Consider the following 57671-nt stretch of genomic DNA (forward strand, 5'->3'; position numbering starts at 1 on the left):
TTTGACCGAGGTGATTTTACTTAAGTCTATCTTCAAAAATCAGATGATTGCTGCCTTTCTGGTTGTCATTCTCAGCATGGCGATAGGTGCAGGCTTTCTATATAGCTTCCTCTTTGGTTAACCGCCACTATCCTCAAAAGGCTCGAATATTCGAGCCTTTTTTTATGCATGCGTTCGATATAAACCGCATTCAGTTATCACCTTTTACACACCAATTTGACGAATCATAGTTTATGACCTGTTCTTAACTGGCACATATTCACAATGCGCATATTATCAATTATGGAAAGAGGTTAACTATGAAGATCTTAACGTCAGTTTCGCTACTCTCTATCGCCTTTTTGGCTGGTTGCCAATCTACATCTTCACCAGAAGAACAAGCAATAAAATCAAATCTGTGTAAGGTTGGCGATGGTTCAGGAGCCGCTTATACCCACGAAAAATTTGAACAAGCCGTTATGGACTGTGGCGGTTACGAAATCTTTACTGACGATATGGTGGTAGGGCAAGAACTTGTATTTTCGTTCAACAACGGTAAGAAAAAGCGAAAAATGGTCTTGAACGATGATGGAACGGGTGCATACACCAAATTGGATAAAGGTAGCACTGAAAACATCACGTGGGAGTTCCAAGACAACGGAAATTTGCACTTAGAATTTGAAGATGGCTATCAATGGGATTGGAAGTTGATTGCGGAACAAGGTGGTTTCTGGGCAGTGAAATCGTACGGCTATGGGGCAGATGCCGCAGATCGTGACATCTTGTCTATGGTCGTCACCAATAAAACAGCGATGATGACGCAGTAAATTTAACAACGTACAAAAAAGGATTGGCATTGTTGCCAATCCTTTTTCGGTTTAGAGCACATTACTCGTAGTCTGATGCATATGTCTCTTCGTAGGTGTGAGAGTACAACTCAAATAGATTGCCAAACGGGTCTTCTAGGTAAACCATTTTTGCAGGCTTAGTGTCGTCTTCTGGGTGATAGCGCATCACATCCATACGTACTTTGCCACCAAACTGCTCGACCTTTTCCATTACGCCTTCGAAATCATCAGTTTGTAAACAGAAATGGAAGATGCCTAAACGTGAGAAGTCGACCTCATGGCGTTCTTGACGCTCCTTCATCTCAAATAACTCAACACCGATACCATCAGTTGTCACCAAGTGAGCAATATTGAAGCCTTTAAAACCCTCACCAAATACGGCGATACACATACGACCAATAGCCGTTTCGCGCTCTTCAACGACTTTAGTGTTATTCATGACAATCTTAAGGCCTAACGCTTGAGTGTAAAACTCAACCGCTTTGTCCATATCACCCACCATGATACCAACGTGATTCATTTTCATAACTTTCTCCAGAATTAGTGCGATGTTTTGTTTCGATGGAGAGAGTGTATGCACTGGTGTTGATTAAATGAAATTATCAATAATTATAAAAATAATAACATAATTTTATCAAACAAAAAGGAGAGAAACGTATATAGCAATGGGATAGAAAACCCAAAGGAAAGTCAGGCTCCTTTACTTCGGAGCCTGAGTAGATATTTAATCGTTAGACCAACTGTACCATTCGGTAGAGAGTGCGCGGACAGATTGATTCACCAACGTCATTGCACGTGATTCTACGACATAGTTTCGCAAAGGACCTGCGCCTTTTCTTTTATTGTAGATATCGTCATACATATCCTCGTTATGGTCCATCATTGAGAACATCGAATGACACCAAGCATAAATCACCACTTTACCTTGGCTTATTTTACCTAAGGTTGCACTTTTGAGTTTTTCTGTCGTATTGAGTGTCGCGACATCCACAACTTCGACTTTGCTGCCAAATTCTTGGGCCGCTTTTAAATCATCGAGATAAAACTGCTTTTCAATGACGTACTTTTTATTGAACTGGCCAGTACTCGAATCAACGGCTTGACCTGCTTGAGTACCATGTCGACCTGAGAATACGACATATCCGCCGGGATGGTTGAGGTGTCGAGCCAATGTAGGCCAAGAAGAGTTGGCTGTCTGAGTAACGGAAAGATAAAGCCTGCCGACTTGAACCCAAGGACAGGTTGTCCACGGATCATCAGGGCACGAGATAAGATGATCATTCATCAGTGACAGAGGAGTGCGTTGATCATTACGAGGCACAACTTCAAACATTATTGGCTCCTATCGGGTAATAAACGTTTGAATTTTATCATGGCACATTAATGGGGGTTACAAAAATGTTAATACAACTTTAGTTTAGAGCATGAATTCTAAATCAAATTTAAGACTGGAAAATAAAACAAAAGCCAATTCAGTGGTGTGATGTTCTAATCTCACTAAATTGACTTTTTTGCTATCGGGATAAGTCGATGTTCAGATATTCATTCTGATAGGTACTAACGTTCACCTTGTACTTCAAACTCGTCGTAAGTTAAGCGAGCCTTACCATCATCTTGAATTGTCCATACTTCCTTGTGAACCACACCGAATGCTTTGTTCATCGTCCAATTTGACGTCAGAATATAACTGCTCTCATCCACTTTTTCCCATCTTGTCTCTGTGTACGCAACGTCGCTGAAACCTTGGTCAATGATGTTTTGCCAAAAGGCTTGGATCTGCTCTCGGCCTTCAAAACGACCAAAAGGTTTGGCATGCATAATCGTGCCTTCTTGGTACTGCTCCGCACAGCCCTTTGCATCTTGGTTGTTGAAAGCGTGTTTCCACGCTGTTATGCCTGCCTGACAGGCTTCTAATACGGCTTGACTCATTTTTATTCTCCTCTCAATGATTGAGCTCAGTTTAGTGCTATGATTAACACGTAAAAACAAACAAATAAGAAATCACTGTTCTAAAATAGAGAACAATTAAATGAACAAACATCGCCAAATGACCCTGTTTATGTACATTGTTGATTGTGGGTCAATTTCAAAGGCCGCCGAAAAGCTAGAACTTTCCAAATCAGTACTGAGTGGCGCACTCAAACAGCTAGAAAGCGAACTGGACACTACTTTGCTTAAACGCACTACTCGCAAGCAAAGTCTTACCGTACAGGGAGAGATGTTCTACCAGCACTGCTTAGCGATGAACAAGATTGTCGATCAAGCCTGGGACGAGATGCGAGAAACACACCAGACTCCATCCGGCAATCTCACTATTACGGCTCCCCATGCGTTAGTAGAAACTGTGATTACTCCAGCAATAGCACACGCATTTGCGGCCTATCCTGAGGTTTGTCTCGATATAAGGGCGGACGATGACCAATTAGACTTGATGCAAAATGATATTGATCTCGCTATTCGAGTCGGAGAATCTGGCGACAGCAGTTATAAACAAAGGAAAATAGGCGCATTTCGCGACGTTTTGTGCCAGAAAGCCTCATGCAAAACAGCCTTCAAAGATGCAAATTACATCGCTAACCACTGGCAAGGCAAACAGATCACTCACACTATGCACTCCATTTCGACTGGAGATACCGTTGAACACCATTTCCTAGCTAAGCATAGAGTCAATACCATTAATCAAGTTGCTGCCATGATCGCTCACGGCATGGGAATAGGTATCGTGCCTGAGTTTGTACTTTCTCAATACCCCGAGCTCTGTCCTTGCTTACCTAATTATGCACTTCCTAGTACGAATGTTTACGCCTTACACCCATATTCAAGAACGCCACCTATTGCTGTTTTAATGGCAAGCGATGCAATTGAAGAGCAGCTAATAAGTTTTTACTCAGGTAAAAACGAGTAGAAATTAACCTCCATCAATATTCTTATTTATTTCACTAATCATTCAAAATTGATCGCCTACACTTGTTTAAAACGTCAGTGACTAGAGTAAGGAGAATGCCGTGATTTCAGTACATAGAGAATACGAACTAATCGATGTGAACCACTCCCATGCCCATGTTGAGATTAATCCTATCGGTCTGATTGACGTAGAGATCATGGAAAACAAGCAACATCATCAAGCGGAGTTTACTGAACTGTCATTTCAAAAGGTCGGTGGTCACACGCGATTGTGTAGCAAACAAAATAAAAAACCATGGCAGTTGGAATTAGACAATAGAGATGCAGAAGAGATAAATCGTTTGATCGACCAAGCGAGTGAAGAGTTTGAGACCTTAATGCGCGATCTCTGAGCAGTGCTAACGTTCAAAAGCCATATCAAAGCTGAGATTTGATATGGCTAAATTATTATATAGGCTAACGATTAAGGCGTTGTTTTCTTCACAACAAACTCATGCCCATCCAAAATCCCTTTGCCATTCTTAAGCTCATTTAAACGTGCTGTCACCACACCATCACTGCTGGTAAAGTCCACGCTGTAGCTATCGACATATTCTTGAACGTATTTGCTTGAGAGGGATTTTAGCTTATCAATGTAGACCACCGCTTTATCAAATTCCCCTTGAGAGATAACCTCAAGTTTTGGCGTCAACAACTGGGCAAACTTATAGGGGTGAGCGACAAATCCGCTTCCCATGACTAAAGCCGCAATGATAGGCGTAGTGATGACTGCACTTTGGAACCACTCTGAAAATCTTTTGTGATCCTGAACTAAGCTGCCATTCGCATTGCGATTGGACCACTCTTTCTTAGCGCGTTTAAGTACCTTACCTACTAAGCAGCGTTGGATCATGTAATCCACTAGCTTAACGATACGTTCAAACAATCCTGTTAATACGCTCACTAATGTACCCACACCAGCAAACGCATCGCCCGCAGCCTCTAAGCCTATCTTAGTGATACCGACCGCTGCGTTTTTAATTCCACCTAATGCGCCTGTCGCAGAATGACGAGCCAAAGCATTGGCAATAATGCTTGGGTGGCCGCCCAATAGTTCAACACCACGGCCTGCATACACTTGCGTAATGAGATCTTTAGATTTACATACCGCTTGTTTTACACCCGAGTAGATATCGGAAGCACTCTGAACGTAGCCCCATCCTGGAATAAAGCTTGAAAAGTTTCCGGCAAACTCTCCAGTCATCCAAGTTGCGAAGTCAGCAAACCACTCAACACCATAGAGTAAATCACCATAGATGTTACGCGCTTTGTTCATTAGCATACGGAAGAAGTCCGAAATCACCTGTTTAACTTTAGTAACCACTGCACTTGCGGTATCGCCGACAACTTTAGCCGCGCCAACGATCTTTTTCCCTGCTTTGGTTTGCTGCAGTTTGTTGATCGCATTGGTTTTATCTAAAAGACCTGATGCTGCCGATTTGAGATCGCTTAGTGGCTCGGAGCCAATGACAAAGTTGTCGAAGAAATGAGCGTTAGAGAATGCTGAAACCTTAGAGATCTCGGTACTCGCTAACATATACATGGCACCCATTCGCGCATCCGCCATTTGGGCGACTTGAACATCTAACGCAGTATTTTTGGTTTTACCAAACATTTTGTCTTTAATCAGACGCTTTAGAATTTTTACCTGCATGCAAGCCTCGCAACAAAATCAAACGCAACCAAATATAAATCGATTGCTAATATTAGTGTTATTTATACATTTGCAAGGATAATACATTTTTTTGCTAATAAGGTGGTCTGTTTAGACAAATGATGTGGAATGGGTACCATTCGACATCACCAGATAGGATCAGAAAAGCTTATTTCTGCAACATTTAGACTCAGCATTGAAAAGACAAGGACATCTAAAACCATTTTTGATAAATCAAATGCCCAGAATTGATTTAAAGTTTAATCTAGATAAGGTAATATTGAACTAACCGTGGGTATTAGCTAGTTTTTAGCTCCAATAATGATAGACAATGTCTACATTAAAGATGTTTAGGCAAGAGAGGATGCGATAATGAACAAACAGAACACAATTATTCAGCTTCCGTTTCCGCTGTTGGTGATAAGCTTATCGACTTGCGCCTATCATATCTTACAGTGCATCTCATAGATGCACGAATAACAAAAAGGGTGCTGAACAGCACCCTTAGTCGAAGTTGTTTTATTACACTTCGTAAAAATCAGGTTTGTAACGAAGAATGACTTTTTCCATCGCAGAGAAAACATGCTTGCGTTCTTCATCATCTAGATCTTGAGTCGCGAAACTCATTTCGTCGCGAATCATCTGCGCTAGCTGATCGTGTACCTTTTTACCTTTCAGCGTTAAAAACAAACGCTTAGCATTTTTGTGGCTTGGATCTTTCGCACTGGCAATCAGTTCATTCTTTTCCGCATGGCGAATAAGACTAGTCATGGTGCCTTTGCTGCGATGCAAACGCTCAGCAATAACGCTTGGGCGAAGTCCATCTTCATAGTCTAGTTCCATCAGTACTAGCATTTGTTCAAAATTCACATCATCGCGAAGCTTCGAAATTTTGTTTTGAATGGAGTTCTGAACCATACGGGTAGCAATAAAGCTCATACCGACAGTGGTTTCAAATAGTTTCTTTGATTCTTCAGACATTGTGATCATTCCAATTTATGTTATCTGCCCTATTATCCATTTATTAGTTCGATACGAAAGCATTTCTAACACACTTTATCATTTAATTTGTGAATTTGTGCGACCAGATATGCATATGTGTTAATGATTGTTTGATTCATCGCTCGTATAAGTGAGGGTAATCATTGAGTGGTGATCAATTTCCACCGCCACCACAAATATCAAGATTCGAGTAATGCTAAATGATGAGATAGCGAGGCAAACCACCCTAGAAACTCTCACTTTAATTTGACACCAAACCAAGATAACTGCAAAATACGCCCGATAAAAAACAGTGTACATTATGAGGAAGCATGACTTTTGAACTCAAAGTGACTCTAAAAGACATCATCATCACAGTGATCTGTGTTGTCTGGTCTACGCTCTGGATCTCTTCAGAAATCGATAGCCATCAAGAAATGCAGCAACAGCAGTTTGATGAGCTAAAAGATGAGCTGCAAAACATCATACAGCTTGAAGCAAAAAAGATATCTGCCTGCCAGTAAACAACCGCTTCCCTAGCGCCTAATACAACAACACCCAGTAATCAATTTGATTACTGGGTGTTTAAATACTCATTTCAACGTTTTACTTGCTTGACCTTTATAAGTAGATGACTCTCTAACATCGGCCAAACTTTGTTAGCCAGCTTGTCTAAACTCGGTATTAGCAAATACACCATTCCGACAAACAGAATCGAGCCAACCAGGTCGATCGGGCGATGCATGCCTAGCCACAATCGACTAAAAGCGACCCCAATCGCCCACACACTGACGACGGCTACCAATCCGTATTGTTTGTTTTGCCAAAATAGACCACCGAAAAAAGCTAAACAAATCGCGGCGAAAATAGTGTGTCCAGATGGGAAAGAGTAATCTTTTTCACCCTGCCAATGGCGAGTACGCCAAGTCGTCACCTGCTGTGAGATTTGATTGATCACCTCTGCTTTTTGTACGGTATCTAACTTGTAAAAATGCGCGGGTTGAGGGATCAAAAGCTGATGCGAAAGCAGCTCTGTATAGGGACGAGGGCTTTCCGTCATATGTTTAAGTCCCGTTTTTGCCGCAAAGCCAATCACTAAAATAATACCAAGCTGAGCCAGTTTGCTAAGCAATTGTGAGTTGGTACCCACTATCTTCCAAGAAGCTAATACCAGAAGAGAGAGTGTGATCAGAAAGCCTTTCGAGCCCGCTGAATCTGTCAGCAAGGTGTAACTTAGCCCGGTCAGATCAGATACTTCACTCAATAGATCAATGTGGCTGACAAACAGCGACATTGGTGCAACAACGAGTAAGAAGGCGACAAGCAAGAGCAAGCCTTCACGTTTGTTTTGAATGAAGTTTTTCACGATAGGGATTCACAACAGCTAAAAACGAAGCTGAATTTTAGTCGAGAAGGCGTGGAAAATTTATCAATACAATGTCAATTTAATGAAATTTCGTGTTGATTGACGACGTTACCCTCTATTTGTGTCCTTTACTCTCAACATACGTTGGTCAGCAATATTCAATAGAGACTCCAAAGTAGTCTCATTGAGCACTTTAGTCGACGCGATACCAACACTGAAACCTAACTGATATACATGACTGGGATCTTGATTAAACGCCTCAATCGCATGTGTAAAGCGATCAATGGCGATATGCGCAACCATTTCAGTCGTACCCGACATTAAGACGACAAACTCATCTCCGCCCATACGCGCGTAAACATCGGACTCTCTAAAGGAAGTCTGCAGTAATCGGGTAAATTGCTTAAGCGCTTCGTCCCCTACTTGATGCCCGAATTGATCATTGAGTTGCTTGAAATTGTCTAGGTCGAAATAGGCCAAAGAGACGGGAAAACCACCAAAACGGCAATAGTCGAGTAACTTATCTCCTAACGAAGAGAACCCACGTCGATTAGATATTTGGGTCAACGGATCTGTCGTTGCCGTCACTCTAGTCGCTAACTCTTGTTCAACAATTTTAGCTAGATCGACAAGGTCGTTCACTTGCTCTTGATTGAACTGACGAGGCTTAGTATCAATCACACACAAGGTGCCGAGCATAGAGTCATCATGGTGAACAAGCGGAACGCCAGCGTAAAATCGCACACCCGGCTCACCGACAACGAGAGGGTTATCTGCAAATCGCTCATCTTTAGTCGCATCAGAGATGACAAAAGGATCAGTACCAAGAATAGCATGACCACAAAAAGAGACATCGCGCGGGGTTTCTTGCGCATCAATCCCATAGCAAGACTTAAACCACTGCCGATCGCTATCCACGAGGCTCACGACTGCGATAGGCACATCGAACAATCTTTTAGCCAATCTAGTCACACGATCAAAACGTTCTTCAGAGTCGGTGTCTAGAATATCAAGCTGCTCAAGAGCATTGAGACGCTGAGCTTCATTATCAGGCTTGTCGGGTACTTGCATTGGTCATCAATAATTTCTCAAAACATACTAAAAATCTTAGCAGTCGAGGATTAAGATGCCTAAAAGTTGACCAATAAATTTCAATTTATGCCGTTCGAGGTAACAATTTTATCAGCAAAAACCACAAGGGCTTGAATACCTTATGCACTCAAGCCCTCACGTTTCATCATGGTTGGACTAGATGTTAATGTCTAGCCCTTGCTGCCAGAATGCCACTTCCATGCGCGTTGCCGTTTTAAACACCTGAATCAAGTTCTGGCCGCGTTGGCTGCTGAGATCAATCTCTTCTAGCAATTGGTTGAAATGCTCTGCACCTTGTTCAACGCCAGATTGAAACTCTTCGCCACCATACAACTCTATCCAGCTGCGATATGGATTGCCTTCTAGTTTAGTCGTATCACTTTCACTCAAGGCCTTACCGATCACCGCGTAGCCAATCGAACAAGGAGCAAGCGCAGCATACAGCTCGACCAGATCGCCCGTCATTCCCGCATCAAGCACATAGCGAGTGTATGCCACTGTGCCAAAATCTTCCGGCTCATTCTCTAAGTCAGATTCAGTGAGCCCCCACTGGCCACAATATGTCACATGGTGGCCAATTTCTGAATCAAGCAAAGCATGAACACTTGGCAAAGCGCGGCGCATATCTTCAAGGTTACGCGCTTTGTATATCGCCAAGGCATAAGCGCGAGCATATTGTTTTAGGAACAAGAAATCCTGCTTGAGATAGTGCAAAAAACAAGGTTGAGGCAAAGTGCCCAATGCAAGCTGCTGTACAAAAGCATGCTCGGTGTACTCTTGCCAATCAGACTCACAAGCTTCGATGAGGTCTTGGTACTTCATTAGTTAAACTCCGGTACGTAGTCCGCTGCTTTTGGCAGTGTCTCAATCAGATTTTGCGAGTACATAAACTCGGCGTAGTCATCATAACGCTTAAGGTCGACCGCAGATGGGCGCAGCGCAAAACGAGTTAAGGTATCATTCCAAGCACGTTGGTTAAGTTCATTATTCAAGGTATCTGGTGCGTACGCGACAAACTGTTTCCAAGAGGCTTGCGGGTGGTTAACGATATAGGTAGTTGCTTGCTCCAACGCTTTGTTGAATGACTTGATGGCTTCAGCATCATGGGTTTTCGCATTAGCGACAAATACTAACTCATCGTAAGCAGGCACGCCGTGCTCCTCTGGGTAGAAGGCTTTCGCTTTGTAACCCTCTAGCGCAAGTTGGTTGGTTTCAAAGTTACGCAAACCGCCCCAAATCGCATCAACCTTGCCCGATGCCAATGAAGAAGAGAGCGCCCAACCAACATTGATGATGTTCACGTCTGAAAACTTCACACCCTCTTGGCCCAGCATAGTACCGATGGTGGCTTCTTCGTTGCCCGCAATCGCAATACCAATGTTTTTGCCTTTTAGGTCAGCCAGATTGTCGTTCTTGCCGTTATCTAGCACCATCAGTGTGTTAAGCGGCGTTGCAATCAGTGTCGCAGAGCGAATCAGTGGCAAACCGGCAGCGACATCAATGGTCAAGCTTGGTTGGTAGGAAATCGCCAAATCGACTTTGCCTGCAGCGACAAGTTTTGGCGGCGTGCTTGGATCGGCAGGTTCTTGGATCTCGACTTCTATGCCTTGCTGTTTAAAGTAACCACGCTCTTTAGCAATGACGATTGGCCCATGGTTAGGGTTAACAAACCAATCGAGCATTAGAGTGAGCTTCTTCTCTTCTGCAATGGCATTCGCTGATAATAGTGAGGTGAGTAGTGCCACTGCACTGATTTTTTTGGTTATTTTCACGGAGTATCCTTTCTTTATTGATTTTCCCAAGGAATAAATTTTTTAAGTAGTTTGTCTGTAATGAAATAGAGAGAAACGGAAAGCAGAGCGAGGATGAATAATGCGGCGAACATTTCATCGATGATCATGCGTGCATTCGCTTGAAGCATTAGGTAGCCAAGACCCGCACTTGAACCGACCCACTCTCCGACTACGGCACCTATCGGTGCAATCACAACGGCAACTCGAATACCTGAGGCCAAAGTTGGCAGCGCAGCAGGGAGTTGTATGTGTCTTAATAGCTGCCATTTACTTGCTCCCATTGTCTTGGCGAGATCGAGATAACCCTTTGGTGTATTGCGCAAACCGTCATAGCAACAAGTGGTCACAGGAAAGAAGATAATGATTGCCGCCATCACCACCTTGGACGCGATGCCGTACCCAAGCCAAAGCATCAGTACAGGCGCAATGGCAAACACCGGAATTGCTTGGCTCGCAATAAGCATGGGTAACAGCCAACGTTTTAATGGTTTAAACAGCAACATTTGCAGTGCAAAGATAAGCCCCATAGAGAGGCCAAGCAGTAAACCCAGTATGATTTCTTGCCCAGTAACAAGAGTGTGTTTCATGAGTACATCAAAACGTGAAATCAATCGCTCGAAGACATCTAGCGGAGCAGGCAAAATGAAGCTTGGCATATCAAAAAAAACCACAACGCTGTGCCAAATGCCCAAAATCACCAACAGGCTAACCGTCATACGCACCATTGGGTTTGTCACCTGAGCGTTGATTCTCTTATTAGGCAGCGTAAGTTCTAGATTCGTTACCTTACTCATAGTCTTGCTCCAACTTGTCTAGAATACTTCGCTGCAAAGCTGCGCACTCACCATCTATCTCGCGCGGAGGCAGTGAGGTAGGAACGTCCAACGGGTGCGCATAGGCAGGTACACCCTGAAGCAAATAGAGCGCATCCGATAAACGTACTGCTTCTTGGGGATCGTGGGTAATCAGCACAACGGTTTTGCCCTTGAGTAACTTGGCTGACAAGGATTGCAACTTATGGCGCGTGACGGCATCTAGCGCTGAAAAAGGCTCATCCATTAGCACAACAGGCTTGTCTTGCATCAGTGTACGCGCAAGGGCAACACGCTGACGCATTCCCCCAGATAACTGAGCAGGCATACTATTAACATGGGCAGCTAACCCAACCTGTTCAAGCAACTGAAGTGCTTTGTCATGATCAACATTTTGCGCACCAAAGTTACGGCTTAACATAACGTTATCTATGACATTTAACCAAGGCAGTAATAGGTCTTGCTGGGCCATGTAGGCGATTTGCTCATGTAAGTCTTGCCCTTGGCTTAGCTTAAGCGTCCCTTGCCACTCCACTTTGTTATCTAGCAAACCAGCTAAATACCGCAACAGAGTGGTTTTACCGCAGCCGCTTCGACCCAGCAGACTGGTCCACTTCCCAGCTGGGATGTGCATATCTAAGCCAGTTAGGGTCGGGGTTGGGCTATCGAGATAGCGAAGCTGTGACGCCTTGAGCTCTATCCCGATCGCTTTAGCGCACATTGGTGTGGCCACAGAAAAAGTGGTTCACTGGGCCATGACCTTGACCCACATCTAACTGATCGGCGTGCGCAATGGCTTGAGAGATATATTGCTTACCAAGATACACCGCTTTATGAAGACGGTTACCTTGAGCAAGGTATGAAGCAATGGCAGAAGAGAGGGTGCAACCTGTACCGTGCGTATTTTTGGTCGCGACACGTTTTGCGCTCAATAACTCACTGCTTTCTTGCTCAATAAGGAGATCATTACTGTTTTGGTCTTTCTCTAAGTGCCCACCTTTAAGCAGCACTGCTTTCGCCCCAAGCGCGCGTAATGACTCGATCATCGCCCCCATTTGCTCTTCATCTTGAGGAACCTCACCACCAATCAGAGCCGCCCCTTCAGGTAGGTTCGGGGTAATAAGATCCGCGAGTGGTAGCAGTTCTTGTTTGAGCGTAGAGATTGCCGATTGTTCTAGTAACAGATCACCGCTTGTTGCAACCATGACAGGGTCAACCACGAGATGCTTAGGTTGGTATTGACGTATTTTAGCCGCCACGACCTTAATGATTTCGGCATCAGCCAGCATACCAACCTTAACCGCGACGACATTCAAATCAGTAAATACGGCATCAAGCTGGCTTTCAATATGCGCTAATGGAATCGGGTGAATGGCGGTCACACCTCGGGTGTTTTGCGAAGTAATGGCTGTAATGACAGAGCACGCGTAACTGCCTGTCGCTGACATCGCTTTAATATCCGCTTGGATGCCTGCGCCGCCACCGCTGTCAGAGCCAGCAATGGTTAATACAATAGGTGTTGTGTCTTGTGAATGTGGCATAGATGCTCCTACTACAAGACGTATAGGAACTCTCGACCACGAAAAGAACGCTCATAAAGAGACTTACTATCGAATGCGAGTACACTAAACCCGAGAAATGGAATTAGTGTGCATAGTTCCCTACGTCAGTGCTAACTGAATCAGGTTCAACGGGTCTCGCTTCGCGATCTCAGCCCTTTCCCTATTGGGTAGGCTCCCCGACTATTTCCGCAGATGATAACAATAAAAGTAAATTTAGTGCATCACTTATTTGGTGCGATGCTACAAAAAACAAACAAAACATTAGCCCGCACATATGGTATTGATTGCTTATCTTTGTAACAGGATAAGTTTCTGAACTATAGTAACTTAGCTCACATGGAATTAAGGAGAGAGCTATGAGCCAGGAGGCACTACTATCTCGACTGAACGAGTTACCGAGAATCCAGAAGGTACTTCAAGAGCTTCTCGATATGGTCAACACAAGTGATGTCGACTTTAAAGAACTAGCGAATAAAATAGCAACGGATCAAGTTCTTAGCGCTAGATTGCTCCGTCTTGCCAATTCAGCTCATTTTGGAGGAAGCAAAAGCGTATCTTCGATAAATGAAGCCTTACTTCGAGTTGGAACAGGCCCCGTGAGAACATTAGTTGTCGCTTCAGTTCTCTCTAGTGCCTTCCCTAGAATTAAAACATTAGATATGGATAAATACTGGGAAGAAACGTTCGAAGTGTCGATTATTGCTAGCAAAATTGCCGTTGAGACAGGCATGGATAGCAATGAAGTTTTCACAACGGGCGTATTACACAACATTGGCGAGTTGATGATTCATACGTTAGTTCCAGAGCAAGCAAAAGCCATTGCAGAAAGAGCCGAAGCGGGTGAAAGTGCCATTGCGGTTCAGGAAGAAATATTAGATATCACAGCACCTACTCTTGGAGCAAAACTAGCCAAAACTTGGCGCTTCCCTGATGACATGGTCGACGCCATTGCAAATTTTGCGGAGCCACGAGATGCCGAGATTTCTCCTAAAATGGCCACCACTCTTCATTTGGCCCGTTCGATTCATCGCGACTGGGATCTGCTCGAAAGCGAAGAAGGCAAAGCTCGCTACCTTACCGAACACCCGGACTCTCGCTTGTTGCATATTTCAGCTGCCTTTGCACCAACAATCGACAAATATCGAGGCAATGGTCGTGACCTCGCATCCCACTTAAACGCCGCGTAAAACATAAGGTGAGCGTACGGCTCGCCTTTTTTCTATCAGAAACCTCTGTTATCGCATAAACTAATCTCGATAATTTTATGTTATGAGAAAGTACGATGATTAACCCTGTCTGGCTCAAAACCTTCGTTACCCTGCTCGATACAGGCCACTTTACCAAAACTGCTGAGAAGCTGTTTATGACTCAGCCTGGTGTTAGTCAACATATCAAAAAACTCGAGCAAGCTTGCGGCTATCCATTAATTGAAAGGCACAACAAAAGTTTTGAAGTTACAGAAGCTGGCCGTAGTGTTTACCAACATGCGATTCAGCTTGAGCGACAAGAGTCTGAACTGCTTAGCTCTTTAAACATGGAAGACCCTTTTTCAGGTGATGTTTCGCTGTCTTGTTCGGGTTCACTGGCACTATTGCTCTACCCACATCTACTCAATTTACAATGTAAATACTCGCAGCTCATATCAAGACTAGAGGCCGCGCCTCATCAAAAAATTGTTGCTGATGTCTTATCTGGCGCAACAGACATTGGAATTGTGACGCAGGTTCCATCTGATTCTCGGTTTAGTTCAGAAGTTTTAGGCAATGAGCCGCTATGTTTAATGCTGCCCAAATCACGTGCATCTAAAAATTTAAGCCAAGAGATGCTAAAAGAAATCGGTCTAATCCAACACCCGGACGCGATTCATTACCTTTCGATTTACTTTGCTCAATGCGGGGAGTCTGAGCTGGAGAAAATGAATATCGATGATATTCCGGTCACAGGCTACATCAATCAGTTGAGCCAAATCTTGCTGCCTGTTGCCAATGGATTAGGATTTACCGTCTTGCCCAAAAGCGCACTCGATTCGTTTGCCGAGAGTGAACGAATTTCTATCTTCGATCCAAGTAATGAAGTGGTAGAAACCTTGTATTTCTTGACTAAAAAACATCGCCAGCTACCGAAACGCCTTGAAACTATTAAAAACGAAGTGGTGCAACATTTTCAGCAGTAAAATGTACGCTCGTTAGCCAAAACTGATCGTGGTTTCTAACTCTTCAATCGAAGCGCCACCATTATCGCCAACAAGCACAATCGTCACAGCAAAGCGATTACCGTCTGTCGAACGTAAGAAGAAGGTTTCAATCTTTCTTTCCCCCATCACTAAGTACTGGGTTTTAATGCTATAGACCGAATAATCCCAGTGACCGGACTCGTCAATAACTAAAGAGCCTAATGTGCCAACCTTTGCAGTGACACTCTTAGGATTGAAACGAATGCGACGACGGTTTTCTCCACTGATCGAGAACATACCGGAGTCAAACAGCAATGGGGAGAAGTCACGCTGTACCATTGATAGTAGGCTCGCATCGCCCGACGATGCACCAAAAGAGTTCGCCATATGGGTGTTATTGGTCATTTGGTTTAGGTAAGCCATAACGTTCTCCTTAAGATATCTAGACTCAACTAATGTGAGCATTCATATCTTCTACTAACGCAATGTGCATGCCAAAACAGAAATACTCAACAAGGTGTATATAACTTCGTATTTTCAAATAGATAATATTTCCGCAAAAAATTCGCTATCTGCATTCTCAAAATGGGAAGCAAAACAAGAGTTATAGAGCCAAAATGAAAATATCATTCTCACATTGAATTTCACCGTCTAAAACTAAAAAGAGGAGCTCATTGCTCCCCCTGTAATTATTTCGACTGATAGTAAAGATCGTTATTCTATGTCTCGACTTGGAGGACTTTTAGTTGTTCGACTAATGCAGTCACGATCGCATCATCGGTCGCGCCTGCACCTAAGCCGAGTTCGCTATACCCCATATCATTGATCTTAATGTTGGTTTGTCCGCCGTTCTCATCGATAACTTGTAACAAGGTGTATGCGTCATCATTAGGATCGTTGATATCGTCGACAACAGAAGCGTCTATGCTCGCAAATAAATCATTCATGCTCGGTGCATCCGGAAGTAGGTCTGACAAATCGATGATGTCATCACTGACTGAAAAATCCGCCAAGGTGTCTTGGGTTGGGTTCAATGCCGTGCCTGCATTCTCACTCAGCATGACAAAGGTATCTTCGCCCAGTCCGCCTAACAAGATGTCGTCACTTGCGCTGCCGGTTAAGGTATCGTCCCCTTCATGCCCATAGGTTTGAGAGATAGTGATCGCTTGGTCACTGACTAAGGTGCTCAGCAGCTCTGCTTGAGTCATACCGGAAGTATCTTCACTGGCCAGCTCGCTTATCAGCACATCTTGTAAGGTGATGGTTTGAACCAAATCTTGATTGCTATCGAACAAGCTAATTTGCGTATCAGTTCCAACCTCATCGATATTCACTTGCTGTGCCACTGAGACCGATTGCCAAACATCATTAACATTGACGAAGCCTGATAGGTCAATGATGTCTTCGCCAGCATCAAAGTCTTTCACGTAATCAGTACCTGACTGCGCCGATGTACCTACCGTAGAATCACTCCAAGCGAAGCTGTCTGTTTGACCTGCATCAGAACCGTCATTTGGGCCGCCCCACAACCATTCATCTGCGCTGCTCGCTTGTAGCAAGTCAAAGCCGATGCCACCTTGTTGAGCCACATTACCAATCACCGTAATCGCAATGACTTGCTGCGTGGTTTTTACACCATCCGATACTTGTACAGTGAACTCGTCAGTATCTGTGGCACTAGCGACCAAGTCATTGGTTGAGCCAGGAGTAAGTTGATAGTCCCATTCACCGGTGGTTGGATTAAAGCTCAACGTACCGTACTGACCGACTGAGTTACTCACTAACTGCCATGTAAGATCGCCAATGTCAGTTTCGGTGTCTGTTGCGGATAGTTGCCCAGATGCTTCATTGATGTAGCCTTCTTTTACATCCCCAGACGCAGAACCGGTAATCACAGGCGCATCATCGGTACCTTGAATGTTGACGGTTAGCACTTGAGTAATCACACCACCATTCTGGTCATCAATCGTGACCGTAAAGGTATCACTCACCAACTCATCTTTAAGCAGCAGTCCTACAGCAGCATTGAGAGTGTAGTTCCATGCGCCGGTAGTGCGGTCAATCGTCATTTCACCAAAGCTGCTGGTCAGCACTTGCACATCTCCGGTCAAGGCGAAGGTGTGCGTATCACTGGTGTCTTCATCGTCTATAACAATATTGCCACTTGCCGAGGTAATCGTACTGTCCGCATTGATGGTTTCGGTCAGTGTACTGCTTGAGGTAACGACACTCAGTGCGCCATTGGTACCCGTCACTTCAAACTCAACCACTTGGGTGTCTGTTTCATCTAGCTCATCCATCACTTGAATGGTGTAGCTGAGCATTAGGGTTTCGCCCGCCGCTAAGGATTGAATATCAGCATGAGTATTATTTAGCTCGAAGTCCCATGCACCGGTAGTCTGATTCACCGTTAGCGTGCCTCGGGCATCCGAACTGATCACTGACCAAAAGTGAGGGTCTGAGGTATCAGGGTCGCCACTATCAAACGTACCAGAAAGGGTTAACAATGTATCTTCTGTCACTTCTTGAGTCGCAATGGCAACAATATCTGGCGCGTCATTAGTACCGTTAATGGTGATGGTGATGTCTACGATATTGGACTCGCCATTTTCATCATCAGTCGCTTTAACTTGAATCGTATCAGTGGTGCTTTCCCCTACTGCCAACGCATTGACTGCGGGTGCAGTATCATCGACCACATAGGTCCACTCACCTTGAGCGTTCACTTGTAGCGTACCTAAGATGCCATTCGAGACGATAGAGAAGGTTGCACTGTCTCCCACATCAGCATCGCTAACCACCAACTTACCTGATGCGCTGCTACCTGATGCTTCTTGCACTATTCCTTGAACATCACCGGATAACACCGGCACATCATTAGAACCAGTGACAGTCACCGTCACCACTTGGCTCACTTCCGCACCCAAATCATCGGTAGCGAACACGGTAAAGCTTTCAGTCACCACCTCATTTTCAGCAAGGGCTTGGATATGTGGCTGATCATTGTAAATGGTGTAACTCCACTCACCAGCCGCATCAATAGTAAACAAGCCATAAGTACCATTGAGTGACTTAGCATCAAAGGTCACGGTATCTCCAATATCGACATCATCACCAATGAGCTGTTTGGTTTGAGTAAGCACACCATCTTCACTTAATGTGGCACTGGCATCACCGCTGATGGTTGGAGCATCATTCACCCCGTTGATGGTAATGACGATGTCTTTTTCAGATTCTAAGCCTAAGCTATCGACCACTTTAACGGTGATGGTTTCAGTTACTGGCGCTGAATCTCGACCATTGAGCTCAATAAGATCATTCCTAGTCGTATCCAGGTCATAACTCCATTCTCCCGATGCGCCATTCCACATCCACATCAAGCTAAACGCACCATACTGGGGAACACTCTCAAGACTCCAATTGTGGCTATCATTGGTATCGACATCACCCGGTTGCACTGTACCTGACAGGGGCGAGGTATTATCGGCATTGATGGACTCTGCTAAATCGCCGGTAATGTTTGGCGCATCATTGCTGCCCTGAACATCCACGGTAAATTCCATCAACTGCGGTTGGCCACTACCATTAACAACGGTTTTACCATGCTCATCGACGACATAAAGCGTAAAGGTATCTTGCACCGTTTCACCAGTTTGCAGGGACTGAACCGCATTACTGCTGTTGTTTAAGGTGTAAACCCAGTTACCACTCGTATCCACGCTGATGCTGCCGTATTGACCCGAGCCATCGACTAAGGTCCAGGTTGGGTTGTCGCCTAAGTCTGTTGGTGCCGCTAACGACCCCGAAGCGGTATAAACGCCGTCATCACTACCATCTTGATCATCCACATCCTCTGTCATGGTGAGCGTTTCAATCACAGGGTCCACAACCACTACATCTTCACCCACGCCTGTTACTTGTAAGGTAATGGTTCGTGTATCAGTCGCAAGCTCGCTATCAGTAACCGTCACGATAAAGGTTTCAGTGGCCGTTTCTCCATGAGCAAGATTGTTAACCGCAGCGTTATCGGCCAATACGTAGACCCACTCACCGCTGTCTGCATCAAGTGTTAAGTTGCCGTAAGTGCCTGATGCTGGGGTAGTTGGATCCAGCGACCATGTATGCGTGTCACCGTTATCTGGATCATCAACACCAAGCACACCGGATGCTTGCGGAGAGACTTCATCGGTCACTTCACCCACCTGAACAGTAACGCCCGGCGCAGGTTCAGTGATTGGAGAATCAGTAAAGGTGATCACTGGGTCATCGTTTGTCCCCTCAATCACGACTTCCATGGTGTAGTAGCCTTGATTGGTGTCAATGCGCCATGTTTCGGTGACTTGCTGCCCTTCAGATAAGCTTTGGACTAAGTCAGAGCTGTTATCAAGCGTGTATTGCCACTGACGGCCTGCGACTCCCGTTTGACCAGAACCATCAATCAAGGTACCAAAGATGCCACCCGAGATTGGGGTAACACCAGTGATGTTATTGTTTCCCGGTAAAACTGGCACCATGCCATCTGTCACAGTGGTGACATCTTCGATAAGGGTCGTCGACAAATCGCCCAGATCGGTACCAGCACCGCTACCGCCACCTCCAGAGCCGTTTTCATCTTGGCCATAGACATCAATGGTGATCTGATGCCATTCTGAAACACCACCATCGTTGTCGGTTGCAGAGACATAGAAGGTTTCTTGGCCTACATCACCTAAGTTGAGCGCTTGCGTATCTGGATCGCTGTTGTTTAACTGGTAAACCCATTGGCCATCGTTGCCGAGAGAGAGAGTGCCGTATGTGCCTATACCGTACTCGGCGTCGCCAGGATCGGTACCATTCTCAATCGCCCAGCTGACTACAGAACTGTCTTTATCGACATCCGAAGAGGTTAACTGCCCACTGGTAGAGCTGAAATCGATCGCACCAAAGTTAGCACCATCTTCAATCACGCTGCCTGAGCTATCCCCAGTGATGACAGGCACATCATTAGTCCCTTCAATGTTGATGGTGACGTATTGAGTGATAACACCGCCAAAGTCATCTTCTGCAATCACAGTGAAGACTTCTGACACCACTTCTTCACGTTTCATGGCATCCAGTGAATCTGGGTAGGCCGTAAAGCTCCACTCGCCCGCTTGGTTAATATCAAACTGGCCAAAATTACCTTGGTAACTATTGGCAATAAAGCTTGGTGTGTCGGCATCGTCTATGTCTGACAAGATCATCACCCCCGTAATATCGGGAGAGGCTTGGTCTTCGACAAAGGTACCGGCAATATCTCCGGATACGGTTGGCAGATCATTGGTACCACGAATGGTGATCACCACATCACGACTGTCGATTTCACCATAGCTATCGACCACTTCAACCGTGAAATTCTCTTGTAGGGTTTGATTGGGATTGAGCTCTTGGATCTCGTCGAGCGCATTGTTGAGTGAATAAACCCAAGCGCCGCTAGAGGTCATGGTAAAGCTGCCGTAACTGCCGACTAGATTGCTTGGTGACCATAAGTGAGTATCGTGAGCGTCTGGATCACCATCTTGTAGCTGACCATTGAAGCTGGCGGTATCTTCTCGGATGGTTTTCGCGACATCCCCTTTAATGCTAGGGCCGTCATTGTTGCCTTCGATATCAATGGTGAAATCTTTAATAGACACTTCGCCAAATCGGTCGACAACTTTGATTTGCACCGTATCTTGCAGAAGATCGCCCTCATCAAGTCGATTGACGGCATTGTTGCCATTATCGAGGGTATAAACCCAACCGCCAGTTGAATCGAGTACAAAATTGCCATAGCTGCCGCTTGAAATAACGCTCCAAAGCGCAGAGTCGCCAACATCAGGGTCGCCCGAACCAAAGGTGCCACTGATGGTACTTGGCGCATCATCTTCAACAATGGTAGGCGTATCACCAAGGACGATATCAGGTGTGGTGTTAACACCAGCCACCGAAATATCCACCGTGATGGTTTCTGTCGCGCCATTGATATCCGTGACTTCAACCTCGAATGTATCGACTTCTGTTGTGCCTGGTGGGATCGATTGTGTGCTCCAACGGGTGCTATCGAGTTGGTATAACCATTGGCCGTTATCATCAACGGTTAAGATCCCGTATAGACCGCTCGCCTCGCCGTTAATATCTTCGCCAACCACTTTCCAGCTATGTGCATCGTTGGTATCGATATCAAGGGCGAGCAGCTTACCTGTTGCGCTACTTTTCGCTGGCGTATCTTCAATCACACTACCAGTCGTGCCACCGGTAATGCTTGGTGTGTCATTGCTACCTTCAATCGTTATAGTGATGGCTTCAGTGTCGGATGCATTGTTGGAGGATTTGTTGTCATTGGTGTCATCAGTAACCGTGACCAAGAAGGTTTCAGTTAGTGTTTCACCTGGCAGCAAGGCTTGAACCGCCGAGTGACCATTGGTTAAGGTGTAAGTCCATTCACCGTTAACATCAATTTGTAGCGAACCGTATTGGCCTTGATTGGTTTGCAGTGACCAAACATGGTCATCCAATCCATCAACATCATTGTGATTCAGTTGACCTGAAGTGGTTACTGGCAATGCATCATCTTCGGTCACCGTGCCCACTAGTACACCATCAATTTCTGGTGCATCGTTGCGCCCCTTAACCGTAACAACCACTTGCTTGGTATCCACTTGATTATGTTTATCAACCACTTGGACGGTGAAATACTCTTTGACGTTTTGATTAAGCGAGAGAGCTTGGGTGTTGGCTGATTGCGTAGCATTAGTGTCTAAGGTGTATGTCCACACGCCATTTTGATTGATAGTCAGGGAACCAAATTGTCCATCAGGGTCGCCAACAATCGACCAAGTGTGTGCCTCATTCACATCAGGGTCGCCAGTGTTTAAAGTACCACTTCGAACGCCGCTGCCATCGTCTTCCCAGATAGTTCGAGTTGAACGACCTGAAATATTCGGCGCATCATTTTGACCAAGAATATCGATATCGATTTCAAAGCTGTCAGTGCCGCCATTACCATCGTTGACGATAGCCGTGAACGTTTGTTCTTCGTAGAGTTCTCCGTGTTCAAGCGACTGAGTCAAGCTAGGATCGAGTGTGTATTCCCACTCACCGTTTTGGTTGATGGTGATGCTGCCGTAGCTGCCTTGGCCAGTACCTTGAATTGACCAAGTGTGAGTATCTGTCACATCAATATCATCAACACTGAGCACACCATCGGCCACCAGCATTAAATCTTCTACAGTGTTGCCGCTGTCATCACCGCTGATCACAGGATCATCGTTGGTGCCTTCAATGGTAATGACGATATTTTGTTGCGATGTTCCCCCTAATCCATCATCCACCTCAACCACAAAGGTCTCTTGTACTTCTTGACCTTCCGCCAATGGTTGTGCGGCATTATTATCAAGGGTGTAAGTCCATTCACCCGTTGCACCATCGATGGATATTGAGCCGTAGGTCGAATCCGTTTCTCCGACTAGAGCCCAAGTGTGCGTTGCACCGTTATCGACATCGACTGGGGTAAGCGTACCTGTGGTTTGTAGAGTCGTTTCCTCTTTCACCTCACCCGTAAGATCTCCCAGCATAGTAGGAATATCATTGGTGCCGACAATGGTGACAGTCACGGTATGCTGCGTGCCATCGAGCGATTCTACGGTAAAGGTTTCAACCTTAGTTTCGCCTTCTGCCAAGTATTGAACATCGGCATTATCAACCGTGTAGGTCCAATCGCCATCTTGGGTAATGTCTAAGCTACCTAGAGCGCCTGCACTGGTGATGTCGGTGGCTGCAACGAAAAGTTCTTCGTCTGCACCATCGACATCAGAAATTCGCAGTGAACCTGTATCAATCAGCTGTGGTGTGGACTCATCTTCGGTCACGGTGCCAACATCGTCACCTGAGATCACGGCAGAATCGTTGACGCCAGTAATAGTCACAGTAATGGTGTGCTGGGTGCCATCGAGGGATTCGACGGTGAAGGTTTCGACTTTGGTTTCTCCCTCGCCAAGGTATTGCACGTCAGCGTTATCGACTTGATAATCCCAGTTACCTGCCGCATCGATTGTCAATAAGCCTAATGCGCCCGCAGAGGCAACCACACTGCTTGGTTTAAATTCAGCTTCACCGCTATCAGCATCTGAAATGGTTAAGGTGCCAGAGTCAGTAAGGAGTGGCGTATCATCATCTTCCGTTACGGCACCTACATCATCACCGGCAATTTCGGCGCTGTCGTTGACACCAATGATAGTCACAGTGATGGTTTGTTCAGTTCCATCTAACGATTCAACCGTGAAAGTTTCGACTTTAGTTTCACCTTCCGCCAAATATTGCACATCGGCATTATCAACTTGGTATTCCCAGTTACCTGAATCATCTATGGTGAGTGAACCTAATGCGCCCGCAGACGCTACTACACTACTTGGTTTAAATTCCGCTTCACCAGTATCGGCATCCGAAATAGTTAACGTACCAGAGTCAGTCAGAAGTGGATTACTGTCATCTTCCGTTACTTCGCCGGTATCAACGCCAGCGATCACTGCGCTGTCGTTTACGCCAGTAATGGTCACGGTAATGATGTGCTGCGTGCCATCAAGGGACTCAACGGTAAAGGTTTCTGCTTTGGTTTCGCCATCGCCCAGATATTGCACTGAATCATTGGCAACGAGGTAGTCCCAATTGCCCGATTCATCGATGGTTAACGCCCCAAGCGCCCCTGCTGATGCAACCACACTGGTCGGTTTAAATTCTGCTTCGCCGGTATCGGCATCTGAAATGGTTAAGGTGCCTGAATCGGTCAGAAGTGGCGTATCTTCATCTTCAGTTACAGCTCCAACATCATCACCAGCAATTTCCGCACTGTCGTTGACGCCAGTAATGGTGACGGTAATCGTGTGCTCTGTGCCATCAAGGGATTCAATAGTGAAGGTTTCTACTTTAGTTTCACCCTCGCCAAGGTATTGCACGTCCGCGTTATCGACTTGGTAATCCCAATTACCTGCCGCATCGATAGACAGTGAGCCCAATGCGCCTGCAGAGGCAACCACACTGCTTGGTTTAAATTCGGCTTCGCCGTCATCGGCATCTGAAATGGTTAAGGTGCCAGAGTCGGTCAGCAGTGGCGTATCATCGTCTTCGGTCACCGCGCCAACATCATCACCAGCAATTTCTGCACTGTCGTTGACACCAATAATGGTGACAGTCACGGTATGTTCTGTGCCATCAAGAGACTCTACGGTAAAGGTTTCAACCTTAGTTTCGCCCTCGGCCAAATATTGAACGTCAGCATTATCAACCGTGTAGGTCCAATCGCCATCTTGGGTAATGGCTAAGCTACCTAGAACACCTGCACTGGTGATGCCTGTAGCAGCCACGAAAAGTTCTTCATCTTCACCATCGACATCAGAAATTCGTAGTGAACCAGTATCAATTAGCTGTGGGGTGGATTCATCTTCAGTGACGGTGCCGATATCGTCACCCGTAATGACCGCGGCGTCATTAGTACCGATGATTTGAATGGTGATCGAGTGTGAAGTGCCATCAATGGATTCGACCGTGTAAACCTGGGTGATAGTTTCACCTTCGCCCAAGTATTGGATTGAGCTGTTATCTAACTCGAAATTCCATTGCCCATTTTCATCAATAGTCAGCGTGCCGATCGCACTTTCCGGAGCAGTCAGAGACGCAGGAACAAACAGCTCTTCGTCAGCACCGTCCACATCACTAATCGTTAATGTGCCAGATTCCGTTAACAGCGGTGTAGATTCATCTTCTTTCACGCTGCCTGTATCTTGGCCTGCTATCACCGCCGCATCGTTTACACCGATAATAGTTACCGTCACGGTGTGCTCCGTGCCATCAACCGAACTCACGGTGAAAATCTCTTGTTTGGTTTCCCCTTCACCTAAGTATTGAACGTCTGCGTTGTCTACGCTGTATTGCCATAGGCCGGTTTCATCAATCTCAAGCAGTCCCAGAACACCCGCAGCGGGTACGACGCTGTTGGTACCAAATGCTTCTTCTTGTTCACCATCAACATCAGTAACAGTCAATTGACCAGAGTCTGTTAACTTTACCCCTTGCGAATCCTCCACTACCTGACCGAAATCGACCCCTGCAATCACTGCCGCATCATTGACACCGGTAACGGTGATGGTCACGGTTTGAAGTTCGCTGTCTAACCCGCCATCATCTGTAACGGAGTATAGGAAAGAGACTTGGGTGGTATCACCTTCTGATAAGAAATCGAAATCGGTTCCGGTTTCAAAAACAAAAGAACCGTCAGAATTGACAGTGACGCCACCGAGCTCCGGATTTGCGACTAATTGGTAAGACGCGATGGTGCCATCAACATCTTCTCCTTGAGGTAACCGCCCTTCTAATCTCTGGTTTTCAATAACAGTTTCAACACTGTCAAAAGCGACGGGAGCATCATTAAGTGGCTGGAGCAATATCTGTATACTAGCTTGCTGAACACTATTAAATGCTCCTACACCATCATCAACACTATATGAGAATAAACCAGCTACATCGCCCTCCTGGCACTCCTCTGGTGCATGAAAACAGATGTTTTCGAGTTGTTCTATAGTCAGCGTTTCTCCAATAATGATTGGAGTTCCATCAAAATGAGATATAAAACCTTTGGTTGGCAGCTCCGTGACCGTGATGCTCAATACCTCTCCATTCACATCAAACGGAATTAGTGGAGAAACAAGATTAAACCCTGATTCCTCAGTAAACGTTCTCTGCTCATTGAATACTTGCGGCGATTGATTGGTCGCTTTATATGCCGGGTCATCAAACAAAGAGACTCTCTGCTTTTCTCCTTGTTCTTTATCTAGCCCTCGTGTTTCAAACTCTGTTTTAGCAAGCTTTTCAACCCCCTCTCTTTCTATCGATTGAGACAAGGTAAGACTTGCGCCATTGCTTCCCCCTGCGGCTGGTGAAAACTCACTCAATGCTGTGGGGTCCAAGCCTTGTTCCAGTAAGCGAGTCACATCTTCGACCTCAGAGACAAAAGGGGGGCTTGGCTCTGGGCTCTCAACGAATGCTTTTCTCAACTCGGGCAGGCTATCTAAGTCCGACTGTGTTATGACAATCTCTTCTGGTCGTGGTGGGAGCCCCAAAGGAAGCACTCTAACGTTGCCATCTTTATCAACCGCTATCTGCGCACCTTCAGGAAGGGAAAGTGATTGCTTCATAACTGGCTCCTTAGTCGTCTTGGATAAGTCCTGCCACCAGCATTAACTTAGTGGAACAAGGCATGGACACTACCTATCGCAAGTTATGAGCCAGTTTTTTACCTGATACCGACAGACAATAAGCCTATATTTTTCAAAGCATTAAATAGTTTTTGTAAATTCAGGGGAAACTATTGTCAGATAGACAATCAAATTGAAAACAAAAAGTAGAAACTAAAAAAGGAGCCTATGGCTCCTTTTTTCTGGTGATATCTTTCGTTATGCTTCGAGTACGTCTTCGCCAGACATTTCTGAAATCAGCAATAAATCATCTTCATCGAGCTTCATACCCAAGACTGGTAGACCATGCTGAACCACCCAGCAGAAGAAGAATACGAATACGCCTAAAGCGACCAAACCTAGTGATAACATAGCCAAACCTCCTCCTTGGTTATCAAAACAGTATCGATAACTTGAAGATGCGACTACTTGAGAGGGATAAAGCAAAAGGCCTTTGAAAATACTTAGTTCTTATACGTTTTTCGATGCACTCTTAACGACGGATTCGTTAAGCCCTGTGTCTCTTTTTGCGTTCAGTTTATTCGTATTAACTCTGGGAGTTTACTCGTTTCTCTACACCTTTAAGTTATTGGGATACCCTTTCAATATAGTGATACCGTACAAATGTCGCAACTACATTTAGTGCCATATCAACATAAGATCACAAATTTTATGCTTCCATGCGCATAATTATCCATTGGAGCACTTTTTACCGCTACGAGTGATTCGATTTCTGCTGGTTTTTTCCTGCGATATCTAGGTAATCAAATACCTGACGTACAAAAGGAGCCCCCACTTTTGAGCCGCCATTACCATGTTCGATCACCACAGTGGCGACATATCTTGGCTGATCACAAGGTGCAAATGCAGTAAATAAGCCATGATCAAGAAGATCATAACTCAGCTCCTTGGAGTTATAGACCTGATCCTTCTTCAAACCAAACACCTGAGCTGTCCCCGATTTGCCACCACTACAATAGTCGGCTCCTCGAAACGCTCTACGCCCTGAACCTCTACTACCAGAATTAACCAGTCGCATCGCGTTCATCGCAATATCCCAGGTTTTATCACTCACTCCTTTAATCTGGTCATCGACCTTGGTTGATTTGGGCTTTTCTTCACTAAATGGTGTACCGTGAGCTAAAGTCGCTCTTAACAAATGAGGTGCAATGACTTGACCGTGATTCACTAATACAGAGGTCGCCTTAGCTATCTGCAAAGGCGTCGCGGTCCAGTAACCTTGCCCAATACCGATAGGCACGGTGTCGCCTTTGTACCAAGGCTGACGATAACGGGACTCTTTCCACTCTCGAGTTGGCATATTGGCTCGCGTCTCCTCCGGTATATCAATCCCCGTCAATCGACCAAAACCAAACATATTCATCCAATCTGAAATACGATCGATACCTAGCTCATACGCGATGTGATAGAAAAACGAATCAACCGACTCTTCAATCGCTAGCGTGACATTCACAGGCCCGTGCCCCCAACGTTTCCAATCTCGCCACACCTTAGTTTGTCTTGTCGTACCCGGAATCCGCCACGCACCATGATCATTACGAACTGTATCTGGCTCAATAATATCTTCACTTAACCCAGCCACTGCCATAAAGGGTTTGACTGTCGAGGCAGGAGGGTACACCCCCAAAGTTGCCCGGTTGACTAATGGATGAAATGGGTCGTTGAGCAGCTTACTGTAGGCCTTACTCGAAATCCCCTCTACAAACAGGTTAGGGTCATAACTTGGGCTAGACGCCATAGCAAGAACACTATTGTCACGAGGGTCCAGCACCACGGCACTGCCTTCTCGATGAGCAAGCTTATCGAATACAAACTTCTGCAAATCGATATCAATGTTCAGCACCAAATCCTGACCTGAAACTGGTGGGACATACTCAATGGTGCGGATAATGCGGCCGCGACTATTTACTTCAACCTCTTGATACCCTTGCTGACCATGAAGTAGATGCTCATAGTACTTTTCAATACCTAGTTTGCCGATTGTTTTCGTTGCTCGGTAGTTCGCAAGCTCGCCACTCTCATCTAGCTGCTTGAGATCACGATCATTGATATGTGCAACATAGCCTAATACATGAGTCAGTATCTCACCATATGGGTAATCTCGCTTCATCTCGACATCAATAGAAAAGCCCGGCAGCTCATATTGATGGACTGAGAATCGGGCAACCTCTTGTTCTGTTAAGCCATTCTTGACGATGACAGGTTTAAAACGCTTACCGTGATGGCTGTAAATTTTTTCTCGTTGAGCATCAGAAAGCGAGACCAACTGCCCCAGCTTATCCAAAGAGGCATTCAAATCCTCAACTTTTTCAGGAATCATTTGTAAAACGTAAACCGGAAAGTTGTTCGCTAAGATTTTGCCATTGCGATCGTAAATTAACCCTCGGGTTGGAGCGATAGGCAAGACCTGAATTCGATTGTCATTAGCGCGGGTTTTATAGTAATCGACTTGCTTTACTTCTAAGCGATAAAGGTTGGCAATAAGTACTCCAAGCAGAGCAACCATAGCGACAAAAGCAACAATCGCTCGATTTCGAAACAACTTGGCTTCTTGATCATGGTTTCGTATCGCTTTGCTTTGGTGATGAAAGTTCATAGGCAAGATTTTAAAGATTGGCGAAATGCCACTCTTTACGCATTTACATTTAGTTACATTTACCGCAGACGTTACCAATAACCGAATTCAAGTATGTACGAGCAATGTAAACAAAGTCAGAAAACAGCCAAGTGAAAACAAAAAAGCCCCGAATGATGACATTCGGGGCTCAACAATTTAATAACGCTTATGCGCCGATTACACCGCCATCTTCGCGCGTAATCGCCATGATAGTAGAGCGCGGTTTGCTGTTACCACCAGCAGGGAAATGCGAAGGTGCCCCACTTTCACCTGGGTGCTGAACACCAACAAACATAGTTTTGTTATCCGCTGAGAAGGTAAGTCCAGTAATCTCACAAGCAATAGGGCCTGTTAGGAAACGGCGCACTTCACCCGTCATTGGGTCACCACACAACATCTGGTTGTTGCCTTGGCCGGCAAAGTCACCTTTGTTCGAGTAGTTACCATCGGTTTGAATCCATAGGCGTCCTGCCGCATCAAAACCAATGCCATCTGGGCTGTTAAACATGTTATCAGCGTTGATGTTATCACTGCCTGCGTACAAGTTACCTTTATGCACTTCTGGGTTGCCAGCAATCAGGTACAGATCCCACTCAAAACCATCACTTGTATGGTCACCATTTTGTGGTACCCAACGCACAATCTGGCCGTAGTGGTTTTCTTTGCGTGGGTTAGGACCACCAACAGGTTGACCTTCTTTTACACCGCGATGTTTATTATTGGTCAAGGTACAGAACACATGTTTGTTATCAGGGTGAACCGCAACCCACTCAGGGCGGTCCATCGTCGTTGCGCCAACATGCGTAGCCGCGCGGCGCGCAAAGATCATCACCTCTGCTTGATCTTTAAAGCCGTTCTCTTTAGTTAGACCATTTTTGCCATGCGTCAGCTCTAGCCACTGGCCTTTGCCCTTAAGTTCCTTGTCATCCATTTCGAACTTAGCCACGTACAGAGTGCCCTCTTCTAATAGATCGCGATTCGCTTTGTCGTTCCCTGGTTGGTACTTGTTCTTAGAGACAAACTTGTATAAGTGCTCGCCACGCTCATCGTCACCTAAATACACCACAATATGACCGTTGTCATTGATTAGCAGGGCAGCATTTTCATGCTTAAAGCGACCTAATGCAGTGCGCTTAAGTGGCGTTGAGCTTGGGTCGTTAGGGTCGATTTCAACCACCCAACCAAAACGGTGTGGTTCATTTGGATGCTTAGCAACATCAAATCGTTCGTCAGTATCGTGCCATTGATATTTGCTCTTAGCTGCTTTAACACCATAGCGTTTGTGATCAGCTGACACCTCAGCGCTACCACTAGTACCAAAGTAACCGTTGAAGTTCTCTTCACAAGTCAGGTAAGTTCCCCAAGGCGTTTGACCGTTTGCACAGTTGTTGAACGTGCCTAGTGGCTTCATACCTGATGGATCGAGTTTGGTTTTCATCAAGTCATGACCAGCGGCAGGGCCTGTCAGCTGCATTTCGGTATTTGCTGTAATACGGCGGTTACGCTGACCGTTTTTATCTAGCTTCCACTGGTCACCAGACTTAACGATTTCAAATACGGTTACGCCGTGTGCTGCTTGCGCTTTTAACACATCATCTGCAGTCATGGCGTTACCACCGTGGTCAAACAACAAATCATAGTTTGTATATTCGTTGTTTACGGCAATTACAGCGCGGTTTTCACTGATTGGGTAGAAGCTCATTCCATCAGTGTTATCTCCAAACTGGCGCAATTGTGCTTTCGAATCTTGCTTACCACTTGGATCAAATTCTGGTGCGTCTGCGAAAATTGGATCACCCCAAGAAAGGAGTGGCGTCGCTTTATAGCCTTTAGGCACGATAAACGCATCGGCAGTTGAAGCTGGTACGGCTTCAAAGTTAAGCAGCGGGCTATCATTTTTCGCTGCAAAAGCTTTAGTAATTGGGTTAAGTGAAAGAAAAGCACTCGCACTTACTGCTGCTGTTCCCGCTAAAAATCGACGACGAGATAGACGTGCATCGATCATTTGGCTAAATTCAGAATCCTGATTGTCACACTTCTTGTCTGAAACCGAACGCATTGCTGACTCCTTGCTTGAGTAATAATTATATAAATGCGAGCAAATCGTAGACGGAGAAAATGACACTTTGGTTAAGTTATTGTTTATTTAATATTAATTTGCAATATGACACTTACCCACAAGTTACATTTCAAACTTATTAAACTGCGCCATGGTTCACTTTTAACTAATAAGGTATGGCGTACATACAAAAAAATGTGATCAAAAACCTAGATCTTTTCGAAATTGGGGTCTAAATTAATCCCTGTTCATGAGGAACTACATTCACATAAGCTCAATGACGAGCTGCATTGTTTCTAAGTGAGGGATTATCATGAAGAAAATGAGAAGAGCACAATTGCATCGCGTACGTATTCAGTACTGGAAAGAGTCGAACAAAGACGCGAACAAATCTTAATGTGCTAACACCCAACTAAGCTGGCTTAACCGCCAGCTTTTGCGTTTCTAGCGACAAGGTTTTTCGAAAGTCGTGACTAAGCCGCTCGATTATTCGATGGAAACATCTGCGTCAATTCATGCAAAATGCTTTGAGTTTGCTTTGAATAAAGGTGTTTATCTTTATACCCGACCAGCTGTACCTGACGAACCTTACCGGAAATCAACAGCTGGCGGATCATTCGATTGACCATTTGAACATCCAGTGCGGAGCCTCTCTCTAAACGCGATACCGGATAGAGACAAGAGAGATCAATATTGACGATAACATCATCACAGTGAGCTAAATAATTGGCTAGCTGCTGTTTGACCTGCAATCGGTAACTGAAGCTGCATTCTGCCAATGTCATCCAGTCACAACCAAGATCTTCGGCATACTCCCACGTCCTTTCATCTTGGCTCGCTTGATCGATGCCCAAACAGAACAGGCGACATTCGTTATAACGAGATAAAGCGAAATGAAAAGCGCTCCCTTGGTCTGGTTCAAGAGAAGCTTTAATCTCAAATTGCCGACCAATATGTATGATGCCGAGCTCACGCCGAGGCGAGTGGATAAGAGGTAAGGTGTACAGCACCGTTTCACTGTGGTTCGTTAACACAATGGGCAGAGCTTCAGAGCCAAGAAAACGACTTAAATGAAGTTGATACTTGCCGACGGGTTGTGCCTCAAGGTTGTAATGACCACCGTTTATCCAACAGTGCCCTTCTAGCTCAGAGACCCAATCGTACATCTCTTCTAAGCTTTGATCGGCCATTTCGAAATCCACTTGTTTCATTGGCTTCAAGCGCTCACTAACGCTCAGCAATACCAAACGATGGGACAAAACACCTGTAACACTTTGCGTTTTATTGCGTCGAAATAGCCCGAACATACCTATTACCTTTCTGGGGGCAATGCCCTCGCTGCTTGAAGAACGTGAAGAATAATCCTCTGTTGATTCATTTGAACTCGATGTGCAGGTGCCATCACCGAAATTGCGCCAACTAACTTCGAACCTTTCATCACTGGCGCGCTGATCCCAGAAACACCAGGGTCAATCTCAGAGGTACTAAGCGCATAACCCTGATTACGAATCTGCTCTAACTCTTGTTGCCACTGTTCCAATTGTTGTTGCTGACCAAAGTAACGCAGGATCTTTTCGCATCTTGCTGCAGGCATATAAGCCAACATCACTTTCGATGAGGCGCCTCGCAACAGAGGTTGACTTTGACCCTGGACGTAGCTGCAACGAAGCGCCTGCATACTCTCTTTGCGACTGACACAAAGTGCTCGATAACCAACCAGCACCATGTATGCCGCCATTTCATTGGTCTGTTTTTGCAAACGATTGAGTACTGAATCGACGGTATCTAAATCATGCTGGCTGGTTTCGTAACTACGCATAAGCAGTAACGCTGCCGGACCGATGATCAAGGTTTTGTCATTTGGACTCTCTTCGATCAAGTTCCATTCCCGCAGTAGCTTTAGGTGTCGATAAAGGCTACTGATAGGCGTACCTAACTGCTCACTAAGTTGTTTCGCTGTCACCGGCTCTTCATTCACCGCCACTTGCATAAGTAGCTGAAGAACCTTTTCGTTTACTTGCCCACTATTTTGCTTCATTGAGTTCACGCTATTGTTGTATCGCCACATTCAGGTCATGAGCAAATTGTATTCTTACCCAGTAGGAATGAGTAAGTAAAAATAACCTTCAATTCTCAACAAGTGAGAATAGTTAAGCTCTGTACATATCTCTTGCTGCGAAGAAAACTGACATCATTCGAGACAAAACTTTACTTAACGGTAAAGTTAAAATATCCTTCAAATCATAAAAATAGCGAACCAATTACAAAGTTTGATAAATCATATAAATAAAACAACGAATCAGGGACAGATATGAACAAGCTCGCCCTATCATTTGGCCTTACCCTAACACTTGCTCCAACACTGTTTTTCAGCTGCCAGCTTTCTCAAGCAAAATCGTCAGCTAACTCGACCGCTTACATGGTTCAATTACCTATTGAACGAAAAGCGACTAAATTGATCGCGTTGGAAGGCGAATTTAAACCTTCCAAGTACACACAGATTCTGGCGGAAAACAGCGGAAAAATTGCCAACATCTATGTCCAAGATGGCGATTACGTTGAAAAAGGTCAGCCATTGCTCGACTTCGATGCCACCTTAGCCGCTCTCGCAGTAAAGACTGCTCAAAACGAATATCAAATGGCAACTCGAAACATCATCGAACTTACTCGTACCACTAGTGAGGATGACCCTAGGTTTGAAAGTGCAGTCAGTGCGGTGGAGGCGACCAGAAAAAACTTACTGATCGCCCAGCAAGATCATGAAGCGACCACCATGTACGCGCCATTCTCAGGCACACTGGGCCAATTCCATTTGAATGCAGGCAATTACGTGAATGAAGGTGAGCTGATCACTGAATTGGTCGCGACCGATACCGTAGAGCTGCACTTTACCGCGTCTCCTCAGGTACTGAACGTCTTTCGCAAGGTGTTGAACAACTACCCTGACCGCTTACAGGCTTCCGTTGTCAGTCAGGAAGGCGATTATATTGATGGCAAGTTGCGCTATGTTGATTCGAAGCTCACTAACCAAAGTCAAGAACTCAGCGCTTATGCGGTTTTCGACAACCAAAATGGCGAGCATTTGATCGGCTCAAAGACCGCATTCTATTTGAACAGCCCTCAGCAAGAGCCTCAGCTATTTGTGCCTGCCTCCTCTATCCATACTAATGATGGGATTCCAACCCTGTTTGTCTTGGATGATAAACGTGTAGTAAGGCCAAAGCAGGTGACAATCGCAAAAATCAAAGAGAGCTACACGGGTTATGTTCCGATCAAATCGGGATTGGAAGCCAATGACTTCGTGCTGACTACCCCAGAAGCCCCAGAGCTGGTCGGTAAGAAAATCGACCCAATGGTTGATCTTGTTAATCAGCTCAATGAGATACTCAATCGCCAATCTTGATGGTAAAAGCAGCAAACAAGTCGATAAAAGATGAAAAAACTCTCAATAAGCTATTTTAGTGATAGAAGGCACGATTATTTATGGTAGCTTTGCATCTTTCCCCATCCTGTACGGATAAAGGTATGGACAAACGAAACCAACGCAGCGAGAGAACCAAGCTCAGCATCATTTTGGCTGCGATTGAGTGCTACAAGGAAATGGGCGTAAAAGGCGCCTCGTTAGAGCTCATTGCGAAAAAAGCGAATTCGACAAAGCCGACTGTCTACTCTCATTTTGGTTCTAAAGAGAACCTGTATAAAGCCGTTGTTGAGTACATCATGGAAGAGGAGAAGCTCAATCACGCTTTACCTGATTTCAATCCAGCTATCGGTATTCGCCAGCAACTGATCGACATTTTTACCCAGCAGCTTGAACATGTCATGCAATGTGAAAAGCGACGTCTACTTGTTGCTATTACCATTGAAGCCATGTGTCAGGGAAAATGCCATCTCAATGAGGTCGAGAGTATTAAAGCTTGCCCGATGGAAACCTGGCTTGAAGAAGCAATCCGTCACGGTACTTTACCGCCACAGAACACATCAGAACTGGCCACTAACCTTTGGGCGTTAGTTAAAGGGAGAACCTTCTTCCCCGTCTTCCTCGGTATGGCGCCCAATGACGCAACCGAACGCCAAGTCAATTTAGAATCTGCGATAGACTTCTTTCTTGGCTGCCAAGGCATAAAATTAAAGATCCCGAACCAGTGATTGTTGAGAGCCCCCAATCGGCATGACTCTTTAAGATTGAGAATGGAATAATGTCAGGCGGCTCTTTGGGCTCGAAAAGACCCAAGGACGTACTGACGCCTATTTCGGCAAACACGTCTTTGCCCCAAAGTTTGTTTGAGGAAATCCAGTTGCATCGTTCATATGCAGTTTCTACCAAAGTTCCACCTATCTGATAAAACTATCGCAAGGATTTCAAACGCTATCTTATGAAATGCGGAGCTAGTGCCATCAATTAAGTATGGCAGTAGTAGCATGGTGAACTTGGCCACTACATTGAAGGTTTTGCTATACCTCAAGTTATCCATCAAACACAAATTTAGAAGATGTCTGAGCCTACCTATGACATGGTGAATACACACATCGCATTTCCTACATCCATGAACTCTGCAGCCTTACTTTCAATACGAATCACCCGAACCTTAAAGCTGAACTTAAAGGTGCCAGCTGTGAGCTTTTTATGTTTGCCCGTATTATTAATTTCAACAAATCAGAACACGACCAAATATATATAAAAGGGCAATATTATGAAAACATTCACTAAGTCAAAAACAGCCATCGCCATGATTATTGCGGCAACAACAACGTTTGGAGCACTAAGTGTGGCAAACGCATGTACTACAGCCGTTTATCATAATGGTGACGTGTCCTTATCATCACGCTCTATGGATTGGTTTGGCCACGATGAAGCTGAGGTGATTGGTGCAGGCAAAGGAATCAAGGCCACATACGCAGCATCAGATAATCCAGTTACTTCGACTTCTAAATTTGCAACAATGAAAATTAAGTCATTCCACGGTGCAAGTGATGACATGAATAAAGCCTTAGTTGCTGAAGCAATGAACGAAAAAGGTCTCGAAGCGCGAATTCTTTATTTGGGGCGCGACTACACTGCATTCCCAGAAGGTACAGCTGAGACACCCGATGTATCGGCATTACAAGTACCGAACTGGGCTTCAGATAACTTTTCAACGGTAGCAGAGGTTCTTGAGGCGATAGAAAACGGGCATGTTGACATCATCGAAGCCGAACTGTGCAACTTACCTGGTAAAGAAGGTCACTGTACCCAAGCCCCAGTGCACTACCAATTTGCTGACCGCACCGGCGACATGGCCGTTGTCGAATTTGTCCAAGGTGAGCTTAAGGTATATCGCGGAAAAACCGCTGAGGTTTTGACTAATAATCCTGAACTTTCTGTGCACCTCGAGTTTAGTGCCAACGGTAAGAAATCAGATGGTTCAATTCACCCAATTGACCGACGCTTAAGAGGTAAAGAAATCATTGCAGACATGTACTCTCGAAATGTGACGGATAATGATAGCGCAAAAAACGCAATGCGCGCGGTAGCTAACAGTACATTCGCAGGGTATGAGCAACTTGACCATAGTTTAGAGAGCCCAGATGTGTTCCCAACATTATGGACAGTACATACAGATCGTAATGCAGGCGAGTGGGTATTGGATCGATACGATACTTGGACACCTGAAATGTACAACTTTGAAATGTTCGACGTAAGCTCGCCTAAGTCTGTTTCTCTTGGAATTCATCCAAAAAACAAGTAATGGTCAGTTTGCTTGATACTTAGATTAGCCCAGCGTGATTGCTGGGCTAATCTGTTTGGAAACGGCATTGCCTTGCCTCATTTAGTTACTCCTAGTATCTTTGGGCGATATTTTTCATCTTTACATGTCCACAAACTGCTCTACAAACCATAACCCAGCAGGTCCCAAACGAACAGGTGATCGCGCTGGCTCGTAGAAGACTAGGATCAGGTCTTGCCGTTTGCTTGCTGTGTATCTACACGGTTTCTCCATCCCGTTTGTAGCTACAGTGACGAAAGCTATAACACAGAAATGTCCAGTAATGTTTCGACTCTAGCGAGATTGGACTAGATTCGGTTGGCATTTGGCTATTCATTGTTCCTAGCTCGATTCTGCCCCAAACTTTGTTAGATAAAATACTCTACAAAATGTATAGGGTATGCATTTTCCCTAGCAAAACTAATCCGATTTAAGAGGGGAAGACAATGCTCACTTGATGTCTTCAAGTTGAACGGGGATAGAAAGCACAGATACGAGAGAGGTTTTTAGCCTACAAATGGAGTTTATTGTCAGATCGAGATCTACGGATTAGGCGCCGTTTTGAGTATCAGATAGCTACTTACTGAACAAACTTACGCTGTACGTTCTCAATCATCTTTTGATTAACCCGTTTAACTGTCTCAATTTCTTCATTAGTTAGGCCTTGTGTCAAGATATCATTCCACTCTTTTATGATACGCAATAAGTCTCTTTTTTTTGCGATTAGTTGGTCGGTTGGATAGATTAACTTGGCTCGAGCATCTTGAGGTGAGATTTTTCTGGCCACTAAGCCTTTTTGCTCCAGTTGTTTAAGTACACGGCTGCACATTGCTTTATCCACTTCAACTTTTCGTGATAGCGCCTCTTGAGTGATTCCTGGATTTTTGTAAAGGCAAGTAACAAATGGTAACTGGGAAAAAGAGACGTCACACTTCTCCAATAAGTGGCTAACGTACTTTAGCTCTTGACGGTATAGCATAGCAATAAGACCACTAACAGGACGCTTAGGCTTGTTCAATGTAATCACTCTATTTGGTTGCACTCTTTTAATGCTCCACCATTAGATGTTAGCTGTCAACAAGCTACGTGCATTGGAAGTCAGTATCTACTCGCAAAACGACTTAAGTATCCAGAAGCTCAAATCCGCTCGAACAACACACATAGAATGATTGGAGAACAAAAGATAAACAACATAGTTGACATGTCAACTATAATTGTTAAATATAGTTGATATGTCAACCATGTTCAAGGTTGTTGCTTATCTTGAAATGAGTCTTTTAAGGGAAGACTCCTAGTGGGCGTCAATGAAATTACTAGCCATCGTGGCTTGGCTAAAACACAATCTACGGAAATGAGTATCAAACTATGACTAATACGAACAACAGCCGTTCGCTCCTTGCCATCGCATGTTTATCGGCTATCGTCAGCACACAGAGCTATGCATCTGATGATGCGACCGCTTATATCAACGGAAAAATTTATACCGGGGAAGTAAGCGTACCGATTGTAGACTCAGTGATTATTGAAGATGGACTGTTTACCTACGTAGGAAACGCACCTGAAGTGGATTCTAACTCGGTCCGTATTGTGGATCTCAAGGGTCAAGTGGTTGTTCCGGGTCTTTACGATAGCCACATTCATCCAATCGGAGCGGGGGAGAAGTTACTTTTCGAATGTTCTTTTCCTCAGTCAGCAACTCTTGATGAAATATTTTCGGCTGTAGAACATTGTAGTAAAACAATACCTGAAGGTAGTTGGATTATTGGAGGGAGTTGGTCTGCAGATATAATGGACTCTGCAAGTGCCGTGAACCTTAAAAAACTGGATCTTGCCTCTAAAGGTCGTCCCGTTGTTCTAACAGATTTTAGTCACCATAACTCGTGGGCAAACAGCGCGGCTATGAAGGAAGCGGGGATCGATAAAGACTACGCTAAAGAGTACCAAGATCTTGTTATTCTTGATGACAATGGTGAACTAACGGGCTTTTTTGTTGAGCAATCTCAGGATGCACTGCGTAACGCTATGCCGACAAGAACGGTAAAAGACTATGCGAAAGCCGCAAAGCGCGCGGTATCGGAATTGAACAAATACGGAATTATTGGAGTTAAAGACTCCTACGTTTTTGACAATGAATATAAGGCATGGAAGCAATTAGATGACAGTGGAGAATTAACGGCCCATGTTGCACTCTCTTGGGGGTGGCCATCAGGTAAAACGACCGAGGATAAGGCTGAAAAGTTCAAGGCGATGGTAAAACCAAGTTCCGGCCACTTAGACACTATGTATGCGAAAATAAGCTTGGATGGAATTCCTCCAACGCATACGGCAGCAATGCTTGAGCCGTACAGTGATAGCGAAAAAGAAGCTTTGGGAAAATTGAAATACTCAGAGAAGGTGTTGGCAAAAGATCTACTTTGGCTTGATAGGAATGGGTATACAACTCAGATCCACGCTGTTGGTGATCGTGCAGCAAGAACCGTGTTAAATGCAGTAGAAAGTATTAGAAAAATCGAAGGGAATAAAACGTTACGCCATGAAATAGCGCACGCGTGTATTGTTGAGCCAACAGATCTCGGCAGATTCTCCGATCTCGGTGTCATCCCTAATTTTTCGCCAGTATTCTGGTATCCAAGCCCTATTCAGGATGGGTTAGAAAAGGTTATAGGAAAAGAGAGAGGCACTAGAAACTGTGCAATGAAATCTTTAACAGAAAATGGAAGCCGTCCTACGGGTGGCTCAGACTGGCCAGTATCTGAAAGCGTCAATCCATGGAAAGCAATGGAAGCTATGGTGACAAGAAAAGACCCTAACGGTTTAAGAGAGAACGAAACGCTATGGCCGGAGGAGCGAGTCACTATAAAAGACGCTCTTACAATGTACACCATTAATGGTGCTCTGGCTCAGAGAGCTGAGGCTCACAGGGGCTCTATTAAAGTTGGGAAATCAGCCGATATGGTTATCATCAACCAAGACATTTTTAATGTTGAACCGAGTGCTATAGGCGAAACGGAGGTGGTTGAAACCATCTTTGAAGGCTATTCAATTTACAAAATTAACTAGGTACTTATACGTTCAAAGCGAGCTTAATTGGCTCGCTTTGTGTTCCTATGCATAGTATATCTTGTTATTTATGGTGTGCTGCACGATCAAAGTTAGCTTTTAAGCACTCCAAGATCACGATAGTGCAGTGGTATGCTGAATTTTGTTGCGAATGTGGCGTTAGCTGCCAAGGTAGAGACGTATATGAAGATTACATTCAAGGAACTTGAAAACTCCGATATTCATGATTTGATTGAACCTATGACTAAAGTGTTCAATGATGATGCAAAGCAATTCCAAGGCAAAGAAGCGGGTGGGCCACCTGGTTATGATGATGGTTCATTTCTTGGAAAATGGGGTATTGACAATCCAGACTCTCGCGCTTTCACCGTTTGCATTGATGAAAAGTCAGTTGGAGCCTTTATCATTTGGTGGAACGAGCGTGGTGTAAGTACATTAGGCAATATTTTCGTTGACCCGAAATATCAAAATCGCGGTATTGGTCTCGCTACTTGGAAATATGTAGAAAGCAACTTTCCGACTAAAAAATGGTGCCTTGAAACGGCTTTGTTTCCTAATTCGAGTTCAATTAAGAACGCTCCTAACATGACTAATTGTTAGGCGATCATCATTGTTTCAGGCATACCTAGCCCTGTTATTTTGTTCAACGCTTTTATCATGGCGTAAGTCTCGCCAACTTGGCCATTGTAATTTCTTAAGCTTAGCGTCCCACCGAGCAGTTTCTTTACACGGAACATCGCCGTTTCTGAGAGTGAACGTTTATGGTAGCCGTACTTCTTTTTCCAATGCTTATTTGAACCATATAGCTACTGGCAACCGACTGCTAAGTTACGAGGATGACCTTGTTCCCAGAAGGCTGCGCCTTCTCTTGGTGGAATGAGTGCTGTGGCTCGTTTGATGCGAATGGCTTCGTGGCACAATCTTGTGTCATAAGCACCATCACCAGATATCTCTACAATTCTTCGGCGAGTTTGTTTGAGCAAATTGGGGAGCGCTTCACCGTCATTCACATTCGATAAACTTAACTCAGCGGCAATGATTTCATGCGTGTCTGTATCGACCGCTAAATGTAACTTTCGCCAGACACGACGCTTCCCGTCAGTGCCATGCTTTTTTACCTTCCATTCACCCTCACCGAAGACCTTTAGCCCCGTCGCATCAATGGCCAAATGCTGGATTGTTCCTTTAGTTTTTGTCTTGAACGCGACGTTGACCGTTTTAGCTCGTTTGCTAATGCATGAATAATGAGGGCATGACAACGGTAGTTGAGCGAGCTTAAAAATAGAGTTAATGAACCCTTGAAGACCTCTCAACGGCAGTGAAAATACACGCTTAACAATAAGAGCCGTCGTAATCGCTAAGTCACTAAACAAGCGAGGTCTTCCACGGTTCCCCTGCTTGATTTGCGTCCATTGCTGAACGGCCTCTTCATCAATCCAAAATGTCAGTGAACCGCGATTGATTAAAGCTTGGTTATAGTGTTTCCAATTGGTTGTCTTGTAGCGAGGCTTGGCCATTGGTCTAAGTGTTTGAGTGAACCTAGCTGATCAGATCGTGGGTTACTGAATTAGTTCCCTGATTTAGGAAACAAAGCCACGCTATTCTCGCCGTGACTGCATCGCTGGGGGTTAGCGTAATTGCAGAAGGTGTTGAAACCAGAGAGCAGCAACATTTTTTAGAACAGCGGGGTTGCAAACATTATCAAGGATATTTATTCGGACGACCAACTTTTTTGATCGACTGCAGCAGCATTTTAAATTTAGATATCACTGACCCCGTATAGCGCATGCTATGTTTATTGGGAGTGAGTGGAATCACGCCCCTAAAAAATCTAATGTGTATTACTTTTGTTAGTTCAATAACCCTAAGCCAATTTTGTCCACCAACTTTTCAGATCTTCCTGAACCCTACTAAATGTGACTGCCAAACTTCATGTTGACCCAAAACACTTAGAGGAGGTCATCATGAGGAAGTTATCTACTGCAAAATGCAGTGGCATCAAAAGGCCGTTTAAGCTTGAAGAGATCTGGCGGATCAGAACTAGGCTGGAGATTGAAAATAATCTGATGCAGCTCGCACTGCTGAACTTGGCGATAGACAGCAAGTTAAGAGCGAGTGATTTGCTAAAGCTACACGTTTACGATGTTTCTTCGCAAGGAGTTATCTATGAAAGGGTTCAGTGCATCCAGCAAAAAACTGGCACCGACGTCCACTATGAGATTACTCCGAGAACACAACAAAGCATTAGCCGATGGATCTTTGCAGCATCCTTAGAGGCAAGCAGTTTTCTATTCCCGAGTAACCGACGCTTTGGACAACCTATCAGCTACTCTTTCTATCGTTCAATCATTAGGAGTTGGGCTACTAAACTGGGATTGAATGCCGACTATTACGGTACTCATTCCATGCGCCGAACCAAAGCGACTTTAATCTATGCCAGAACGAAAAACATCAGAGCTGTACAGATCTTACTTGGACACTCGAAGCTAGATAACACTATTCGATACCTTGGCGTAGAGCTAGAAGATGCTCTGAGGTTGTCTGAGAAAACAGATTGCTGACAGACAGGAGCTGTAACAGGCTTTTCTTCTGAAAAGCCTGTGCCCCTTTATTAGTTAGCGTAACCATATATTCCTTGTAACAAAGCAAAGCCATCCTTCGATTGACACTCTATCGTTTCAATATCTCAAGTATTTGCTTCCCATCACTGTGCATGCCCTCGTAAGCACCAAAGATACTTGGATATTGCATAGGAACAGCTGTTACAAGTGTCTGAAGCAGCGAGAAGTACAATCCAAAGTTTATGCAATAACTTAGTAGGTATGGAAGTTGAAACTTGGATGCGAAGTAAAGCAATGTACACATCCCGAGAGAAGTTAGTGGTCCCATTGCAAGTGAAATGACTCTCTCTTTAGATGAGCATCTAGAGGATATCTCAGAGTAGCCTACATGCATTGGAACTTTGGTCGATGATATAGATAAGTTACCCCAATTCAACGTCCTGACGTCTGAACCCAACCCTAACACTATTTTCACCGGATACCCTTTAAGTAGCTGTGGCAGTGCATGTCCCAACTCGTGAGCGAGTGTAAGTGCCGGCGTTATCACAACAAGGCCTAAGATAATTCCGATGATTTCAATCATAGCGTGTCCTGTTCATTATTTTCCGTTTGTTTATTGCGCAACCGATGGTAGCAAGTTCTTTTTCTAAACAAAGTGCTGAGAGATAAACGGCAATATGGGGGAGTTAATGAACCTATTTCATGACGAATGGATGACTTTGGGATAGGAAAAACTATCTAGGAATAGTTAAATTAGAAAAAGTACTGACTCACTCTTGTCCAAATACTAGCTAAACAACCGTATTCAAGAACAAGAGTAAATGGAATTTTGCTAAAGGTGTGTCGATAATGACACCGACACACCTTTTCGTTTTTGGAGTTAGGAACAAACTTTATAGGCTCGCACCGTTGCTTGAAATGACCCCCCGATACCAGTAGTAACTTTTCTTAGGTTTTCGCGCTAGAGTTCCGCTTCCATCATCGTGACGGTCAACATAGATGTATCCGTAGCGCTTACTCATTTCTGCGGTTGAATTCGCCACAAGATCGATCGGTCCCCAGCTGGTAAATCCCATCAGCTCGACACCGTCAAGCACGGCTTCCCTTGCCTGAACAAGGTGATCATTCAAATAAGCGATACGATAGTCATCGATAATTTCGCCATTTTCATCAACTTCATCACGAGCACCTAGACCGTTTTCAACGATAAACAGTGGCTTTTGGTAACGATCATGAAGGAAATTGAGCAGAATCCGCAGACCTTTTGGATCGATTAGCCAACCCCATTGACTCTTTTCAAGGTAGGGATTTGGTACGCTGTCAACAATATTGCCCACCTCTTTTTGCTTAGGATCGGCGCTCGCACAGCCACTTGCGTAGTAACTAAATGAGATAAAGTCGACACTTGCACTCGCTAGCTCTTCTAGATCACCCGGTTCCATTACAATTTCTATCTCTTGCTCACGGAAGTAACGCAGCATGTAGCCAGGGTACTTGCCTCGGGTTTGCACATCACCAAAGAACAGCCACTTATTGTTTTCGTGCATCGCTGCAATCACATCATCAGGGTTACAGGTGTACGGATAGTTGATCGCCCCTAGTAGCATGTTGCCAATTTTGCCATCAGGTATGATTTGGTGACACAGTTTAACCGCTTTAGCATTCGCAACTAATTGATGATGAATGGCCTGATAGATCGCTTGCTCTGAGGCATTTTCTTCGAGCCCGACACCAGTAAACGGAGCATGCAACGACATATTGATTTCATTGAACGTTAGCCACAGCTTGACTTTATCTTTGTAACGTTCAAATACCGTGCTGGCGTAACGCTCAAAGAAAGTAATCAACTCACGGCTCGCCCAACCACCATAATTTTCGACCAAAGCGTAAGGCATTTCATAGTGAGACAAGGTGACAAATGGCTGGATATCGTATTTCGCCAGCTCATCGAAAATCTTGTCGTAGTAGGCTAAACCTTCCTCATTAGGCTCAAGCTCGTCACCATTGGGAAAGATGCGTGTCCACGCGATTGAAAGGCGCAAACAGTTAAAGCCCATATCACTAAATAGGGCGATATCTTCAGGGTAGCGGTTGTAGAAATCGATGGCTAAATCTTTAATCCCATCGGTTCGCTGTTCGCGGGTTTGATGGGGGCTTAAGATCCCATTTGGCAACATATCTGATGTAGATAATCCTTTGCTATATAAATTAAAAGACCCTTCTACTTGATTGGCAGCAATAGCGCCCCCCCACAGAAAGTGATTGGGAAATGTAGTCATATTCGATTCCTAAATCAGCATTAACATCTGCCAATCATTGTAGAGATGAAACGAGGAACAAATGAGGTCTGATTGATTAGCCGTTGTTTCCTATTTTTGCCGAAATTACAGTGGATAATTTTCATCATTTCGAGACCTTAACGACAACATTCACCCAGTGCACATATTATGCTTACTGTAGGATATTCAGAAGAGGACACGATTATGAACTACCGGCATATTCTTGTTGCCCTAGAGCTTGAGGAAGAGACTAAAGCTCTTATTGACAGGGCCGTTTACTTGGCAAAATTAACCGACGCGCAAATCTCTTTTATCCATATTGATGGCTCACATGGTGAAATTTATCCAGAGTTAGTCGATTTAAAAGATAGCCCCGATCAACAACCCTTAGGTGAGAGAGCCATCGAACAAATTATCGCTTTTGAAGAGTATAGTCCGCTTACAATCAGACAGATATTTGTGGGCACTGGCGAACTGGCTGACAAGCTCAAAAACACCATAGAAGACAACAATGTCGATTTATTAATCTGTGGTCATCACCATGATTTTTGGAGCAAAATTGTCTCTTACTCTAAGCATATTGTCGACAAGTCACCGGTTGATATTCTGGTTGTGCCTCTTTAGAACGAGGGGATCACAACAATCTACTTTTATGGCGAGATGATAACGCTCTCGCCATTTCTTTTAGTATCTCCTTCACTCCGAAGCCAGTTCCACATGCTGACCCTTTTATTATGGAAGTTTTATTCCATAGTGATTGGAACAATTGGCTATTTTTCTCTGTTACCAACTGCACTAAATTAGCCCCATCGACATAAGCAAGAGCGGATTTTCGATAATTGGGGCATGTTCCAGCCATACGTTAATTGTTGACGCACCGAACATCAAACCCGACTGAATTCGTAATTTTTAGATAGTTATACCAATTAGGATAAGTAGATGTTCAGATAATTGCGCAGGAAAAATCGCTTAGAGCAAGGCATAGATTGAAGCTAGCTAGTTATTCTACCTACAAAATCTATAACGTAGCTATCAGCGATTTTAACCAGCAAGAATGTTCAGATACTTATTCTGATTGGTTTTAGGAGCCAACATGACTCATCCAATCATCAAAGACTTAAACACTCGTTACACAGCGAAAAAATACGACGCGACAAAACGTATTTCTGCAGAAGATATGCAAGTAATCAAAGAAGCTATCCGCTTATCTGCATCGTCAATCAACTCTCAGCCTTGGAAATTCATCGTACTTGAGAGTGATGAAGCTAAACAGCGCTTCCACAACACGTTTGCCAACATGCACCAGTTCAACCAGCCGCATGCAAAAGAAGCATCACACACTATTTTGTTTGCTCATAACCCGCACTTTACTAAAGAGCAATACGCAAAAGTTGTCGATGCAGAAGTAACTTCTGGACACTTGCCAGCAGAGCGTTACAACGACATGCTAAACGGTGCTTACGGTTTTGCTGAGCTAAATACAGATGAAACTGGCTTTAACGGTAACTGGACTAAAGCTCAAACCTATATCGCTTTGGGCAACACGCTGCACACTCTTGCGCGTATGGGCATTGCATCTACTCCAATGGAAGGGGTTGACCCTGAGCTAATCGGAGAAGTCTTCAAAGATGAGCTAGACGGTTACGTGTGTGATTTTGCTTTGGCTATGGGTTACCACAAAGAAGGTGAAGACTATAACCACGGTTTGCCAAAAGCTCGTCTTCCAATGGATGACGTAATCACCACCCTTTAGGGTCTATTGATCTAGTAACTAACCAAGAGAATGACATCAACCATGACAAAGTTAACCATCATCGCCAATATCATTGCTAAAGACGGTCAAGTAGAGCTAGTAAAATCTGAGCTAATCAAGTTAATCGACAAGACTCGTGTTGAGCAGGGTTGTATTAACTATGACTTGCACCAAGACAATCAAAACCCAGCTCACTTTGTATTCCACGAGAACTGGGAGTCAGAAGCCGCGCTTGATGAACACTTGGCAAGCGAGCATATTGCGGCATACTCAGCAGCGGTAGAGGGCGCGATCGAGAGTTTTACCCTCAACAAGATGACGCACATTGCGTAATCGAGGATAATAGGCGGTGTTTTTTCCAACCGGAGCTCCGCCTTATGAATGTCACTCACCTCAAAGCACTATTACTTGCCATCGAGCTGGGGTCGATTTCCGCTGCGGCGCGTAAGTTAGGTAAAAAACAATCTCAGGTCAGCCAGTGGATCTCTGACCTTGAGATTGATTTAGGTGTCAGCTTTTTCGATCGAACAGGCAACAAAAGCACCCTAAGTGCTCAAGGTGAACAACTACTCCCTTCCCTAACTCATACCCTTGCGCAACTTGATAAACTCAACCATCGAGCAGCAGCACTTAGCCAAGGAGAGCCATCGTCCATTCGCATCGGACTTGAGCACTATATTCCTGAGTCCCCGTTAACCAAGGCAATCACTACTCTGTTTCAACTGCCTAACTTGTGCCTAGAGATTTACCGAGCAGAGTTTCAAGAACTCAGCGAAGATCTGCACAATGGCGACACAGATATCGTCATCCGCCATGAATCAGGACAGCTGCATCAAACTGAAATGGAATACGCTAAATTAGGCTGCTATCAAGAAGGCTTGGTCTGCCATCGTTCGCTGCCTCTAACGCAATCGCAACCTATCTCTGTTGATGATTTAAGCCTGTTCAAAGAGTTGATTTGGGGGGAGCTTGGAGAAGAAGAGGGAGAAGGATTTAGCCCCGACTATGCCGTGATCAATGATCTAACGCTACTCATTCGATTGCTAGAAAACGGCCAAGGATTTGCGTTCTTGCCTCTTGATAATCTCCATCAACAGCTTAAATCGGGCTCTCTCGTCGCTCTTGACTCTGATTTTGAGCAAAGCGCTATCCCACGTCGTGTTGAAATAAACTGGCGTTCCGGCCTCACATTATCAGAGACCGGAAACAAGGTGATTGAGGCGATTAAAAACCTGCACCAATTTAGATAATGCGAGTGGTTACTGCTGCTCTAAATCAAACACTATCTTACCTTTTAGGATCGTCATCCAAATATCAGTGGACTTGATTTTCTCTGGTGAAAGTTGGGTAATATCATGAGAAAGCACTGCAAAATCAGCCGACTTACCTAGCTCTATCGAGCCCGTTACCTCATCAATACCTAGACTAGCAGCGGCATTAATCGTATAAGCCTCTATGGCGTCTTTAACGCTCGGTAAACCTGTTTTTCCCATAATCACACTGTTAGCGATCCCCACCAGAGGGTTGATGTCGTGAACGTTCCAGTCACTGCTTAACGATACGTTAGCACCTGTATCGAAGATAGCTTTTAGGTTCATCAAGGCTCTTGTACGTTTAGCGCCTAAGAAGGCTTCTGCCCACTGGTGATCGTGGTAAGCGACGTAATCAGAGCCGACTTGGAAGTCCGCAGTTACATCTAATTTAGCAAAACGTGGCACATCTTTAGAATTGACTAACTCAACGTGAGTTAGGGTGTAATCTTTATCGCCACCTTGGCCGCGCATTGCTTCGATCGCGTTCAATGACTCGCGAATCGCTCCATCACCAATCGCATGGATATGAGCACCATAGCCAATCTTGTCTAGGGCTTTTAACCACGTCTCCATCGCTTGTGGTGGAATGTAGTTAATGCCATACGGTTCATCTGAAATATAGGTATCAAGATAAGGTGCGAGCGTCTTGGCGGTACCATTAACCAAAATACCATCGCTGTACATTTTGACTTGATCAACCAGCAACAACCCTGACGTATCCGCAGAATATATCTCGCTTAAGAACGATAACTGAGGCTGCATACTGTCCGTTGGGTAAATCCAAGGTCTAAGTGAAACACGCGCCGTCAGATCCCCGCGCTTCTCTGCTTCTTGCCATACGTCATACCAGCCGCGCTTCCAATATAAGCGACCATCACCAATCGTAGTAATACCATGCGCTCTAGCTTCTTCTAGCCCGGCCATAAGCCCTTCATAGCTTTGATCAAACTGTTCTTCTAAGCTGTTCCAAGCCATTTCCATCACGATATCACCCGCATTATCAAACAAAATGCCATTAAGCACACCGGTGTACTCATCCTTTAGGATCTTACCACCTTGTGGCTCAGGTGAGCTTTTAGTGATACCAGCGAGCTCTAAAGCCACCGAGTTAACCCACATAGAGTGAGACGTTTGCTCCATAATAATGACTGGCTGATCTGGAAAAACGGAATCAATCACTTCAAGTGGGGTTCTCTGATTATCTTCTGCAAGAAGCGCTTCTATTGAAAAGCCGTAACCCATCACCCACTCCCCCTTGGTCGCGTCTTTGCGACACGCCTTAAGGTATGGGATTTGATCCTCTAGTCCTGCATCCATGCTCACTTCGCACTGCCCGCCCGCCTCTGATGCTGCTTCAAAGACATGGTTATGGTTATCGACAAAACCAGGCATTACATAGGCACCTTCTAAGTCGATCACTTCGGTATAACGATTGGTGAATTTATCTGATTCAGCGTTTTGGCCAATATAAAGAATTTTTCCGTTGGCGATGGCGATCGAATCTGCCGATTGGTGACCATAAATCTTGGCGTTAGTTAACACCATATCCGCACTGTCTGCTGCAAAAGTATGAGTACTCATTGATAAGCTCGCGAGTAATGTCAGAGTGAAAGCTCGTTTCATTGGCTTGTTCCTTTTTATTCTTCCCTAACGCTTCTCAGTATAGGGTGAGTGAATACGCATAGCCTAACAAGTGATTAGATTGATAGAAAAATAGTCACTATCAGAGAATTGGGATAGTCAGTTTGAACTGCTCCCAGATTCTTTTTAGATTTTTATCGCAATTGATCTAAGTAGCTGCCAAAGTAAGTAGATAAAAATAAACGAGTAGATACTCACCCTGTCATCTTGGCTCTTAAAGATAAGCCCAAAGGGATGGGAGACCAGTGAAGAGATAATTATAAATGGATTCAATTACTCAAGCAGCGTTAGGTGCAACAGTAGCAGGTGCCATTGCAGGCAAAAAGTGTAATGCAAAAGTGCTGTTAATCGGAGCCGCGCTAGGTACCTTACCTGATCTCGATGTCATATTAGATTATGGCGATGCAGTGCAAAACACCATTAAACACCGCGGTTTTAGTCACTCTCTGCTGGTATTATTGCCATTTTCTTGGATTGCTTCTTGGCTGTATTGTCGCTTAAAACCCGATGCTTTCTGGAATTTCTCCCGCACCTTTTTACTCACTGCGAGTGTGTTGGTCACCCACGCTCTGCTAGACGCAATGACGACTTATGGCACGCAACTTATATGGCCAATACAAGGTTACTTTTCACTCAACAGTGTATTCATCATTGACCCTATTTACACCGTACCTCTATTAGTCGCAATTGGTGTAAGCCTGTTCTCAAACTCTAGAGGTAGCAGGTGGTGTTTATCTATGCTGCTCACCTCCACGCTTTATTTGGGGTGGGGCTATGCTTCCCAACAGGTCGTTGCGGCTCGAGTTGAAGATAACTTGGTGTCGCAAAACCTTCCTAGCCAACAAGTTCTGATTACACCAACCCCTTTTAATACGCTGTTATGGCGAGTCATTGTTATGGATGAAGGACAATACTGGGAAGGCTTAGCCTCGATATTAGACGGGCAATCTCATATAAATTTTGTGTCACGTCCATTAGGGCAATGGCCAATGAAAGAGAAATCCGAAACATTAAAAGGGCTACAAGCTTTTGCGCATAACTACGTAAATTATCGAGTTGAAAATGACGCTTTGATTGTCACTGACCTTCGCTTGGGGATGTCAGATAACCTGCCGTTCGAATTTATCTTCGCTCATATGAATGAGAGTGGTGACTGGCGACTACTCGATACAACTAAGCGTTACCCGAGTGAAAGGAGCTTGGCGCAGATTGGTCAACTGTGGGAGCGACTAAAAGGAGATCAAACGATTGACGCAAACTTACACACGACAGCCCCACCTGAAGATCAACCAACTCAGGAAAGCAAGGTACCATTGGGCAGTAGCTAGCGAGTGCGGTTACCTCAAAACTCGATTGAGCTCCATCTCATATGAGGGAAACTGTGAAATCGTGTTGTGGTTGGCACTAGGTATGACAATAACGCCTCTCAGTTGATCGCTAAACTTAGAAACTAACTGCTCGGTTCTTGCTCGTGTGATCACTCGATCCTGTTCTGCAATAAAGATATAGGTTTTAGCCGTAATGTCTTTCACCCTATCTGCGGATTTGTATTTATCTTTGAGCAACCAAGAAACAGGGAACATCCAATAGATATCTTTGACGACGTTTTCGATACTATCAAATGGCGTCACCAGTATGAGCTTGTCTACCTGTCTATGAGCAGCGATATATGTCGCGATACCAGATCCCAGACTTCGCCCCATCAAGGATATGGAATTATGTTTGCTTTCCACTGACTGAAAAATCTGCACGGCATCGCTATACAATGTTTTTTCCGTCGGTATACCTGAATCATTACCGTAGCCACGGTAGGGAACTAAGTAGATGGTATAGTTTGGGGCCACTGACGTGAAAAGGGGAATATTGACCTCGATACTTTCTGCATTGCCACCATAATAGATTAGCGCCTTATCTTGACCATCATTGAGCACCCAACCATGCCGTTGGACCCCATCAACAACGAAGCTGGTATTCATCTCGCCATAGACATTGCTGACAGGCTGAGGGAAATACATAAGGCGACGTTGCAAGGAGTAGATAGTCAGCGCAATAAGCAAGTAGCTCACCACCACAGTAATTAGCAAGCTTTTCATTCTTGCCTCTCACAAGGCTTGATCTTAGGCCGCCAATAGACAAACCCATAAACCACTATATTTATTCCCACTGCCACCACACCGAGAAAAACCTGAATGTCAGAACTCAATCCAGGCGGATAAATTATGGGAACGACATAGTGCTCAACAAATCCCCCCGGATAACCTTCAACACCTGCAGAGAACCTGAGTTTGTTTTCTAGTGGTGTCAAAGGACAAATCCAGCCATTAACACTTATCGCTACAGCCCATAAGGCCGCTGGAATATGGACATACAACATATACCGACGCCAAAGCACTAGCATGCCTCCAAGCAAGGCGAAGATAATAAACAACAGATGAAGTATGACGACTAGATCAGCCAACGTTCGATAAATCATATTTTTTCACCCTTCCCTAGGTCAAAAATAGCTTACCGATACAATTAGTGTTATCTACATATTTGGGAGTTTAAAGTAATGCTCCGATCAACAAACAAGAGTTCAGCTATCAAACCAGAGTCTTTGTAGCGATAAAATTCCAGCACTGTCTGTCTCCAAACCGTGCAGAGAGTTGGCGACATCGTAACTCTCAGAATCGCGCCACAAAGGCACAAACACACCATTCTGAATCAGCCAATCCTCACAGCGATAAAGCTCATTGAGGAAGTCTTGCTCGGTATCACTTGCCAACATCAGTTGATCAACAATAGAGAGAAACGCTTGCTGCTGCTCCGCTGAAAGGCAAGAAGTGAACGCCAAGCTAGTGAGCAACCATTTGTAATAGCCAAACACAGTGTTGTTAGGAAAAACATACCCTCCAACGGCAAAATCAATCCATGTCTGCTTCAAATGCTCTAGAGGGAAGAGCTCAATCTCAGCACCTTGCTGTCTAAGGTGCTCAATCAGTTTTAACCTAGGCTCAGTCTGACCTGAAATACACACTCTCAGTGGTCGAGTAGGCTTACTTTGATTCGGGTGATAAAGAAACACACCTTTGTTTTGATGATAACCAGTGATGGAGTTGGCAATAGGAATGTAGTCACTGGCTTGCTGTCGACAGAACTCTCGCGCTTGGTGAAAAATCCATGCTTTTTCGTCCATCGACAGTTCTGATTGATGATGTTTAAATTCGATCACATCACAGCCTGTTTGCAATGAGATCTTGTCAACACCTCCGCTTGGAGAGGCTGGGCATCGATGATGTACGATATGCCCTTGAACACTGCTATCTGCGTCATCACTCGTCCAAAACTCCGCCCGGTCGATAAAACCACCTGCTGAGAAGTAATTAGGATTCTTCGCCAATATCCAATGATGTTCCGAACTGGCTTCAAGTGCATAAGGCCCCGTCCCATAAGGAATCTCCTGCTCTGGGCTGTCTAAATAGATTGGAGCATGAGCCTCGGACAGTAGATGTAGAATCGACTCATGGCGCTGAGACATCTTGATCACCACCCATAGACCTTCGGCCACCACTTCCAATATATGACGATAGAGGATTTGGTAGTTGTGCGGCTTGCTCACTCGATCTTCGATACATTTTGCGACGTGCTGGGCAGTCAGCTTTTCACCATTGTGAAAATGGACATCGGGTCTAATCCTTAGCCACAGCTCATTTTCTCTAAACTCGTAGTGGTGTGCTAGATGTGGTCGTATCGCTCCTGTTTCATTGTCGTACTTAAGTAACGTATCGAACATGGCTTCAATGTACAGTCGTGAACTGGATCTATAGGCCCACAATGGATGCATAATAGGAAGAGAATAAGGAACTAAGGTCACTAGGGTGTTCAGGTTTTTTAAGCTTTCCTGTGCCTGCGTCAGCCAACTTGGTAGTTTTTTACGAAACATCTCCTCATAACCAAACAGATCCGCGTACCTTGCTGCTTCACTCAAATGCCCTTTGTGACAATGCTGCTCAAGAACACTCATCAATGCGGACTCAAAACTATCGAGCAAGGTTATCTCTGACTTGTTACCCCGACCTCTACCCGGCTTCCACGAAATCCAACCAATACTCGCTAAGGTTTTCATTAGCTTGGCAATATTACGCTCAGAACAGCTAAGTTGCTCAGCTAAAGTCTGGACATCGGTTGTTGCTGCGATATTCAGCGAATAGTAACGACTCAACTGCTGCAATCGCTGCAAGTGGATCTGAGTGATAAAAGGTGAACTTTGATTTTCTACCATATCATTATTACTTCCTGTTTATTCAACAATAATAACCAGCAGAGACAGAGAAAGCAGGAGAGATTTTATGGACCCTTTAGGCTATGCACTTTACACATTGAATGGTAAGGACTATTTAGTCAACCCAGAAGTAAAACAACCCATTACGGACAAAGTACCACCCGCTGCAATGCATGTTTTATGTGTATTTTTCATCGGCTTGTTTGTTGGGATGTTGTTTTAAGAGTTTCGTATTGTGGAGTCGTCACTTTTGAGCGCCTAGAGCAACCACTCCAACACTTGGATGCAAATAAATCAAAATGAAAATAGACAGAGCGTTGTACATCGTTAATATAAGGGGCAATTTTCGCTCTAATGGTTATCTATGAATAAAGCCTTTGTAATCCGTGCCCGCGCAGCTTCGACTGACCATAAGGTTTTCGTTGAGGGAGTCGGTGGCGACGCTCATTCCGAAATTCTTGCTCATGTATTGATGAATGCGATTTTCACTGCTCAATCTCATCGAGATGACGTGAAGGTCTATCTGGTCATCGAAAGTACCGCAGACTTTTCGCGCACTCTATGCTTTGAGTCCTCTCAGCTTTCCAACATTGGTGGCTTTCATGAATCGGCGTTAATCGCTTTAATTGCGAAGGCATTAGAGCACTCTGTCGGCATGAAAAAAGAAGAGCTGCGCAATGTGGCAAGCGGCTTAAGTGTCGAAACCATCAGCTTTGAAAAACTGGTTCAGCGCTTGGCAGAAGACTATATGCTCTACTTACTTGATAAAAAGGGCACGGACATTCGTGACGAGCCGTTTGATGGCAATGCCTGTTTTATCCTAACCGACCACATTCCAATGCCGAAAAAGAGTTGGAACAGTCTTAAGCGTTTAGGAACACAAAAGGTAAGCCTTGGGCCTCAAATGCTGTTTGCGTCTCAATGTATCGTACTTATTCATAATGAGTTTGATCGACGCGGGTAACGCAGTTAGTTAGAGTTCATATAGGTGCCAATTGCCTCTATAACTCGAACTTCATTAAATACAAAAACGGCCGCTAACTAGCGGCCGTTTACAGTGTAAAGGGAAGTTATTTTAGCGTCATTGCCAGTGCAGCGGCAACGTTACGTGAGGTCATCTCGACATTGAATGCCGCTTCTTTAAGCGCAGTCGGCAGATCGGTTGCTCCCAGCACTACGCTGTAGACGGCATCAATGCCGTGTTCATGCACAACGTGGCAATCTTGCGCGATACTTCCCGCAATACCAATCACAGGCAAGTCGTACTGTTTGGCAGTGCGAGCGACACCGATTGGTGTTTTGCCATGAATGGTTTGGCTATCGATACGACCTTCACCAGTAATCACTAAATCCGCATCTTTAACCACTTCGGCCAGATTGACTGCATCCATGACAATGCTGATACCTGGGCGTAGGCTCGCATCAAACAGACCAAGTAGAGCCGCTCCAAGGCCACCCGCAGCACCTGCGCCAGCTTGGTCTATCACTTCTTTACCGTTAGTTTGGCGAATCACCTCAGCGTAGTGAGCTAGGTTACTGTCTAGCTGCTCTACCATTTCAGGCGTTGCGCCTTTTTGCGGGCCAAAGATATGAGATGCGCCTTTCGGGCCACACAGTGGATTATCAACATCACACGCCACCTCTAACTTAACATCAGCTAGGCGGCTATCTAGACCAGACAAATCAATGCTAGCAAGCTTCTCAAGCGCTCCGCCCCCATAAGCTAGATCAGCGCCTTGTTCGTCTTGCAAGCGAGCCCCTAACGCTTGGGCCATACCAATACCACCATCATTGGTCGCACTGCCACCAATGCCTACAATGATATGTTTCACCCCAGCATCAAGTGCTGCTTTAATCAGTTCGCCAGTCCCATAGGTCGTCGTTAACAGTGGATTACGCTTCGCTGGTTCAACAAGGTGTAAACCCGATGCCGCGGCCATCTCAATCACGGCTGTAGAGCCATCGCCCAACAAGCCATAGAAACCTTCAACAGGCTGACCTAACGGTCCTGTCACCGTTGCCGTTACAATGCGACCACCCGTTGCATCAACTAATGACTGCACGGTACCTTCACCGCCATCAGCCATTGGCAACTTAACAAACTCTGCGTCTGGCATTACTTTTTTAAAGCCGTTTTCAATCGCAGTCGCCACTTCCATAGCAGTTAAACTTTCTTTGTACGAATCAGGAGCAATTACAATCTTCATTTTCATTCCTTAAACAAATAAACCAAACACACCGAACATCATGGTCGAGACGAAGGCGATCATTAGACCTACCGCAGACTCGTATGGAATCAACTTCAGACGTTCGCGAATATCCATGTGAACTGCACCGCCCGTCGCATGGAAGAAGCTGCCATGTGGCATGTGATCGAGAACTGTCGCTCCCGAATGAATCATTGCAGCGCCTGCTAATGCTGGCACTCCGAGTTCTAAAATTGTGCCGCTAAATACACTTGAAGCGACTGCCGTACCCGCCGTTGTCGACGCTGTTGCCAGTGCCATCATTGCACCTGAAATTGGTGCCAGTAAGAATGAAGGCAACCCAGATGCCGTCAATACATCAATCAATCCATCTTTAAGGCCAGAGTTAGCAATAATGCCCGCCAATGTACCTGTACCAAGCAACATTACTGCGACTGGCGCCATACGGCTAAGGCCTGCAACAGCGAAGTGATTAGTATCTGCAAAGCGCCCCATGACTACGGCACCGATAAGGCCACCTAAAGGAAGCGCAATTAATGGGTCAACGTTAATACCAGCTATCGGGCGTAGCGACAGCAGTGCAATCGCAACCAATGGTGCAACAATCGCTGCCTTAAAAGCGGGTAGGCGCGAATGATCCACTTCTACCACTTCACACGCATCTACTTTAGAGCCTTTGTTTACAAGCTTTTTCGCGATGAAGTAAGCCAATACTAAGCCGCACAAACCAGGAATCACACCTGCCGCCATCACCGATGTCAGTGGGACATTAAACGCGTCGGCTGCTGCAATCGCGTTCGGGTTTGGTGACATCACATTACCCGCTTTACCGCCGCCCACCATGGCGAGCAAAATTGCGGTCTTAGAGATATCAGCGCGGCGTGCAATCGCGAGTGCAATTGGAGCGACCGTAATAACGGCAACATCGACAAATACACCAACCGCAGTCAAAATCATCGTCGCGATAGCGAGTGCAAGAAGCGCGCGTGTTTCACCCACTTTTTTCACTATGGTTTCGGCAATCGACGTTGCCGCACCCGACTCAATCAAGACGCCCGCTAGTACACCAGCGGCAAGAATACGGAGTACCGCAGTAACGATACCTTGCGCACCACCAATCATCAGTGAAACTGTGTCAGTCAGTGATACACCACCGACCACACCACCAATTAAGGCACCAATAATCATGCCGTATGCAGGCGGCACTTTTTTCAAAATAAGGGCGATGGCGACGACCAAAGCGGTCAACGCACCAAGGGTAGTGACTTCTATCATTTTGTTGTTATTTCCGATTATTTTGTGAACTGCCTGAAGAGTAAGAGCAGAGACAAATAAATTCTTTATGCAAAATGACAGATTTATTATTATCTGAAACGAACGTTTTTGTGCAAAATGACAAAAACCTTCAAATAATCACACACATTTTAGGGCTAAATACAGTTGAACTTTATGGTCTAACTTATTGATTTTTAAACTTGTAACTTCTTCAATCTTTTCTATTCGGTAACGCAGTGTATTGCGGTGAATATGGAGAGCTGCACAGGTTTGAGCCAGATCGCAATCCTGAGCAAAAAATTCCTTTAACGTCTTAACCAGAACATCTTTACTATCGTGTTGCTGCAAAACTTCAATCGGGTGACTTATCTGATTGCGACGCCACTCATCTTGCTTCAAATTATCAATCAGAACCGACAGCTTATGCTCCTGATAAAATAAGATCGCGT

General features: G+C 44.9%; 49 protein-coding genes, 2 pseudogenes and 1 riboswitch (2 of these 52 cut by a window edge). Of the genes and pseudogenes, 21 read left to right on the forward strand and 30 right to left on the reverse strand.

Annotation, left to right across the window (positions count from 1 at the left end; translation table 11 throughout):
• Together IX91_RS22700 and IX91_RS22705 are read left to right on the forward strand one after the other, a co-directional pair.
• On the forward strand, window positions 1–121 hold the 3' end of the coding sequence (locus IX91_RS22700; protein ID WP_004747322.1) for a permease. 953 nt of this gene lie to the left of the window's left edge; only the last 121 of its 1074 coding nucleotides appear in the window; the start codon falls outside the window, past its left edge; its stop codon occupies window positions 119–121.
• 178 nt (window positions 122–299) lie between these two features.
• Entirely contained in the window at window positions 300–806 is a 507-nt protein-coding gene (locus tag IX91_RS22705) for a hypothetical protein (protein ID WP_004747321.1), read from the forward strand.
• Between the two features lie 61 nt (window positions 807–867).
• On the opposite strand, the gene IX91_RS22710 is transcribed toward IX91_RS22705, so the two are convergent.
• The 3 genes from IX91_RS22710 to IX91_RS22720 form a co-directional block, all read right to left on the reverse strand.
• Window positions 868–1353 carry a VOC family protein gene (locus IX91_RS22710; RefSeq protein ID WP_004747319.1) on the reverse strand — a complete coding sequence of 162 codons (486 nt, stop codon included), beginning with the start codon at window positions 1351–1353 and terminating at the stop codon, window positions 868–870.
• A 198-nt stretch (window positions 1354–1551) separates the two neighbouring features.
• A complete protein-coding gene (locus IX91_RS22715; RefSeq protein ID WP_004747318.1) occupies window positions 1552–2160 on the reverse strand; it encodes a hypothetical protein in 609 nt (202 codons plus the stop codon).
• A gap of 224 nt (window positions 2161–2384) precedes the next feature.
• Window positions 2385–2756 carry a nuclear transport factor 2 family protein gene (locus IX91_RS22720; protein ID WP_004747316.1) on the reverse strand — a complete coding sequence of 124 codons (372 nt, stop codon included), beginning with the start codon at window positions 2754–2756 and terminating at the stop codon, window positions 2385–2387.
• Between the two features lie 100 nt (window positions 2757–2856).
• Here IX91_RS22720 and IX91_RS22725 point away from each other — a divergent pair, with 100 nt between their 5' ends.
• Entirely contained in the window at window positions 2857–3732 is an 876-nt protein-coding gene (locus IX91_RS22725) for a LysR family transcriptional regulator (RefSeq protein ID WP_004747314.1), read from the forward strand.
• 100 nt (window positions 3733–3832) lie between these two features.
• A complete protein-coding gene (locus IX91_RS22730) occupies window positions 3833–4123 on the forward strand; it encodes a hypothetical protein (protein WP_004747313.1) in 291 nt (96 codons plus the stop codon).
• Window positions 4124–4194: 71 nt separating this feature from the next.
• Here the strand turns inward: IX91_RS22730 and IX91_RS22735 are convergent, their stop codons facing one another.
• Together IX91_RS22735 and IX91_RS22740 are read right to left on the reverse strand one after the other, a co-directional pair.
• Window positions 4195–5424 carry a hypothetical protein gene (locus IX91_RS22735; protein WP_004747311.1) on the reverse strand — a complete coding sequence of 410 codons (1230 nt, stop codon included), beginning with the start codon at window positions 5422–5424 and terminating at the stop codon, window positions 4195–4197.
• A gap of 522 nt (window positions 5425–5946) precedes the next feature.
• Window positions 5947–6405 (reverse strand): MarR family winged helix-turn-helix transcriptional regulator, encoded by a 459-nt coding sequence (locus tag IX91_RS22740; protein WP_004747309.1) that lies wholly within the window; start codon window positions 6403–6405, stop codon window positions 5947–5949.
• 332 nt (window positions 6406–6737) lie between these two features.
• On the opposite strand from IX91_RS22740, the gene IX91_RS22745 reads away from it, so the two are divergent.
• On the forward strand, window positions 6738–6929 hold the full coding sequence (locus tag IX91_RS22745) for a hypothetical protein (protein WP_004747307.1): 192 nt from the start codon (window positions 6738–6740) through the stop codon (window positions 6927–6929).
• A gap of 74 nt (window positions 6930–7003) precedes the next feature.
• Here the strand turns inward: IX91_RS22745 and IX91_RS22750 are convergent, their stop codons facing one another.
• The 7 genes and pseudogenes from IX91_RS22750 to thiD all read right to left on the reverse strand — a co-directional run bounded on the left by IX91_RS22750 (window position 7004) and on the right by thiD (window position 13009).
• Window positions 7004–7771 (reverse strand): phosphatase PAP2 family protein, encoded by a 768-nt coding sequence (locus IX91_RS22750; RefSeq protein WP_004747305.1) that lies wholly within the window; start codon window positions 7769–7771, stop codon window positions 7004–7006.
• Window positions 7772–7879: 108 nt separating this feature from the next.
• Entirely contained in the window at window positions 7880–8842 is a 963-nt protein-coding gene (locus IX91_RS22755; RefSeq protein WP_004747303.1) for a sensor domain-containing diguanylate cyclase, read from the reverse strand.
• A 177-nt stretch (window positions 8843–9019) separates the two neighbouring features.
• On the reverse strand, window positions 9020–9685 hold the full coding sequence (gene tenA / locus IX91_RS22760) for a thiaminase II (RefSeq protein ID WP_004747301.1): 666 nt from the start codon (window positions 9683–9685) through the stop codon (window positions 9020–9022).
• The gene (locus IX91_RS22765) at window positions 9685–10635 is read right to left on the reverse strand and encodes an ABC transporter substrate-binding protein (RefSeq protein ID WP_004747298.1); all 951 of its coding nucleotides are present in this window, start codon (window positions 10633–10635) and stop codon (window positions 9685–9687) included. Before IX91_RS22765 ends, tenA begins: the two co-directional genes overlap by 1 nt.
• Window positions 10636–10649: 14 nt before the next feature.
• Window positions 10650–11363 (reverse strand): annotated as a pseudogene (locus IX91_RS22770) (ABC transporter permease); the annotation flags it as partial.
• Window positions 11364–11442: 79 nt separating this feature from the next.
• On the reverse strand, window positions 11443–12189 hold the full coding sequence (locus IX91_RS22775) for an ABC transporter ATP-binding protein (RefSeq protein ID WP_004747296.1): 747 nt from the start codon (window positions 12187–12189) through the stop codon (window positions 11443–11445).
• Window positions 12179–13009: a bifunctional hydroxymethylpyrimidine kinase/phosphomethylpyrimidine kinase gene (gene thiD / locus IX91_RS22780; RefSeq protein WP_004749161.1), complete on the reverse strand. Its 831-nt coding sequence runs from the start codon at window positions 13007–13009 to the stop codon at window positions 12179–12181. The genes IX91_RS22775 and thiD overlap by 11 nt, the downstream gene beginning before the upstream one ends.
• A 100-nt stretch (window positions 13010–13109) precedes the next feature.
• Window positions 13110–13219, reverse strand: a riboswitch (TPP riboswitch).
• A gap of 167 nt (window positions 13220–13386) precedes the next feature.
• Here thiD and IX91_RS22785 point away from each other — a divergent pair.
• A complete protein-coding gene (locus IX91_RS22785) occupies window positions 13387–14217 on the forward strand; it encodes an HDOD domain-containing protein (protein ID WP_004747412.1) in 831 nt (276 codons plus the stop codon).
• 95 nt (window positions 14218–14312) lie between these two features.
• Window positions 14313–15203, forward strand: a complete 891-nt coding sequence (locus IX91_RS22790; RefSeq protein WP_004747415.1) for a LysR family transcriptional regulator — start codon at window positions 14313–14315, stop codon at window positions 15201–15203.
• Window positions 15204–15215: 12 nt separating this feature from the next.
• Here the strand turns inward: IX91_RS22790 and IX91_RS22795 are convergent, their stop codons facing one another.
• The 7 genes from IX91_RS22795 to IX91_RS22820 form a co-directional block, all read right to left on the reverse strand.
• Window positions 15216–15626, reverse strand: a complete 411-nt coding sequence (locus IX91_RS22795) for a VCBS domain-containing protein (protein ID WP_004747417.1) — start codon at window positions 15624–15626, stop codon at window positions 15216–15218.
• A 296-nt stretch (window positions 15627–15922) separates the two neighbouring features.
• Entirely contained in the window at window positions 15923–26389 is a 10467-nt protein-coding gene (locus IX91_RS26445; RefSeq protein ID WP_004747418.1) for a VCBS domain-containing protein, read from the reverse strand.
• A 258-nt stretch (window positions 26390–26647) separates the two neighbouring features.
• Window positions 26648–26806, reverse strand: coding sequence for a hypothetical protein (locus IX91_RS26585; protein ID WP_154662709.1), 159 nt, complete (start codon window positions 26804–26806; stop codon window positions 26648–26650).
• 337 nt (window positions 26807–27143) lie between these two features.
• Window positions 27144–29045 (reverse strand): penicillin-binding protein 2, encoded by a 1902-nt coding sequence (mrdA, locus tag IX91_RS22805; RefSeq protein ID WP_004747422.1) that lies wholly within the window; start codon window positions 29043–29045, stop codon window positions 27144–27146.
• A gap of 187 nt (window positions 29046–29232) precedes the next feature.
• Window positions 29233–31125 (reverse strand): PhoX family protein, encoded by a 1893-nt coding sequence (locus IX91_RS22810; RefSeq protein ID WP_004747424.1) that lies wholly within the window; start codon window positions 31123–31125, stop codon window positions 29233–29235.
• A 473-nt stretch (window positions 31126–31598) separates the two neighbouring features.
• Window positions 31599–32432 (reverse strand): arginase family protein, encoded by an 834-nt coding sequence (locus tag IX91_RS22815; RefSeq protein WP_004747425.1) that lies wholly within the window; start codon window positions 32430–32432, stop codon window positions 31599–31601.
• Window positions 32433–32437: 5 nt separating this feature from the next.
• Entirely contained in the window at window positions 32438–33163 is a 726-nt protein-coding gene (locus IX91_RS22820; protein WP_004749394.1) for an IclR family transcriptional regulator, read from the reverse strand.
• Window positions 33164–33436: 273 nt separating this feature from the next.
• Between IX91_RS22820 and IX91_RS22825 the strand changes: the two genes are divergently transcribed.
• The 3 genes from IX91_RS22825 (at window position 33437) to IX91_RS22835 (ending at window position 36854) form a co-directional block, all read left to right on the forward strand.
• On the forward strand, window positions 33437–34528 hold the full coding sequence (locus IX91_RS22825; protein ID WP_004747429.1) for an efflux RND transporter periplasmic adaptor subunit: 1092 nt from the start codon (window positions 33437–33439) through the stop codon (window positions 34526–34528).
• 122 nt (window positions 34529–34650) lie between these two features.
• Window positions 34651–35274, forward strand: coding sequence for a TetR/AcrR family transcriptional regulator (locus tag IX91_RS22830; protein ID WP_004747430.1), 624 nt, complete (start codon window positions 34651–34653; stop codon window positions 35272–35274).
• A gap of 545 nt (window positions 35275–35819) precedes the next feature.
• Complete coding sequence (locus tag IX91_RS22835; protein ID WP_004747432.1) at window positions 35820–36854, forward strand: linear amide C-N hydrolase; 1035 nt, start codon at window positions 35820–35822, stop codon at window positions 36852–36854.
• A 598-nt stretch (window positions 36855–37452) separates the two neighbouring features.
• Here the strand turns inward: IX91_RS22835 and IX91_RS22840 are convergent.
• Window positions 37453–37914: a MarR family winged helix-turn-helix transcriptional regulator gene (locus IX91_RS22840; RefSeq protein WP_138922210.1), complete on the reverse strand. Its 462-nt coding sequence runs from the start codon at window positions 37912–37914 to the stop codon at window positions 37453–37455.
• 323 nt (window positions 37915–38237) lie between these two features.
• Here IX91_RS22840 and IX91_RS22845 point away from each other — a divergent pair, with 323 nt between their 5' ends.
• Together IX91_RS22845 and IX91_RS22850 are read left to right on the forward strand one after the other, a co-directional pair.
• A complete protein-coding gene (locus IX91_RS22845; RefSeq protein ID WP_004747435.1) occupies window positions 38238–39932 on the forward strand; it encodes an amidohydrolase in 1695 nt (564 codons plus the stop codon).
• 132 nt (window positions 39933–40064) lie between these two features.
• Window positions 40065–40532, forward strand: coding sequence for a GNAT family N-acetyltransferase (locus IX91_RS22850; protein WP_004747436.1), 468 nt, complete (start codon window positions 40065–40067; stop codon window positions 40530–40532).
• On the opposite strand, the pseudogene IX91_RS22855 reads toward IX91_RS22850, so the two are convergent.
• Window positions 40529–41449, reverse strand: a pseudogene (locus IX91_RS22855) (IS5 family transposase). The gene IX91_RS22850 and the pseudogene IX91_RS22855 overlap by 4 nt on opposite strands.
• A 92-nt stretch (window positions 41450–41541) precedes the next feature.
• Between IX91_RS22855 and IX91_RS27040 the strand changes: the two are divergent.
• Both IX91_RS27040 and IX91_RS22860 read left to right on the forward strand, forming a co-directional pair.
• Window positions 41542–41715 (forward strand): EAL domain-containing protein, encoded by a 174-nt coding sequence (locus IX91_RS27040; RefSeq protein ID WP_198430394.1) that lies wholly within the window; start codon window positions 41542–41544, stop codon window positions 41713–41715.
• A gap of 181 nt (window positions 41716–41896) precedes the next feature.
• Window positions 41897–42493, forward strand: a complete 597-nt coding sequence (locus tag IX91_RS22860; protein WP_004747437.1) for a tyrosine-type recombinase/integrase — start codon at window positions 41897–41899, stop codon at window positions 42491–42493.
• Window positions 42494–42602: 109 nt separating this feature from the next.
• Here the strand turns inward: IX91_RS22860 and IX91_RS27005 are convergent, their stop codons facing one another.
• Both IX91_RS27005 and IX91_RS22870 read right to left on the reverse strand, forming a co-directional pair.
• On the reverse strand, window positions 42603–43076 hold the full coding sequence (locus IX91_RS27005; protein WP_004747439.1) for a site-2 protease family protein: 474 nt from the start codon (window positions 43074–43076) through the stop codon (window positions 42603–42605).
• Window positions 43077–43386: 310 nt separating this feature from the next.
• Window positions 43387–44772, reverse strand: coding sequence for a glycoside hydrolase family 1 protein (locus IX91_RS22870; protein WP_004749388.1), 1386 nt, complete (start codon window positions 44770–44772; stop codon window positions 43387–43389).
• 204 nt (window positions 44773–44976) lie between these two features.
• Between IX91_RS22870 and IX91_RS22875 the strand changes: the two genes are divergently transcribed.
• The 4 genes from IX91_RS22875 (at window position 44977) to IX91_RS22890 (ending at window position 47775) form a co-directional block, all read left to right on the forward strand.
• Window positions 44977–45396: a universal stress protein gene (locus IX91_RS22875; RefSeq protein ID WP_004747364.1), complete on the forward strand. Its 420-nt coding sequence runs from the start codon at window positions 44977–44979 to the stop codon at window positions 45394–45396.
• Between the two features lie 469 nt (window positions 45397–45865).
• Window positions 45866–46525, forward strand: a complete 660-nt coding sequence (locus tag IX91_RS22880) for a nitroreductase family protein (RefSeq protein WP_004747366.1) — start codon at window positions 45866–45868, stop codon at window positions 46523–46525.
• A 42-nt stretch (window positions 46526–46567) separates the two neighbouring features.
• Window positions 46568–46858: a putative quinol monooxygenase gene (locus IX91_RS22885; protein WP_004747367.1), complete on the forward strand. Its 291-nt coding sequence runs from the start codon at window positions 46568–46570 to the stop codon at window positions 46856–46858.
• 44 nt (window positions 46859–46902) lie between these two features.
• Window positions 46903–47775, forward strand: coding sequence for a LysR family transcriptional regulator (locus IX91_RS22890; protein ID WP_004747368.1), 873 nt, complete (start codon window positions 46903–46905; stop codon window positions 47773–47775).
• Between the two features lie 9 nt (window positions 47776–47784).
• Here IX91_RS22890 and IX91_RS22895 read toward each other — a convergent pair whose 3' ends face one another.
• Window positions 47785–49461: an amidohydrolase gene (locus IX91_RS22895; RefSeq protein WP_004747369.1), complete on the reverse strand. Its 1677-nt coding sequence runs from the start codon at window positions 49459–49461 to the stop codon at window positions 47785–47787.
• A gap of 281 nt (window positions 49462–49742) precedes the next feature.
• Between IX91_RS22895 and IX91_RS22900 the strand changes: the two genes are divergently transcribed.
• Window positions 49743–50807, forward strand: coding sequence for a metal-dependent hydrolase (locus IX91_RS22900; protein ID WP_004747370.1), 1065 nt, complete (start codon window positions 49743–49745; stop codon window positions 50805–50807).
• Between the two features lie 9 nt (window positions 50808–50816).
• Here IX91_RS22900 and IX91_RS22905 read toward each other — a convergent pair whose 3' ends face one another.
• From IX91_RS22905 to IX91_RS22915, 3 genes are all read right to left on the reverse strand, one after another.
• Entirely contained in the window at window positions 50817–51572 is a 756-nt protein-coding gene (locus IX91_RS22905; RefSeq protein ID WP_004747372.1) for an alpha/beta hydrolase, read from the reverse strand.
• Window positions 51569–51952, reverse strand: a complete 384-nt coding sequence (locus IX91_RS22910) for a DUF2784 domain-containing protein (protein WP_004747373.1) — start codon at window positions 51950–51952, stop codon at window positions 51569–51571. Before IX91_RS22910 ends, IX91_RS22905 begins: the two co-directional genes overlap by 4 nt.
• Before the next feature lie 102 nt (window positions 51953–52054).
• A complete protein-coding gene (locus IX91_RS22915) occupies window positions 52055–53740 on the reverse strand; it encodes an SgrR family transcriptional regulator (RefSeq protein WP_004747376.1) in 1686 nt (561 codons plus the stop codon).
• A 67-nt stretch (window positions 53741–53807) separates the two neighbouring features.
• Here IX91_RS22915 and IX91_RS26520 point away from each other — a divergent pair, with 67 nt between their 5' ends.
• Both IX91_RS26520 and trmY read left to right on the forward strand, forming a co-directional pair.
• Window positions 53808–53963 carry a hypothetical protein gene (locus IX91_RS26520; protein ID WP_004747377.1) on the forward strand — a complete coding sequence of 52 codons (156 nt, stop codon included), beginning with the start codon at window positions 53808–53810 and terminating at the stop codon, window positions 53961–53963.
• 141 nt (window positions 53964–54104) lie between these two features.
• Window positions 54105–54704: a tRNA (pseudouridine(54)-N(1))-methyltransferase TrmY gene (gene trmY / locus IX91_RS22920; RefSeq protein ID WP_004747378.1), complete on the forward strand. Its 600-nt coding sequence runs from the start codon at window positions 54105–54107 to the stop codon at window positions 54702–54704.
• Window positions 54705–54810: 106 nt separating this feature from the next.
• Here trmY and IX91_RS22925 read toward each other — a convergent pair whose 3' ends face one another.
• From IX91_RS22925 to IX91_RS22935, 3 genes are all read right to left on the reverse strand, one after another.
• Complete coding sequence (locus tag IX91_RS22925) at window positions 54811–55947, reverse strand: glycerate kinase (RefSeq protein ID WP_004747381.1); 1137 nt, start codon at window positions 55945–55947, stop codon at window positions 54811–54813.
• Window positions 55948–55956: 9 nt separating this feature from the next.
• Window positions 55957–57222, reverse strand: coding sequence for a GntP family permease (locus IX91_RS22930; RefSeq protein ID WP_004412799.1), 1266 nt, complete (start codon window positions 57220–57222; stop codon window positions 55957–55959).
• A gap of 138 nt (window positions 57223–57360) precedes the next feature.
• Window positions 57361–57671: the 3' portion of a sugar diacid recognition domain-containing protein gene (locus IX91_RS22935; protein WP_038197483.1), read on the reverse strand. The gene runs 832 nt beyond the window's last position; only the last 311 of its 1143 coding nucleotides appear in the window; the start codon falls outside the window, past its right edge; the stop codon is at window positions 57361–57363.

It is taken from the genome of Vibrio tubiashii ATCC 19109 (assembly GCF_000772105.1).
GTDB classification, from domain to species: domain Bacteria; phylum Pseudomonadota; class Gammaproteobacteria; order Enterobacterales; family Vibrionaceae; genus Vibrio; species Vibrio tubiashii.

Bases quoted from the DNA above. Each gene is read 5' to 3' on its own strand.
- IX91_RS22705 (WP_004747321.1), top strand. From the start codon at position 300: ATGAAGATCTTAACGTCAGTTTCGCTACTCTCTATCGCCTTTTTGGCT.
- IX91_RS22710 (WP_004747319.1), bottom strand. From the start codon at position 1,353: ATGAAAATGAATCACGTTGGTATCATGGTGGGTGATATGGACAAAGCG.
- IX91_RS22715 (WP_004747318.1), bottom strand. From the start codon at position 2,160: ATGTTTGAAGTTGTGCCTCGTAATGATCAACGCACTCCTCTGTCACTG.
- IX91_RS22720 (WP_004747316.1), bottom strand. From the start codon at position 2,756: ATGAGTCAAGCCGTATTAGAAGCCTGTCAGGCAGGCATAACAGCGTGG.
- IX91_RS22725 (WP_004747314.1), top strand. From the start codon at position 2,857: ATGAACAAACATCGCCAAATGACCCTGTTTATGTACATTGTTGATTGT.
- IX91_RS22735 (WP_004747311.1), bottom strand. From the start codon at position 5,424: ATGCAGGTAAAAATTCTAAAGCGTCTGATTAAAGACAAAATGTTTGGT.
- IX91_RS22740 (WP_004747309.1), bottom strand. From the start codon at position 6,405: ATGTCTGAAGAATCAAAGAAACTATTTGAAACCACTGTCGGTATGAGC.
- IX91_RS22745 (WP_004747307.1), top strand. From the start codon at position 6,738: ATGACTTTTGAACTCAAAGTGACTCTAAAAGACATCATCATCACAGTG.
- IX91_RS22755 (WP_004747303.1), bottom strand. From the start codon at position 8,842: ATGCAAGTACCCGACAAGCCTGATAATGAAGCTCAGCGTCTCAATGCT.
- tenA (WP_004747301.1), bottom strand. From the start codon at position 9,685: ATGAAGTACCAAGACCTCATCGAAGCTTGTGAGTCTGATTGGCAAGAG.
- IX91_RS22775 (WP_004747296.1), bottom strand. From the start codon at position 12,189: ATGTGCGCTAAAGCGATCGGGATAGAGCTCAAGGCGTCACAGCTTCGC.
- thiD (WP_004749161.1), bottom strand. From the start codon at position 13,009: ATGCCACATTCACAAGACACAACACCTATTGTATTAACCATTGCTGGC.
- IX91_RS22785 (WP_004747412.1), top strand. From the start codon at position 13,387: ATGAGCCAGGAGGCACTACTATCTCGACTGAACGAGTTACCGAGAATC.
- IX91_RS22790 (WP_004747415.1), top strand. From the start codon at position 14,313: ATGATTAACCCTGTCTGGCTCAAAACCTTCGTTACCCTGCTCGATACA.
- IX91_RS22795 (WP_004747417.1), bottom strand. From the start codon at position 15,626: ATGGCTTACCTAAACCAAATGACCAATAACACCCATATGGCGAACTCT.
- IX91_RS26445 (WP_004747418.1), bottom strand. From the start codon at position 26,389: ATGAAGCAATCACTTTCCCTTCCTGAAGGTGCGCAGATAGCGGTTGAT.
- mrdA (WP_004747422.1), bottom strand. From the start codon at position 29,045: ATGAACTTTCATCACCAAAGCAAAGCGATACGAAACCATGATCAAGAA.
- IX91_RS22810 (WP_004747424.1), bottom strand. From the start codon at position 31,125: ATGCGTTCGGTTTCAGACAAGAAGTGTGACAATCAGGATTCTGAATTT.
- IX91_RS22815 (WP_004747425.1), bottom strand. From the start codon at position 32,432: ATGTTCGGGCTATTTCGACGCAATAAAACGCAAAGTGTTACAGGTGTT.
- IX91_RS22820 (WP_004749394.1), bottom strand. From the start codon at position 33,163: ATGAAGCAAAATAGTGGGCAAGTAAACGAAAAGGTTCTTCAGCTACTT.
- IX91_RS22825 (WP_004747429.1), top strand. From the start codon at position 33,437: ATGAACAAGCTCGCCCTATCATTTGGCCTTACCCTAACACTTGCTCCA.
- IX91_RS22830 (WP_004747430.1), top strand. From the start codon at position 34,651: ATGGACAAACGAAACCAACGCAGCGAGAGAACCAAGCTCAGCATCATT.
- IX91_RS22835 (WP_004747432.1), top strand. From the start codon at position 35,820: ATGAAAACATTCACTAAGTCAAAAACAGCCATCGCCATGATTATTGCG.
- IX91_RS22845 (WP_004747435.1), top strand. From the start codon at position 38,238: ATGACTAATACGAACAACAGCCGTTCGCTCCTTGCCATCGCATGTTTA.
- IX91_RS22850 (WP_004747436.1), top strand. From the start codon at position 40,065: ATGCTGAATTTTGTTGCGAATGTGGCGTTAGCTGCCAAGGTAGAGACG.
- IX91_RS22860 (WP_004747437.1), top strand. From the start codon at position 41,897: ATGAGGAAGTTATCTACTGCAAAATGCAGTGGCATCAAAAGGCCGTTT.
- IX91_RS27005 (WP_004747439.1), bottom strand. From the start codon at position 43,076: ATGATTGAAATCATCGGAATTATCTTAGGCCTTGTTGTGATAACGCCG.
- IX91_RS22870 (WP_004749388.1), bottom strand. From the start codon at position 44,772: ATGACTACATTTCCCAATCACTTTCTGTGGGGGGGCGCTATTGCTGCC.
- IX91_RS22875 (WP_004747364.1), top strand. From the start codon at position 44,977: ATGAACTACCGGCATATTCTTGTTGCCCTAGAGCTTGAGGAAGAGACT.
- IX91_RS22880 (WP_004747366.1), top strand. From the start codon at position 45,866: ATGACTCATCCAATCATCAAAGACTTAAACACTCGTTACACAGCGAAA.
- IX91_RS22885 (WP_004747367.1), top strand. From the start codon at position 46,568: ATGACAAAGTTAACCATCATCGCCAATATCATTGCTAAAGACGGTCAA.
- IX91_RS22890 (WP_004747368.1), top strand. From the start codon at position 46,903: ATGAATGTCACTCACCTCAAAGCACTATTACTTGCCATCGAGCTGGGG.
- IX91_RS22895 (WP_004747369.1), bottom strand. From the start codon at position 49,461: ATGAAACGAGCTTTCACTCTGACATTACTCGCGAGCTTATCAATGAGT.
- IX91_RS22900 (WP_004747370.1), top strand. From the start codon at position 49,743: ATGGATTCAATTACTCAAGCAGCGTTAGGTGCAACAGTAGCAGGTGCC.
- IX91_RS22905 (WP_004747372.1), bottom strand. From the start codon at position 51,572: ATGAAAAGCTTGCTAATTACTGTGGTGGTGAGCTACTTGCTTATTGCG.
- IX91_RS22910 (WP_004747373.1), bottom strand. From the start codon at position 51,952: ATGATTTATCGAACGTTGGCTGATCTAGTCGTCATACTTCATCTGTTG.
- IX91_RS22915 (WP_004747376.1), bottom strand. From the start codon at position 53,740: ATGGTAGAAAATCAAAGTTCACCTTTTATCACTCAGATCCACTTGCAG.
- IX91_RS26520 (WP_004747377.1), top strand. From the start codon at position 53,808: ATGGACCCTTTAGGCTATGCACTTTACACATTGAATGGTAAGGACTAT.
- trmY (WP_004747378.1), top strand. From the start codon at position 54,105: ATGAATAAAGCCTTTGTAATCCGTGCCCGCGCAGCTTCGACTGACCAT.
- IX91_RS22925 (WP_004747381.1), bottom strand. From the start codon at position 55,947: ATGAAGATTGTAATTGCTCCTGATTCGTACAAAGAAAGTTTAACTGCT.
- IX91_RS22930 (WP_004412799.1), bottom strand. From the start codon at position 57,222: ATGATAGAAGTCACTACCCTTGGTGCGTTGACCGCTTTGGTCGTCGCC.